Origin of the sequence: Brevibacillus gelatini, assembly GCF_003710935.1 — a bacterium.
GTDB lineage: Bacteria > Bacillota > Bacilli > Brevibacillales > Brevibacillaceae > Brevibacillus > Brevibacillus gelatini.
The window spans coordinates 285,022-341,081 of sequence record NZ_RHHS01000017.1; the positions used below are offsets into that span (position 1 = coordinate 285,022).

General features: G+C 53.6%; 66 protein-coding genes and 1 tRNA gene (2 of these 67 only partly in view). 65 read left to right on the top strand and 2 right to left on the bottom strand.

Features of this window, described 5'->3' with window-relative positions:
• The 9 genes from rpsA to EDM57_RS07910 form a co-directional block, all read left to right on the top strand.
• On the top strand, positions 1-489 hold the end of the coding sequence (gene rpsA, locus EDM57_RS07870) for a 30S ribosomal protein S1 (RefSeq protein WP_122904207.1). 684 nt of this gene lie to the left of the window's left edge; only the last 489 of its 1,173 coding nucleotides appear in the window; the start codon falls outside the window, past its left edge; its stop codon occupies positions 487-489.
• Between the two features lie 102 nt (positions 490-591).
• Positions 592-1,644, top strand: coding sequence for a type 2 isopentenyl-diphosphate Delta-isomerase (fni, locus tag EDM57_RS07875; protein ID WP_122904338.1), 1,053 nt, complete (start codon positions 592-594; stop codon positions 1,642-1,644).
• An 82-nt stretch (positions 1,645-1,726) separates the two neighbouring features.
• Positions 1,727-2,362 (top strand): YphA family membrane protein, encoded by a 636-nt coding sequence (locus EDM57_RS07880; RefSeq protein WP_122904208.1) that lies wholly within the window; start codon positions 1,727-1,729, stop codon positions 2,360-2,362.
• 6 nt (positions 2,363-2,368) lie between these two features.
• On the top strand, positions 2,369-3,274 hold the full coding sequence (locus EDM57_RS07885) for a YIEGIA family protein (RefSeq protein ID WP_122904209.1): 906 nt from the start codon (positions 2,369-2,371) through the stop codon (positions 3,272-3,274).
• Positions 3,275-3,277: 3 nt separating this feature from the next.
• Positions 3,278-3,460 carry a capping complex subunit for YIEGIA gene (locus EDM57_RS07890; RefSeq protein WP_122904210.1) on the top strand — a complete coding sequence of 61 codons (183 nt, stop codon included), beginning with the start codon at positions 3,278-3,280 and terminating at the stop codon, positions 3,458-3,460.
• Positions 3,461-3,513: 53 nt separating this feature from the next.
• Positions 3,514-4,827: a ribosome biogenesis GTPase Der gene (der, locus tag EDM57_RS07895; RefSeq protein ID WP_122904339.1), complete on the top strand. Its 1,314-nt coding sequence runs from the start codon at positions 3,514-3,516 to the stop codon at positions 4,825-4,827.
• Between the two features lie 15 nt (positions 4,828-4,842).
• A complete protein-coding gene (plsY, locus tag EDM57_RS07900; RefSeq protein ID WP_122904211.1) occupies positions 4,843-5,445 on the top strand; it encodes a glycerol-3-phosphate 1-O-acyltransferase PlsY in 603 nt (200 codons plus the stop codon).
• Positions 5,446-5,478: 33 nt separating this feature from the next.
• Complete coding sequence (locus EDM57_RS07905; RefSeq protein WP_170163410.1) at positions 5,479-6,522, top strand: NAD(P)H-dependent glycerol-3-phosphate dehydrogenase; 1,044 nt, start codon at positions 5,479-5,481, stop codon at positions 6,520-6,522.
• 73 nt (positions 6,523-6,595) lie between these two features.
• Positions 6,596-6,865, top strand: a complete 270-nt coding sequence (locus EDM57_RS07910; protein ID WP_122904213.1) for a stage VI sporulation protein F — start codon at positions 6,596-6,598, stop codon at positions 6,863-6,865.
• Positions 6,866-6,985: 120 nt separating this feature from the next.
• Here EDM57_RS07910 and EDM57_RS07915 read toward each other — a convergent pair whose 3' ends face one another.
• Positions 6,986-7,516 (bottom strand): hypothetical protein, encoded by a 531-nt coding sequence (locus tag EDM57_RS07915; RefSeq protein ID WP_122904214.1) that lies wholly within the window; start codon positions 7,514-7,516, stop codon positions 6,986-6,988.
• Between the two features lie 130 nt (positions 7,517-7,646).
• On the opposite strand from EDM57_RS07915, the gene EDM57_RS07920 reads away from it, so the two are divergent.
• The 44 genes from EDM57_RS07920 (at position 7,647) to EDM57_RS08130 (ending at position 43,281) form a co-directional block, all read left to right on the top strand.
• Complete coding sequence (locus EDM57_RS07920) at positions 7,647-7,835, top strand: DUF2768 family protein (protein ID WP_122904340.1); 189 nt, start codon at positions 7,647-7,649, stop codon at positions 7,833-7,835.
• A gap of 12 nt (positions 7,836-7,847) precedes the next feature.
• A complete protein-coding gene (locus tag EDM57_RS07925; protein WP_122904215.1) occupies positions 7,848-8,144 on the top strand; it encodes a 2Fe-2S iron-sulfur cluster-binding protein in 297 nt (98 codons plus the stop codon).
• Positions 8,145-8,158: 14 nt separating this feature from the next.
• The gene (locus EDM57_RS07930; RefSeq protein WP_122904216.1) at positions 8,159-8,500 is read left to right on the top strand and encodes a 2Fe-2S iron-sulfur cluster-binding protein; all 342 of its coding nucleotides are present in this window, start codon (positions 8,159-8,161) and stop codon (positions 8,498-8,500) included.
• A 22-nt stretch (positions 8,501-8,522) separates the two neighbouring features.
• The gene (locus EDM57_RS07935; protein ID WP_122904217.1) at positions 8,523-9,251 is read left to right on the top strand and encodes a hypothetical protein; all 729 of its coding nucleotides are present in this window, start codon (positions 8,523-8,525) and stop codon (positions 9,249-9,251) included.
• 184 nt (positions 9,252-9,435) lie between these two features.
• Positions 9,436-10,914 (top strand): stage IV sporulation protein A, encoded by a 1,479-nt coding sequence (gene spoIVA, locus EDM57_RS07940; protein ID WP_122904341.1) that lies wholly within the window; start codon positions 9,436-9,438, stop codon positions 10,912-10,914.
• 236 nt (positions 10,915-11,150) lie between these two features.
• Entirely contained in the window at positions 11,151-11,423 is a 273-nt protein-coding gene (locus EDM57_RS07945; protein WP_122904218.1) for an HU family DNA-binding protein, read from the top strand.
• A gap of 282 nt (positions 11,424-11,705) precedes the next feature.
• Positions 11,706-12,269: a GTP cyclohydrolase I FolE gene (folE, locus tag EDM57_RS07950; RefSeq protein ID WP_122904219.1), complete on the top strand. Its 564-nt coding sequence runs from the start codon at positions 11,706-11,708 to the stop codon at positions 12,267-12,269.
• 99 nt (positions 12,270-12,368) lie between these two features.
• Positions 12,369-12,445, top strand: a tRNA-Pro gene (locus EDM57_RS07955).
• A gap of 135 nt (positions 12,446-12,580) precedes the next feature.
• Positions 12,581-13,258, top strand: coding sequence for a lytic transglycosylase domain-containing protein (locus EDM57_RS07960; RefSeq protein WP_122904220.1), 678 nt, complete (start codon positions 12,581-12,583; stop codon positions 13,256-13,258).
• A 36-nt stretch (positions 13,259-13,294) separates the two neighbouring features.
• The gene (mtrB, locus tag EDM57_RS07965; RefSeq protein ID WP_122904221.1) at positions 13,295-13,525 is read left to right on the top strand and encodes a trp RNA-binding attenuation protein MtrB; all 231 of its coding nucleotides are present in this window, start codon (positions 13,295-13,297) and stop codon (positions 13,523-13,525) included.
• Positions 13,526-13,596: 71 nt separating this feature from the next.
• Complete coding sequence (locus EDM57_RS07970) at positions 13,597-14,106, top strand: hypothetical protein (RefSeq protein WP_122904222.1); 510 nt, start codon at positions 13,597-13,599, stop codon at positions 14,104-14,106.
• Positions 14,107-14,221: 115 nt separating this feature from the next.
• Positions 14,222-15,058: a heptaprenyl diphosphate synthase component 1 gene (locus EDM57_RS07975; protein WP_122904223.1), complete on the top strand. Its 837-nt coding sequence runs from the start codon at positions 14,222-14,224 to the stop codon at positions 15,056-15,058.
• Between the two features lie 4 nt (positions 15,059-15,062).
• Positions 15,063-15,782: a demethylmenaquinone methyltransferase gene (locus EDM57_RS07980; RefSeq protein WP_122904224.1), complete on the top strand. Its 720-nt coding sequence runs from the start codon at positions 15,063-15,065 to the stop codon at positions 15,780-15,782.
• A 67-nt stretch (positions 15,783-15,849) separates the two neighbouring features.
• Positions 15,850-16,719, top strand: a complete 870-nt coding sequence (locus EDM57_RS07985; RefSeq protein WP_122904225.1) for a UbiA-like polyprenyltransferase — start codon at positions 15,850-15,852, stop codon at positions 16,717-16,719.
• The gene (locus EDM57_RS07990; RefSeq protein ID WP_122904226.1) at positions 16,716-17,312 is read left to right on the top strand and encodes a UbiX family flavin prenyltransferase; all 597 of its coding nucleotides are present in this window, start codon (positions 16,716-16,718) and stop codon (positions 17,310-17,312) included. The genes EDM57_RS07985 and EDM57_RS07990 overlap by 4 nt, the downstream gene beginning before the upstream one ends.
• 4 nt (positions 17,313-17,316) lie before the next feature.
• Positions 17,317-18,180, top strand: coding sequence for a menaquinone biosynthesis protein (locus EDM57_RS07995; RefSeq protein WP_122904227.1), 864 nt, complete (start codon positions 17,317-17,319; stop codon positions 18,178-18,180).
• Positions 18,181-18,196: 16 nt separating this feature from the next.
• A complete protein-coding gene (locus EDM57_RS08000) occupies positions 18,197-19,162 on the top strand; it encodes a polyprenyl synthetase family protein (protein ID WP_122904228.1) in 966 nt (321 codons plus the stop codon).
• 104 nt (positions 19,163-19,266) lie between these two features.
• The gene (ndk, locus tag EDM57_RS08005) at positions 19,267-19,710 is read left to right on the top strand and encodes a nucleoside-diphosphate kinase (RefSeq protein WP_122904229.1); all 444 of its coding nucleotides are present in this window, start codon (positions 19,267-19,269) and stop codon (positions 19,708-19,710) included.
• Positions 19,711-19,844: 134 nt separating this feature from the next.
• Positions 19,845-20,618 (top strand): CheR family methyltransferase, encoded by a 774-nt coding sequence (locus EDM57_RS08010; RefSeq protein ID WP_122904230.1) that lies wholly within the window; start codon positions 19,845-19,847, stop codon positions 20,616-20,618.
• A gap of 77 nt (positions 20,619-20,695) precedes the next feature.
• The gene (locus EDM57_RS23250; RefSeq protein ID WP_170163411.1) at positions 20,696-20,863 is read left to right on the top strand and encodes a hypothetical protein; all 168 of its coding nucleotides are present in this window, start codon (positions 20,696-20,698) and stop codon (positions 20,861-20,863) included.
• Positions 20,864-21,058: 195 nt separating this feature from the next.
• The gene (gene aroC / locus EDM57_RS08015; RefSeq protein ID WP_122904231.1) at positions 21,059-22,222 is read left to right on the top strand and encodes a chorismate synthase; all 1,164 of its coding nucleotides are present in this window, start codon (positions 21,059-21,061) and stop codon (positions 22,220-22,222) included.
• Complete coding sequence (gene aroB, locus EDM57_RS08020; RefSeq protein WP_122904232.1) at positions 22,222-23,325, top strand: 3-dehydroquinate synthase; 1,104 nt, start codon at positions 22,222-22,224, stop codon at positions 23,323-23,325. Before aroC ends, aroB begins: the two co-directional genes overlap by 1 nt.
• Positions 23,325-23,702 carry a chorismate mutase gene (gene aroH, locus EDM57_RS08025; protein ID WP_122904233.1) on the top strand — a complete coding sequence of 126 codons (378 nt, stop codon included), beginning with the start codon at positions 23,325-23,327 and terminating at the stop codon, positions 23,700-23,702. Before aroB ends, aroH begins: the two co-directional genes overlap by 1 nt.
• 280 nt (positions 23,703-23,982) lie before the next feature.
• The gene (trpE, locus tag EDM57_RS08030; RefSeq protein WP_122904234.1) at positions 23,983-25,497 is read left to right on the top strand and encodes an anthranilate synthase component I; all 1,515 of its coding nucleotides are present in this window, start codon (positions 23,983-23,985) and stop codon (positions 25,495-25,497) included.
• Positions 25,491-26,516 (top strand): anthranilate phosphoribosyltransferase, encoded by a 1,026-nt coding sequence (trpD, locus tag EDM57_RS08035; RefSeq protein WP_122904235.1) that lies wholly within the window; start codon positions 25,491-25,493, stop codon positions 26,514-26,516. Before trpE ends, trpD begins: the two co-directional genes overlap by 7 nt.
• Entirely contained in the window at positions 26,506-27,315 is an 810-nt protein-coding gene (trpC, locus tag EDM57_RS08040) for an indole-3-glycerol phosphate synthase TrpC (RefSeq protein ID WP_122904236.1), read from the top strand. Before trpD ends, trpC begins: the two co-directional genes overlap by 11 nt.
• Complete coding sequence (locus EDM57_RS08045; RefSeq protein ID WP_122904237.1) at positions 27,312-27,983, top strand: phosphoribosylanthranilate isomerase; 672 nt, start codon at positions 27,312-27,314, stop codon at positions 27,981-27,983. Before trpC ends, EDM57_RS08045 begins: the two co-directional genes overlap by 4 nt.
• The gene (gene trpB, locus EDM57_RS08050) at positions 27,943-29,175 is read left to right on the top strand and encodes a tryptophan synthase subunit beta (protein ID WP_122904238.1); all 1,233 of its coding nucleotides are present in this window, start codon (positions 27,943-27,945) and stop codon (positions 29,173-29,175) included. Before EDM57_RS08045 ends, trpB begins: the two co-directional genes overlap by 41 nt.
• Positions 29,175-29,996 carry a tryptophan synthase subunit alpha gene (trpA, locus tag EDM57_RS08055; RefSeq protein ID WP_122904342.1) on the top strand — a complete coding sequence of 274 codons (822 nt, stop codon included), beginning with the start codon at positions 29,175-29,177 and terminating at the stop codon, positions 29,994-29,996. Before trpB ends, trpA begins: the two co-directional genes overlap by 1 nt.
• 29 nt (positions 29,997-30,025) lie before the next feature.
• Positions 30,026-31,120, top strand: a complete 1,095-nt coding sequence (hisC, locus tag EDM57_RS08060) for a histidinol-phosphate transaminase (RefSeq protein ID WP_122904239.1) — start codon at positions 30,026-30,028, stop codon at positions 31,118-31,120.
• A gap of 68 nt (positions 31,121-31,188) precedes the next feature.
• Positions 31,189-32,292: a prephenate dehydrogenase gene (locus EDM57_RS08065; RefSeq protein ID WP_122904240.1), complete on the top strand. Its 1,104-nt coding sequence runs from the start codon at positions 31,189-31,191 to the stop codon at positions 32,290-32,292.
• A gap of 83 nt (positions 32,293-32,375) precedes the next feature.
• Complete coding sequence (aroA, locus tag EDM57_RS08070) at positions 32,376-33,659, top strand: 3-phosphoshikimate 1-carboxyvinyltransferase (RefSeq protein WP_122904241.1); 1,284 nt, start codon at positions 32,376-32,378, stop codon at positions 33,657-33,659.
• Positions 33,660-33,971: 312 nt separating this feature from the next.
• Positions 33,972-35,093 (top strand): amidohydrolase family protein, encoded by a 1,122-nt coding sequence (locus tag EDM57_RS08075; protein ID WP_122904242.1) that lies wholly within the window; start codon positions 33,972-33,974, stop codon positions 35,091-35,093.
• A gap of 145 nt (positions 35,094-35,238) precedes the next feature.
• Positions 35,239-35,829: an RNA polymerase sigma factor gene (locus EDM57_RS08080; protein ID WP_122904243.1), complete on the top strand. Its 591-nt coding sequence runs from the start codon at positions 35,239-35,241 to the stop codon at positions 35,827-35,829.
• On the top strand, positions 35,826-36,476 hold the full coding sequence (locus EDM57_RS08085) for a zf-HC2 domain-containing protein (protein WP_122904244.1): 651 nt from the start codon (positions 35,826-35,828) through the stop codon (positions 36,474-36,476). The genes EDM57_RS08080 and EDM57_RS08085 overlap by 4 nt, the downstream gene beginning before the upstream one ends.
• 101 nt (positions 36,477-36,577) lie before the next feature.
• Complete coding sequence (locus tag EDM57_RS08090) at positions 36,578-37,522, top strand: tetratricopeptide repeat protein (RefSeq protein ID WP_122904245.1); 945 nt, start codon at positions 36,578-36,580, stop codon at positions 37,520-37,522.
• A gap of 123 nt (positions 37,523-37,645) precedes the next feature.
• A complete protein-coding gene (locus EDM57_RS08095; protein ID WP_122904246.1) occupies positions 37,646-38,764 on the top strand; it encodes a hypothetical protein in 1,119 nt (372 codons plus the stop codon).
• Between the two features lie 9 nt (positions 38,765-38,773).
• On the top strand, positions 38,774-38,989 hold the full coding sequence (locus EDM57_RS08100) for an IDEAL domain-containing protein (RefSeq protein ID WP_122904247.1): 216 nt from the start codon (positions 38,774-38,776) through the stop codon (positions 38,987-38,989).
• A gap of 89 nt (positions 38,990-39,078) precedes the next feature.
• Positions 39,079-39,504, top strand: coding sequence for a DUF2487 family protein (locus EDM57_RS08105; RefSeq protein ID WP_122904248.1), 426 nt, complete (start codon positions 39,079-39,081; stop codon positions 39,502-39,504).
• Positions 39,505-39,725: 221 nt separating this feature from the next.
• The gene (locus EDM57_RS08110) at positions 39,726-40,244 is read left to right on the top strand and encodes a Rieske (2Fe-2S) protein (protein ID WP_122904249.1); all 519 of its coding nucleotides are present in this window, start codon (positions 39,726-39,728) and stop codon (positions 40,242-40,244) included.
• A 1-nt stretch (position 40,245) separates the two neighbouring features.
• On the top strand, positions 40,246-40,917 hold the full coding sequence (qcrB, locus tag EDM57_RS08115; protein ID WP_122904250.1) for a menaquinol-cytochrome c reductase cytochrome b subunit: 672 nt from the start codon (positions 40,246-40,248) through the stop codon (positions 40,915-40,917).
• A 29-nt stretch (positions 40,918-40,946) separates the two neighbouring features.
• The gene (locus tag EDM57_RS08120; protein WP_122904251.1) at positions 40,947-41,741 is read left to right on the top strand and encodes a menaquinol-cytochrome c reductase cytochrome b/c subunit; all 795 of its coding nucleotides are present in this window, start codon (positions 40,947-40,949) and stop codon (positions 41,739-41,741) included.
• A 75-nt stretch (positions 41,742-41,816) separates the two neighbouring features.
• Entirely contained in the window at positions 41,817-42,416 is a 600-nt protein-coding gene (locus EDM57_RS08125) for a DUF1405 domain-containing protein (RefSeq protein WP_122904252.1), read from the top strand.
• Between the two features lie 49 nt (positions 42,417-42,465).
• Positions 42,466-43,281 carry a sporulation protein YpjB gene (locus EDM57_RS08130; RefSeq protein WP_122904253.1) on the top strand — a complete coding sequence of 272 codons (816 nt, stop codon included), beginning with the start codon at positions 42,466-42,468 and terminating at the stop codon, positions 43,279-43,281.
• Positions 43,282-43,394: 113 nt separating this feature from the next.
• On the opposite strand, the gene EDM57_RS08135 is transcribed toward EDM57_RS08130, so the two are convergent.
• Positions 43,395-44,252 (bottom strand): YitT family protein, encoded by an 858-nt coding sequence (locus EDM57_RS08135; protein WP_122904254.1) that lies wholly within the window; start codon positions 44,250-44,252, stop codon positions 43,395-43,397.
• A 221-nt stretch (positions 44,253-44,473) separates the two neighbouring features.
• Here EDM57_RS08135 and EDM57_RS08140 point away from each other — a divergent pair, with 221 nt between their 5' ends.
• The 12 genes from EDM57_RS08140 to dinG all read left to right on the top strand — a co-directional run.
• Positions 44,474-44,821 carry a nucleotide pyrophosphohydrolase gene (locus EDM57_RS08140; RefSeq protein ID WP_122904255.1) on the top strand — a complete coding sequence of 116 codons (348 nt, stop codon included), beginning with the start codon at positions 44,474-44,476 and terminating at the stop codon, positions 44,819-44,821.
• Positions 44,814-45,566 (top strand): 4-hydroxy-tetrahydrodipicolinate reductase, encoded by a 753-nt coding sequence (gene dapB, locus EDM57_RS08145; protein ID WP_122904256.1) that lies wholly within the window; start codon positions 44,814-44,816, stop codon positions 45,564-45,566. The genes EDM57_RS08140 and dapB overlap by 8 nt, the downstream gene beginning before the upstream one ends.
• Before the next feature lie 48 nt (positions 45,567-45,614).
• A complete protein-coding gene (locus EDM57_RS08150) occupies positions 45,615-46,025 on the top strand; it encodes a methylglyoxal synthase (RefSeq protein WP_122904257.1) in 411 nt (136 codons plus the stop codon).
• Complete coding sequence (bshB1, locus tag EDM57_RS08155) at positions 46,022-46,717, top strand: bacillithiol biosynthesis deacetylase BshB1 (protein WP_122904258.1); 696 nt, start codon at positions 46,022-46,024, stop codon at positions 46,715-46,717. The genes EDM57_RS08150 and bshB1 overlap by 4 nt, the downstream gene beginning before the upstream one ends.
• 20 nt (positions 46,718-46,737) lie before the next feature.
• Positions 46,738-47,853 carry an N-acetyl-alpha-D-glucosaminyl L-malate synthase BshA gene (gene bshA, locus EDM57_RS08160; protein ID WP_122904259.1) on the top strand — a complete coding sequence of 372 codons (1,116 nt, stop codon included), beginning with the start codon at positions 46,738-46,740 and terminating at the stop codon, positions 47,851-47,853.
• 150 nt (positions 47,854-48,003) lie between these two features.
• Positions 48,004-49,233 (top strand): CCA tRNA nucleotidyltransferase, encoded by a 1,230-nt coding sequence (locus tag EDM57_RS08165; RefSeq protein WP_122904260.1) that lies wholly within the window; start codon positions 48,004-48,006, stop codon positions 49,231-49,233.
• Positions 49,223-50,206, top strand: coding sequence for a biotin--[acetyl-CoA-carboxylase] ligase (locus tag EDM57_RS08170; RefSeq protein ID WP_122904261.1), 984 nt, complete (start codon positions 49,223-49,225; stop codon positions 50,204-50,206). Before EDM57_RS08165 ends, EDM57_RS08170 begins: the two co-directional genes overlap by 11 nt.
• Positions 50,207-50,471: 265 nt before the next feature.
• Complete coding sequence (gene panB / locus EDM57_RS08175; RefSeq protein WP_122904262.1) at positions 50,472-51,326, top strand: 3-methyl-2-oxobutanoate hydroxymethyltransferase; 855 nt, start codon at positions 50,472-50,474, stop codon at positions 51,324-51,326.
• A complete protein-coding gene (panC, locus tag EDM57_RS08180) occupies positions 51,323-52,186 on the top strand; it encodes a pantoate--beta-alanine ligase (protein ID WP_122904263.1) in 864 nt (287 codons plus the stop codon). Before panB ends, panC begins: the two co-directional genes overlap by 4 nt.
• 55 nt (positions 52,187-52,241) lie before the next feature.
• Positions 52,242-52,625: an aspartate 1-decarboxylase gene (panD, locus tag EDM57_RS08185; protein ID WP_122904264.1), complete on the top strand. Its 384-nt coding sequence runs from the start codon at positions 52,242-52,244 to the stop codon at positions 52,623-52,625.
• A gap of 82 nt (positions 52,626-52,707) precedes the next feature.
• Entirely contained in the window at positions 52,708-54,192 is a 1,485-nt protein-coding gene (locus tag EDM57_RS08190; RefSeq protein ID WP_122904265.1) for a tetratricopeptide repeat protein, read from the top strand.
• 91 nt (positions 54,193-54,283) lie between these two features.
• On the top strand, positions 54,284-56,060 hold the 5' portion of the coding sequence (dinG, locus tag EDM57_RS08195; RefSeq protein WP_122904266.1) for an ATP-dependent DNA helicase DinG. It continues 1,124 nt past the right edge of the window; the window shows 1,777 of its 2,901 coding nt (coding positions 1-1,777); the start codon lies at positions 54,284-54,286; the stop codon falls past the right edge of the window.

Genomic DNA, 56,060 nt, shown 5'->3' on the forward strand with positions numbered 1-56,060 from the left:
AAGCCATCTGACGTCGTAAAAGAAGGCGACAAGGTACAAGTGAAAGTGCTCAAGGTCGACCGCGAAAACGAGCGCATTGGCCTCAGCATCAAGGAAACCCAGGCAGGTCCTTGGGCGAAGGTTGCCGATGAGTTCAAAGTGGGCTCGATCACAACTGGTACAGTGAAGCGTCTCGTTTCCTTCGGTGCCTTTGTCGAAGTGGCACCTGGAATCGAAGGGCTTGTGCACATCTCGCAAATCGCGAATCGCCGCGTGAACACTCCTGGCGAGGTACTCAAGGAAGGTCAGGAAGTGCAAGTGAAAATTCTCGATGTGGTTCCACAGGAGCAACGCATCAGCCTGAGCATCCGCGCGGTAGAAGAAGATCGCGCCGAGCAGGCCGAACGCGCAAGCAAGCGTGAGCAACAGCAATTCACACAAGAAAACAATCAGCCAATGGGTGTAACGCTTGGCGAGCTGTTCGGTGATCTGAAAGACAAGTTGAAGTAAGCGACTGCTGGAAAAATAAGGGGGGTACGCTCTTGCGTATCCCTTTTTGCTTGGCTTGTGACCAAGGCAGCAGAAAAACACAAGGTTCGGGAGGGAAAAAGCTTGGAGCGTTCACAACGAAAACTTGACCATATTCGCCATGCACTGGCAACTGTGGAAACGGGCGCAAACAGCTTCGATGACGTCAGCTTTGTGCCAAACAGCCTGCCGAATATCGGTTACGAACAGACGAGGCTCGATACGGAGTTTGCTTCTTTTCGTCTGCCGTCTCCGCTGATTATCAACGCAATGACAGGCGGTGCACACTCCACTACGCAAATCAATCAAAAGCTTGCGATCATAGCCAGAGAGCGTCAACTGGCGATGGCAGTCGGCTCGCAGATGGCTGCGCTGCGCGACCCGTCAGTCGCAGCGAGCTATCAGATTGTGCGAAAGGAAAATCCAAGGGGCATTGTGCTGGCGAACGTCGGAGCGGAAGCGACTGTGGAGCAGGCGCGTGCTGCGGTGGACATGCTCGAGGCAGACGGCCTGCAAATTCACCTGAACGTCATGCAGGAGCTGCTGATGCCCGAAGGTGATCGTGATTTCAGCGGCTATTTGGAACGGATACAGCAAATCCGGGACAGCGTAAACGTCCCGATCATTGTCAAAGAGGTCGGCTTTGGCATGGCAAAGGAAACCATGCGCAAGCTGATCGACTCCGGGATCACAAGCATTGACGTGGGCGGCCGCGGCGGTACGAATTTCGCCAAAGTCGAAAACAGAAGAAGCGCTCAGCCGCTGTCCATGTTTGAGGATTGGGGCTTGACGACTGTCGAGAGCCTGCTGGAAGCAGACGGCGAAATACACGCGCAAGCATCCATCATGGCGACGGGAGGAGTCCGGCATGGGCTGGACGTTGTCAAGGCAGTTTGTCTGGGGGCCTCGGCTGTTGGCGTTGCAGGAGCGTTGCTGCGCCTTGTGCACGCGCACACGATCGAAGAATGCCTGGCAGAAGTGGACGGCTGGCACCATCAGATTCGCGTCGCGATGACGGCGCTTGGGCTTGGGCAGCTCGCAGACGGGATCAAGACCCCTGTTTTGATAACGGGCAAAACAGCGGAACGCGCCCGGCTGCGAGGGCGGTCACTGGAGGAATTGGCGCAGCGTCGCTGACAATCGGACAAGCCGCTCATTCATGAAAGGCGGACGCTTGAGGCATACTTTGGGGAGACAACCACTTTTTGAGGGGATGAACATGAACGAGGGAACCATTGCGATTCTCATCCAGTGGTCGTTGCTTTGTCTTGTCTGGATGGGAAGCTTCGACTCCCAGTTGCGGGAGATGGGCATGGAGCGAAGGCGCGTGCTCGCGGTTCTTTGTCTGTTTCTGATAAGCTCCTTTGTCAGTTGGAAATTGTTTTTCGCCCCGATTCAAGTAAGTCTCAGCGGAACGTTGCTGCCCCTTTTTGCAAGCGTAATCCTCTATGCACGGCTTCCCAAAGCGGGACGAAGGCTGTATGTGCTTTGGGCAATGGGGATTGCCGTCATGGTATTCTGGCTGCGCTGGCTGTTTTTTACCGACCCGATTTTATTGATTTGGGACGAGCGGGTGATTGTGCCTGCGATTGGCGTTGTGGTGGCACTTGTGACGAGCAGGCAGATGGCTGTCAGGCTGTTTGTGCTCATGCTGGCGCTGCCGATGGCGGATGCTCTCTACACGCTCCATTTTTGGCAGGCTTCCGGAGCATGCAGTCTGGGTACGGATTACGCGCAAGATTTGTTATGGAGCGGCATTTCGTTGCTGGGGCTTGTCAGTATGCTCTGGACTGCCATTCGTCGGCTTTTCGGACGGAGGGAGGCAGAGCCTTCCCATTCCGATACGGGCAGGTGATCGCACTTGTTGAAAGAGTTGTTCGCCAATGAGTTTGTCGTTCCCTTGACGATTGGATTTGTCTTCGGGATCATGTGCAGAATCCATCTGTTGCGGACGGATTATCGCCAATATCCGACCTATCCGCATGGAAAAATTATTCATGTGTCGCTCGGGGTGATCGCCTCTGCCCTGGGGGCTTTGGCTGTGCCGGCGCTGTTGAAGGAAAACTATACGGCTGTGACGTTTTTGACCGTCGCCGCCCAGCAGTTCCGCGATGTCCGCAATATGGAGCGCACGACCTTGACGGAAATTGACAAACAAGAGCTGGTGCCGCGCGGCGGGCCGTACATCGAGGGTATCGCCATGGTGTTTGAAGGACGGAACTACATGGTGATTTTCACATCTCTGATCGCCACGACTGCTACGATCCTGTTCAACTGGTGGGGCGGGATGATCGCGGGGGTGATCGCCCTTGTCATTGCGCGCAAGCTGCGCTCGGGGAAGACGCTGTCGCTGATCGCAGACACGAGTCCGGCAGAAGTGAGAGTGGACGGAAAAGACTTGTACGTTGGCGACATTTACATCATGAACGTCGGTTTGGAAGACGCGCAAAACATCATTCGCGAGCACGGCATCGGCTTTATTTTGACCCCGAAGGATGCAAACGCGAAGGTAACAATCGCCCATCCCGGCCAGCGCCAGGCGATTTTGCATGACGTAGCTACCCAGCTTGGCATCTACACCGACACCGGCGAGCCGTCCTTGACCCCGCTGGTAAAACGCGACCTGCAATCCGGCAGACTGGGAGTATTTCTTTTGCCGCAGGAAAAAGATGTAGAGCGGGGCAAAGCCATCATCGATTCGGTGCCGATTCTGGAGAGCGTTTTCCGGATGCCGCAGAAGACGAAACTCGTGAAAAAGGAGCTGTAGATCATGACCGGAACGATCTTGGCCGTCATTACGGTGAACAGGGAACGAATCGCGGGCGGCGCCCCCATTTTCATCGAGCCGACACATGAGAAAATGCAGCAGACGGCTTTCACGCTCGAAAAGATTCTCGACGCCATGGTGCACGAAGTGAGCGCTGATACCCTTATCGTTGTTCGCCACAAGTAGTGTATGGTATGATTAGCTAGTCAAAACGTATATGAGAGAGAGTGTTGTTGATTATGGGATTACCTGTGGTAGCCATTGTGGGGAGACCCAACGTGGGCAAGTCCACGATTTTTAACAGACTGGTTGGCGAGCGCATCGCAATCGTGGAGGATATGCCGGGTGTAACCCGTGACCGTCTGTACGGAAAAGGAGAATGGTTGACCCACACCTTCCACGTGATTGATACGGGCGGAATCGAGTTTGGCGAGACCGATGAAATTCTCACGCAAATGCGTTACCAGGCGGAACTTGCCATTGATGAGGCCGATGTCATCCTCATGATTGCGGACAGCCGCACAGGCGTGACAGACGCGGATGTGGAGCTTGCCCGCATGCTGAACCGCACCGGAAAGCCGATCGTACTGGCAGTAAACAAAGCGGACAACCCGGACATGCGTGCCGATATTTACGACTTTTACTCGCTTGGCTTGGGCGAGCCATTCCCGGTTTCAGGCAGTCACGGCCTTGGTCTGGGCGACATGCTGGAGGAAGTGGCCAAGCATTTTCCTGCCAAAGAAGACGAAGACCGAGATGAGGACGTCATCCGTGTTTCGATTATTGGCCGTCCGAACGTCGGAAAGTCGTCGCTGACGAATGCGCTGCTCGGGGAAGAGCGTGTCATTGTGAGCGACGTCGCCGGTACTACCCGCGATGCGATCGACACGCCGTTTGAGCGGGATGGACAAAGCTACGTGCTCGTCGATACCGCCGGGATGCGCAAGCGTGGAAAAGTGTACGAGACGACCGAGAAATACAGCGTCATGCGCGCGATGCGTTCCATCGAGGAAAGTGACGTCGTGCTCGTCGTGCTGAACGGGGAAGAAGGCATTATCGAGCAGGACAAAAAAATCGCCGGCTACGCGCATGAGGCGGGTCGCGGCGTTATTATCATCGTCAACAAGTGGGATGCCGTCGAAAAAGACGACAAGACGATGCAGCGCTTCACGGAACTGATTCGTGAAGAGTTCAAATACCTGGACTATGCGCCGATCCTGTATGTCTCGGCGAAGACGAAGCAGCGTGTACACACGATCCTGCCGAAAGTCAACGAAGTAGCGCAAGCACACGCCATGCGCATTCCGACCTCCGTCCTCAACGACATCGTGACGGATGCGACCGTTCGCACACCGCCGCCGTCTGACAGAGGAAAACGACTGAAAATCAACTACGCGACACAAGCGTCAGTCAAGCCTCCTACGTTCATTTTGTTCGTGAATGATCCGGAGCTTATGCATTTCTCCTATGAGCGTTATATAGAGAACAAGATCCGTGAAGCGTTTGTCTTCGAAGGTACGCCTGTCCGCATCTGGACACGGAAAAAAACGTAGGGAGAGGAACTCGCCATGGTGTTAGTAGCCTGGGTGCTCAGCTATTTGATCGGTTCAATCAGCTTCAGCTATCTGATCGCCAAAAAAGTTGCAGGAATTGACATTCGCGCATATGGCAGCGGGAACGCCGGGGCGACCAATACGCTTCGCGTGCTGGGAAAAGGCCCTGGCATCGCCGTGCTGATTCTTGATGCACTAAAAGGGCTGGCGGCGATGGGGATCACGCACCTGATGACGGGTGATCCTGCTGCCTATGCAGTGGCGGGCCTGTTTGTCATCGCCGGACACAACTGGCCGATCTACTTTGGATTTCGCGGGGGAAAGGGCATTGCGACCACGCTCGGTGTGGTGCTCGGCTTCTCTCCCGTTGCCTTTTTGATTGCAGCGGTACTGGCCGTTTTGGTAATCGCGATTACCCGTTACGTCTCCCTGGGATCGCTTGTGCTGGTTACGGCAATCCCCATTTCCCTTTATTTGCTGGATAAGCCAATATCCTTTTTTTGGACAAGTTTGGTCATCGCATTGTTTGCGTATGTTCGCCATTATAATAATATCCGCAATCTTCTCGCAGGCACGGAACGGAAATTGGGAGATAAGTCCAATCGCAAGCTGGGATAGGTCTGAATCGTTTTGGCGAAAAAGACTGGTAGGATGGAGGGGAATCTATTGAGAAAAGAGATTACCGTTGTCGGGGCAGGCAGTTGGGGGACTGCCCTCGCTTCCGTCCTGGCGGATAACGGCCATCAGGTTACACTCTGGATGCGCGATCCAAAGCTGGCGGAAGAAGTGAACAGCAAACATACAAACAGCAAATATTTGCCTGAGGCCAAACTGCCCGAAAGCATCGTCGCCGTGACGGACATTCAGGCGGCTGTCAGCGGCAAGCCGATCGTGCTCCTGGCCGTACCGTCGCACGCGATGCGGCAAATTTGCAGGCAACTGGCTCCGTTTTTACATAAGGATGTACTTTTGATCCATGCGACCAAAGGCTTTGAGCTGGAAAGCCTGAAACGCATGTCTGAAGTTATCATGGAGGAAGTGCCGCGTGAGATTTCCGGCAGGCTTGCCGTTCTGTCCGGACCGAGCCACGCGGAAGAGGTAGTCAACAGACAGCCTACGACAGTGGTTGTCGCGTCAGAAGTGGAAGAGAGCATGCTTCGGGCGCAGGACCTTTTGATGAACGCCAGTTTTCGCGTCTACACCAACCCTGATCTGATCGGGGCGGAAATTGCCGGCGCACTGAAAAATATCATCGCCCTCGGTGCCGGCATGTCTGACGGCCTTGGGTTTGGCGACAACGCCAAGGCAGCGCTTTTGACACGTGGGCTTGCGGAGATCAGCCGTCTTGGCATCAAGCTGGGCGCTTTGCCGCTTACTTTCTCGGGGCTTGCCGGCGTCGGCGACCTGATCGTGACGTGCACCAGCCGCCATAGCCGGAACTGGCGGGCAGGCTACATGCTGGGACAGGGCAAAAAGCTTGACGACGTTCTGGCGCAGATGGGGATGGTCGTCGAAGGCGTGCGGACGACTCACGCAGCACATGCCCTGGCACAGCGCGAGCAGGTCGAGATGCCGATCACGTCTGTGCTGTACGGCATTTTGTTTGAAGGAAAAGAGCCGCGCCAAGGTGTAGAAGAACTGATGGGCAGAGGAAAGACGTTCGAGATGGGCTACTTGAACCCGGATGGGACGTAGGCGAATCTTTTCACACATGTAGGCTCCTGCACATACGATAGGGTGAAAGCCCATGTGCAGGAGGAGATCGACGATGAACAGCCATTTTTCGAAGCGTCTCTTGGAGCGTTTGCAAGGAAAAGCGGCAGAAAAGGTTGACGAGGGGAAACTGCGTTCGCTGGCCAGCCAGGTAAAGCGCAGCGACTTCGAGGATGAGACGAAGCTTCGGCAAATTCTCCAGACGCTCGCGACCATGAGCGGGAAAAAGCTGAACACGGAAAAGGAAGACAAGATCATCGAGATGTTTCGCAACAAGGAAATCAATTTGAATGACATGTCATCCTTGGCCAAGCTGCTCAAATGACAGAAATGGGCGATTATGCATGTTCCCTGCTGTCAAATGCGTCATACAGTAAAATTAGGAACAATCATGGCTCTACAGGGGCATGGCTGACCTACAGATACCAAGAAAAAAAGAGGGATCTCATCCCTCTTTTTTTCGTTGCTTGCTCGTGCCGCTTACGGTCTGTGTCAACAGGTTTTGCACCAATGGCGATTGCAGGAGGCCCAGCAGCTGTCCGATGTCAATATTGCCGAGCGGATTGCTTCCTCCGCCTCCTGCCGCTGCGCTGGACTCCTGTGGAGCCTCTTCTGCTCTGGCTGTATCCTTGCCTTTTGCGCTGTCCTTCGCTGCACCTGTATTCCCTTTCCGTCTGCCCGATGCAGGCTTTTCTGCTGATGCTTCCGGCTCGGCTGAGCGCTTGCCGAGGTTTTCGATGATCTCCATCGCGCCGTACAGAGTATCCATTGTCTCCTCGACCTGGCGAATGGTGCTGCTGATCCCTTTGATGTTGCTGCGCATTTTGGATACAGAGGATCTCAGGTCCACGGCCGGAATGATTTTTCGCGGGCTGATGGCCAAAGAAACGTCCGTCGCTTGATCGCTCAGCTTCTTGCTCGGTATCGGAGCGTAGGGGTTCCGCCACTTCCGTCCATTTACTTTGCTGCTCAACATTCATCCCTCCTATGGGCGAATTCATCAGAATAGTCTATGCGAACGTCCAGATGGAGGTTCACAACGTCAGACGGGAGCTGGGAAGTATGATATAATGAAGCAAAAAAATGCAAAGGATGCTGCAAGACAGATGTATATTGATCCTATGACCAAGATGAACATTTCCCTGATCGCGATCGGGCTAATGTTCGTCTGCAATTTGATGATGATCTTTGCCAGAAAAATGACAAATGCGTTTTTCAGGTTTCTTGTGAAGACTTGCGCTTTCTTGATCCTGATCGCAGTGTTTGTCATGATTCTGATCGTGATTTTTGTCTAGGGAGGAAAAAGGATGACGCAGTTAACGCTGATTACGCGTTCGGGAACTCACGACGTGCCTGTGGAGCTGAATGAAACGGTTGTCGCGATTGCCAAAAAGCACAAGGTGACGTGGGGGCACGCCTGCCAGCGAGGTCTATGTGCCCAGTGCCGCACGCAAGTTCTGGAGGGAGCTTCGTTCCTCAACGAGATCACGAGCGAAGAAAAGCTGCGCCTGCGCAAAGCTGAGCGGGCAGAAGGATTTCGACTCGGCTGTCAGATCATGATCGTCGAGCAAGGCAATGTGAAGCTGGCCCATCGGCCGTATTAAAAAGGAGTGACGACATGGGGAAGGTAACGTTTCTTCCCAATGGGAAAAGCGTAAAGGCCAGGCCTGGCCAAACACTCGTCCGTTTGGCGGGGAATGCGCGAGTCGTGATTCCGCAAAGGTGCGGCGGCCACGCATCCTGCCTGATGTGCCGCGTCGTTGTGGAGAGCGGCGAACTGGCGGCTCCTACCGCGCTGGAGCTGCGCAAAATGCCGGAGCAGGACTTGCGGCAGGGGATACGTCTGGCCTGTCAGGCGAAGACGACGAACAGCGACTGTACGGTCCGCATACCGGAGAGCCGATTGAAATCGGTCGTAGCTGCCGCGCTGGAGCGGCAACGCATGGAAAACGAAGAATGAGGGTTAGAGGTGTATACATAAGATGTGGCAATCATGGCGGAAAACTTTCAAGCTGACAATGAGCTTGAGCATCCTTGCTGTTCTGTTGTCCGGCTGCCTGTATCCGGACGAACGGAAGGCGGAAAACCAGGTACCCAGCTCGTTTTATCTCGAAGCGGCGCAAAAAGGAATTGAGCAATACCAGAAAGATACGGCAGTGCTGCCCATCGTGACGAAGCCGCTGGATACTCCCATTTTTGAAAAATACGAGATTGATTTTCGCAAAATGATTCCGAAGTACATTCCGGACGTTCCCGGGAACGCCTTTGAAAAGGGCGGGCTATACAAATACGTCCTGATTGACGTGGAAACGAAGCCGACGGTCAAGTTGATCCACCTGGGGGCTGTCAGCACGGTCGCAGACGTACAAGCGGCTGTAGACCGCTATCGCGGCTATTTCAACAAGCTGCCTGTGCAGGCTGATCTGGGCAACGGCTACTACTCGATCGACCATGCCGAAATCGGCGTGAAAACATGGCAGGTGCCATCCATTGTCGGCGATTACCTGCTGCCGCTGGTCATGAATACAGATGGTCAGGTCGGCATCGACTACGCGGCAGATATTGCGACGATGCTGCGCGAAAACAAGGCAACCGTCACACCGAATACGGACCCGAGATACGTCCTGGCGCGCTCTTCGATGTTTGTCCCGGCCAAATCGTTCCCGTACGAGCTGGTAGACGGCGAACCGAGACTGCTCAAAATCAAATAGCGGACCTCACAAAAAAACAACTCTTGCCGGAGTTGTTTTTTTGTTCTAGTTGGTTCAGCCGCACATATACTTGTACTGTCCACGAAACTAGTACGAGATTCCCTACGAAAATACTGACGGTCAGGGATAATTCGGAAAATCGGTCATAGTGTAAAAATAGACAAATAGAAGGAGGTCATCGATGGTGGAACGAGTCGACATCTTTAAAGACATTGCCGAACGGACGGGCGGAGACATCTACCTTGGGATAGTAGGTCCGGTCCGTACGGGGAAGTCGACCTTTATCAAACGGTTTATGGAGCAGGTCGTCATCCCGAATATCCAGTCGGAAGCAGAACGGATTCGCGCTACGGATGAACTGCCGCAGAGCGCTTCCGGCCGAACAATTATGACGACAGAGCCTAAATTTGTTCCGAACCAGGCGGTAAACGTACATGTAACAGAAGGGCTCAGCATTAACGTCCGCCTCGTTGACTGCGTTGGCTATACGGTGCAAGGGGCAAAAGGCTTCGAGGATGAGAACGGCCCGCGAATGGTAAACACCCCGTGGTATGAGGAGCCGGTTCCCTTCGAGGAAGCAGCCGAGGTCGGAACGCGCAAGGTCATCCAGGAGCACTCGACCATCGGGATCGTCGTTACGACAGATGGCAGCATCGCGGAAATACCGCGTGTAGGATACATCGACGCGGAGGAACGGGTTGTCAATGAGCTGAAGGAAGTGGGCAAACCGTTTGTCATCGTGGTCAACTCGACACGCCCGCGCTCGGACGAAACGCAAAACCTGCGCCTGCAGCTCCAGGAAAAATACGACGTGCCCGTTATTGCCTTGTCCGTCGACCATATGACGGAGCAGGAAATTCTCCTCCTGATGAAAGAAGTGCTGTTCGAGTTCCCTGTGCACGAAGTAAACGTGAATCTGCCCAGCTGGGTCATGGTGCTGGAAAATGGTCACTGGCTCCGTCAGAACTACGAAGAAGCCGTACGTGAAACCGTGCAGGATATTCGCAGGTTGCGCGACGTGGACCGCGTTGTCGGCTTCTTCAACGACTATGACTTCGTGGAGCGGGCGTCCCTGGCAGGTATGCACATGGGCCAAGGGATCGCCGAGATTGACCTGTTTGCGCCAGATGAGCTGTACGACCGAATCCTGATGGAAATCGTCGGGGTCGAGATCAACGGCAAGGATCATCTGCTGAAAATCATGCAGGAATTCGCCCATGCCAAGCGCGAGTACGACCAGGTAGCGGAAGCCTTGCATATGGTGCGCAGTACGGGCTACGGAATCGCTGCTCCGTCGCTGCATGAGATGACCTTGGACGAACCTGAGCTGATCCGCCAGGGACCGCGCTTCGGGGTCAGACTGAAAGCGACCGCGCCGTCGATCCACATGATCCGCGTCGACGTCGAATCGGAATTTGCGCCGATTATCGGAACCGAGAAGCAAAGCGAGGAGCTCGTCCGTTACTTGATGCAGGACTTTGACAAAGACCCGCTGTCGATCTGGAACTCGGACATTTTCGGCCGCTCGCTGCATTCCATCGTGAGAGAAGGCATCCAGGCCAAAATCACGATGATGCCGGACAATGCCCGTTACAAACTGCAGGAAACATTGGGACGGATTATCAACGAAGGCTCTGGCGGCCTGATTGCGATCATACTGTAAGGACTAGGGCAATAGACCTATAAAGGGAAATTCAGAACGAGGCATCCGATGTGACGGGATGCCTTTTTTCTTGTATTTCGTTCAATTTCGACAGGAGGGGCTTGAATTTAAGAAATCGGTGTATTACTATAAGCTTGTCAGATCGGTAAATACAGCCAATCGTGTATAAAACGCTTCGTTTCGGTTAAGAAAAATAATAACTAGGACTTGGTGTTCTTTGAGGGGAGGTGAAGAAAATGAACAAAACAGAATTGATTGCAAAAGTAGCGGAAACCACTGAACTCACCAAGAAAGATGCAACGAAAGCAGTTGATGCCGTTCTCGATGCAATTGCTGAGGCATTGAAAACTGGTGATAAAGTCCAACTGATCGGCTTTGGTAACTTCGAAGTTCGTGAGCGCGCGGCTCGTAAAGGCCGTAACCCACAAACAGGTGAAGAGATCGAAATCGCTTCCAGCAAAGTACCTGCGTTTAAACCAGGTAAACAACTCAAAGACTCCATCAAGTAATTGTTTTTTTTCGAGAACGAAGCACTTACATAAAAAATCCACATTGTTTGCAATGTGGATTTTTTTTAACGCTTGGGAACCTGAGCAGGTCTTATACGCTTTTGTGCCTGGTACATACAGTTGTCTCGTCAGATGTTTTTGTTTTTTTGAAGTGGGTATGGTAAGATTGCGTTGGCTTGTTTGTGCGCACGGAAAGCAGGACAAACGGATCAGGATATGGCCACCCCAAGAAGCAGTTGCCGCTTCTAGGAAGAGGGGCCGCTATGTAGGAGGTACGAATGTATGAACGTTGATTTGGATAAAATTCAACAGGCTGTCCGCATGATTCTGGAGGCGGTAGGGGACGATCCCGATCGGGAAGGACTGCTGGATACCCCGAAGCGCGTTGCGAAAATGTATGCCGAAGTATTCGAGGGCATGCACATAAACGAAGAACAATACTTCGAAACGGTGTTTAGTGAAGACCACGAAGAAATGGTCCTGGTCAAGGACATTCCGTTCTACTCCATGTGCGAACACCATCTGGTTCCGTTTTTCGGCAAGGCGCATGTTGCCTACATACCGCGTGGAGGCCGTGTCGTAGGCTTGAGCAAGCTGGCGCGTGCCGTTGACACTGTGGCAAAGCGGCCGCAGCTTCAGGAGAGAATTACGACAACGATTGCCGACTCCATCGTTCGCAAGCTCGATCCGCACGGTGTGATCGTCGTCTTAGAGGCAGAGCACATGTGCATGACGATGCGCGGCGTGAAAAAGCCTGGCTCGAAAACCGTCACCTCGGCTGTGCGCGGTATTTTTGAAAAAGATCCGGCTGCCCGTGCAGAAGTGTTCAGCCTCATCCGGTCCTAGTTTGCAGCCTGGCTTGCTGTCAACCCGGGCGTAGCTGAAAATGCCGGCATTTTTCTATTGACATCGCAGGTAAAATGTTGTAAATTACAGATGTACAGTCGGGATGTGGCGCAGCCTGGTAGCGCGCACCCTTGGGGTGGGTGAGGTCCAGGGTTCAAATCCCTGCATTCCGACCATCTGAATAAGAAATCAGGAAGCCTTTTGACAGGCTTCTTTTTTGTTCTTGACCGTTGCCACTTTTGCTATTGGCTTCCTGATCTTTCTTTTTTATAATAGAAGGAAGACAAGCAAGGGAAGGGTTGTTCCGAGCCATGAAGGTGCCTGTATCGCTTCAACCATATTTGCAAACGATGCCGCAATCGTATACGACCAGTCAAGCAGCTTCGTCCCTCTTTGGGGAGCAGGACCTCTTTTCTGACATTTTGCAGACAGAGCTGGCGTCAGGGCAGCGTGTCATTTCTTCGCAGGAGATTTTGGCCAAGCTCGATGGCAGCAAAGGGTGGAAGTTGTCCGCAGAATATGGGACAGAGCTGAATACGGCTTCCGCAAAAGGAGCAGCGGTGGCTCCGGGAGCTATTTTGGAGAAAATCGAACGGACCGCCAAAGCGTTCGGCGTCGATCCTGATCTCGTCAGGGAAGTCGTGAGAGCAGAGTCCAACTTCAATCCGAACGTCGTTTCCAGAGCAGGGGCAAAAGGCTTGATGCAGCTTATGGACAAAACGGCGCAGGCAATGAACGTCCGCAATGCTTACGACCCCGATGAAAATCTCGCGGGTGGAACCAAATACTTGAAATCGCTTCTCGACCGCTATGATGGCAACGTCAAAGTGGCGCTGGCAGCGTACAATGCAGGTCCGGGCCGCATCGGCCGTCTGGGCATTGACAGCGATGAGGAACTGGAAGCGAAGTACAATCAGCTGCCACAGGAAACACAGCGCTATGTAGCAAAAATCATGAGCCGTTTGGAGTCCGACGGGACATCCTACTAGACAGGAAACATCATGCACTGGTCAGGAGGAAACAACTTGTCACAGCCATCTGCCATTAACCAGGACTATTTTGTAGTCAAAGCCAAGGAAAACGGAGTGCATGTCATCGGCCTTACGCGCGGTTCTGACACCCGTTTTCATCATACGGAAAAGCTCGACAAGGGCGAAGTGATGATCTTCCAATTCACGGAGCATACTTCCGCGATCAAGGTTCGTGGAAAAGCGATCATTTACTCGCAGCACGGCGTGATCGATACGACAGAGTGACGAGCCCCATTTGCGAAAGCAGGCATAGCCTGCTTTTTTTCTTTGTACAATGGTGGGGAGGAGGGATGTCTATGCCGCGCCAACTGCTTGTAGCGATTGTCGTTTCCACTTTCCTGGCCCTGATGCTGTCGCTTGTCCCGCGTACCGGGTGGGAGCGGACGGTCGTGCCCACATTCAAGCCGTCACGCCCGATTCAACTGAGCGAGCGAAATGTCCTGGATTTGTTTACATTACTGACGCCACACTATAAAATGAAGCGTATAAAATGGGAAAACCCGTCAGTTTATGTCGATTTTGCGGTGAAACCGGGTGAAAAGGTGAATACAAGTCATGTTTATCATGATTTTTACCAGTTGACATACGAGCTGTTTACGCGCACAGACAATGTCGGGCACGTCTATTTTCGTTTGCTGGAAGAAAGCGATCAGCCGAAAGAGTCGAAACTGCTGATGGCGATCCAGACGACGGGGACCCATTCGCATCCCAAACCGATCGCGGAGTTGGATGATGTCGATTCCTATGTAACAAGCACATTCCCCGTTCGAATCGAACCGTATTTTTACGAGAGAATTAGTCCCTGATGGATGAAGTATGGTATGATAGTAAGGACGGCCTTTTGACCGGATGGTAAAGGTAGATGGAAGTGTACGGAACAGGCAGACATCATTAGGTTGCGCAGCTTGTGGAGGAGGACGCATGAGCAAAGAACATACCCCATATGCAGAAGAGGTTCGGTCGATCATCGAGCAGATCTACAAGCGAACCACCCATCCCTATGTAGAATACTACGTGGACGTTCCTTCCAAGGCGGAAAATCGTCTGGAACTGTTGTACCTGTTTTTGCGGGAACAAGGCATGGCGAAGGAACGGGCTTCCGTTTTCTGCACAGCGACGGGACTCGTCCAGTTGGGACTGGACATGCATGAACATGTGAAAAATCAATACGAAGATTCATTGAGCGCGGAACGAAACAGACAGTTGACGGTGCTCGCCGGAGATTATTACAGCAGCAGATATTACCAACTGCTGGCTGAAAAGGGCGAGATCGAAGCGATCCAACTGTTGTCCGGAGCCGTTCAGCGCGTGAATGAAGCGAAAATGAAGCTGTACGTGGCAGGGCGCGATTCCAGAAGCTTGTCGGATGAAGAGTACTGGGAGTTGCGCAACACGATTGATACAGGCTTGTATGTAGCGTTTGTCGAGAAGTACGCGGATTCGGATGAGCGCCGCCAGTTCTGGGTAAATCTGATGAAAGAAACAGCGAAGGTCGAGAGCGTCATTGGAGAATGGGAGCAAATCAAGTGGCAAGAACAAGTTCCTTTTGGTTTCGCTCGTTTTTTGCTGCAAAAACCGGGCGCTACGCTTGCCCAGGTGCTGTCGGCTGTTGAGATGAAGGCGATGGAAATGCTCAGCCTGTGCGAGCAAATGGTGCGGACGCTGCACCCTGTGGAAACACGCAACGTGCTCGCTTCCATAACGGCTCGCTACTCCCGTCGAGTGAATCGCCTGAAACGAGTTATTGAGGAGATGTAGCCTAGTGGATCAGACACAAATGAAAGAGAAGGCAAAGTACGTTCACTCCGTATTCGAGAGCATTGCCAGCGACTACGACAAAATGAACAACGTCATCAGCTTTGGCAGCCATAAGGCTTGGCGCAATTACACCATGAAGCAGATGAACATCAAGCCTGGGGACAGTGCGCTTGATGTAGCCTGCGGAACGGCGGACTGGACGATTGCCTTGGCGAAGGCCGTAGGCAAAGACGGACGGGTTGTCGGGCTGGACTTCAGCCAGAACATGCTGGATGTAGGAGCGTACAAGGTAGCGAATGCAGGTGTCGGCAATATCGTCAAACTGGTGAATGCTGATGCCATGAGCCTTCCCTATGAGGACAATACGTTCGATTTTGTTACGATCGGCTTTGCCTTGCGCAACGTGCCGGATGTGCAGCAGGTGTTGAACGAGATGACCCGCGTCGTGAAGCCGGGAGGAAAAGTCGTTTCCCTTGAGGTGTCCAAGCCTCCCTTTATACCGTATCGCAAGCTATTTTACTTATACTTCTATAAAATTTTGCCGTTGATTGCGAAAATGACCGTGAACAAGTATGAGGAATACGCTTGGCTCCCGCACTCCCTGACGAATTTCCCGGACAGCCGCGAGCTGGCGAGGATGTTTCAGCAGGCTGGTCTGGACCCAGTCCAGGTCAAGCTGTTTATGGGTGGGGTTTCCGCTCTGCACATCGGCACGAAGCCGTAGCCTCAGCGTCTGGCCCCGGCGTGAGCGGGCATGGGCGGTATTTTTCAGGAGATAGGAAGTGTCATGGATGGCTCTACGCAAATTGAAAATCATCTTGGAAATGATAAAATTCGAGCATTCCCTGTTTGCTCTGCCGTTTGCTTTTATGGGGGCGGTTTTGGGAAGTATTGTAGTTGAGAAGGCATGGCCGACATGGATGGAAATTTTTTGGGTGACTGTTGCGATGGTAGGGGCACGCAGCGCAGCCATGTCGCTGAACCGACTCATCGACCGTTTCATCGACGCCAAAAACCCGCGAACAGCAACACGGGCGATTCCGGCGGGACTGATCTCCGTGATGGAAGTCGTCCTGTTTATCATTGCTTCGTTCGTGCTATTGTTTATCGCTGCCTACCAGTTGAATGAACTGGCAGTCAAGCTGCTGCCTCTTGCTGTTTTCGTGCTGGTGCTGTATTCCTATACGAAACGTTTTACCTGGCTGTGCCATTTTGTATTGGGAGTAGCGATCGGGTTCGGCCCGTTGGGAGGCTGGGTAGCCACGACTGGCCAGGTAGACGCGATTGGCTTACTCCTGTTTGCTTCCGTGCTGTTCTGGACAGCCGGCTTCGATATTATTTACGCCTGCCAGGATGCCGAGTTTGACCGCAAGGAAGGGCTGTTCTCCTTGCCGAGCCGCTTTGGGATTGCAGGGGCGCTGCTCGTGGCGAGAGGGTGCCACGTCCTGACCTTTATCGGATTGATGTCGCTGTATGTCGTAGCGGATTTGTCGATCTGGTTTTTGATCGGCGTGCTCATTTCCGGGGCGATCCTCATTTACGAGCACACCCTGGTCAAACCGACAGACCTGTCCAAAGTCGACGTGGCGTTTTTCAACATGAACGGAATTTTGAGTGTCGTCATGTTCGTGTTTACTATGATTGATCTGGTGATAGCATGAACAGACAAAAGTGGGTAGTGGGAATAACAGGTGCAAGCGGTGCCATTTACGGCATCCGGGTCGTAACCGAGCTATTGCGTGCCGGACATATTGTCCATCTGATGATTACCGAGGCAGGCTGGCAAGTTTTTCACGACGAGTTGGACTGGCATGCAGACGATCGGGAAGGGCTGCTGCGGGAGAAGCTGCAGCAGGATTTTCCGGGAGAGCTTTATTATTGGGGCTTGCGCGACTTCAACTGTCCCGCCGCGAGCGGTTCGTATCGCTGCGACGGCATGATCGTGGTTCCGTGCTCGATGGGAACCCTCTCTGGCATTGCGCACGGTGCCTCCGGCAATTTGCTGGAGCGTGTCGCTGATGTGATGATAAAGGAAGGCAGGCGGCTGGTCCTCGTCCCTCGGGAGACGCCGCTCAATGCGATCCACCTGGAAAACATGCTCAAGCTGAGCAGGCTCGGCGTGCGGATTTTGCCGGCCATGCCCGGTTATTATCAAAAGCCGCAAACGATGGATGACCTGATTAACTTTGTCGTTGGAAAAGCTTTGGATGCACTGGAGGTACCACATTCGCTGTTTCGGCGTTGGGGGGAATAGACGCATGCAAAAGTTTTTGCGGATCGGTCAAATCTTGTACACCAACGTACTGCCTGTTTACTACTACTTTGAACAAGCAAGGTTCGAGGACCGGATCGAATTCATCCGCCAGGTGCCAGCCCAGTTGAATCTGGCGATGGCAAAAGGCGAGATTGACATGGGCCCGATTTCCTCGTTCAGCTATGCTGAGCATGCTTCCCGTTATGTGGCACTGGCGGACCTGTCTGTCAGTGCAAAAGGGAAGGTAGGCTCCCTTTTCCTATTCAGCAAAAAGCCGATTGAGCAGCTGAACGGGGCGAAAATCGCCCTGACCAATACGTCAGCGACGACGGTGAACCTGCTGAAAATCATTCTCCACAAGTTTTACGAATACGAGATCGCTTACGTTACGCAAGAGCCGAATCTGGCGCAGATGCTGCAAGGAGCTGATGCTGCCCTGCTGATCGGCGACGATGCGATTGCCGCAAAGCGGACGGCCAAAGACTTGCATGTGTACGATCTTGGAGAGCTGTGGCACAAGTTTACGGGCTACTCGATGACATTTGCCATCTGGGCGCTCAGACGCGCTGTCATTGACGAGTATTATGACTTGATCGCGGAAGTCCACGCTTCGTTTTTGGCGAGCAAAGAAAAGACGAAAGCCAATCCCGGTCCGTTAGTGGATTACGTTTGTTCGCACTTCGGCGGGACAAAAGAGGAATGGACTCACTACTTTGCGGGACTGCAGCACGATTTTGGCGAAGTGCAGCGAGTGGGACTGGAGTATTATTACCGATGCGCGGCGGAGCTGGGGCTTCTGGCGGCACCCGCGACCGTCGAGTTGTGGCAGGCGGATGGCCACAAGACGAATATTACGCTTGCGAGATAGGTGGAACGGATAACGGATGAACCTGGTCGATATTTACTTCAAAATGAAAAAGGACGTCCAGTACATTGAGGATGAACTGGAAAAATCGATCGATACAGACGTTCGCGAGCTGTATCAATCCTCGACTCATTTGCTCAAAGCCGGGGGAAAGCGCATCCGTCCGGTGTTTGTGCTGCTCGGCGGCAAGTGGGGCCATTACGATGTAAAAGTTTTGAAGCATGTAGCCGTTCCGCTTGAACTGATTCATATGGCTTCATTGGTGCACGATGATGTGATTGACGATGCGGACAAGCGGCGGGGCAAAGACACGGTTCGCATGAAATGGGACAACAAGGTGGCGATGTACGCGGGCGATTACATTTTTGCACGCGCACTGGCTGTTGCTTCCCAGTTGCCGAATCCGAAACTGCACCAGATTCTCTCCAACGCCATTGTCGAGGTGTGCAAGGGCGAGATTGAGCAGGTAAAGGATTTGAAGAACTGGGATCAAAGCTTCCGCACGTATTTGCGCAGAATCAAGCGGAAAACGGCGCTGTTGATCGCGATCAGCTGTCAGCTCGGGGCCGTGGCAAGCGGCGCCAGCGAAGAGCTGGTGCGAAAAATGTACTGGTACGGCTACAACGTCGGAATGGCTTTTCAAATTACCGATGATATTCTCGATTTTACGGGAACGGAAAAGCAGTTGGGGAAACCGGCGGGCAGCGATCTTCTGCACGGCAACATCACGCTGCCGGCGCTCTACACGGCATACCACGGCAAGGCGAGCGGGCAGTTCCAGGAATGGATCAGGCAAAACACGTTTTGGGAGCATACAGACGAAGCGATTCGCCTGGTGCGCCAGGACGAAGGCATCGCCTTTTCCCAGCGGCTGGCCGAGCGTTATATCGCCCGCGCACATGCTGTTCTCAGCGACCTGCCCAACACACAGGCGAAAACGTCTTTGACAGGAATTGCCAACTACATCATTGATCGCAAATTTTAATGTGAATTTGACGGTCAGCCTGTTGCTTGGCCACCCCAGTTTTGATAAAATTTTCGTTGGTGTTGCATACACCAATACATAGCTTTGATGGAGGCATACTTACTATGGAAAAAACGTTCCTTATGGTAAAACCTGACGGCGTACAACGTAACCTGATCGGCGAAATCGTGTCCCGTTTCGAGAAAAAAGGCTATCAACTCGTTGGTGCAAAGCTGATGAACGTAAGCCGCGAACTGGCTGAAAAACACTATGCAGAGCACAAAGAGCGCCCATTCTTCGGCGAACTGGTTGACTTCATCACTTCCGGTCCAGTATTCGCAATGGTATGGCAAGGAAACAACGTGATTGCCACTGCTCGTGCGATGATGGGCAAAACCAACCCATTGGACGCAGCTGCTGGTACCATCCGCGGCGATTTCGCGACTTCCGTTGGCATGAACATCATCCACGGTTCCGACTCCCCAGAAAGCGCTGAGCGTGAAATCGGCCTCTGGTTCTCCGCTGACGAAGTTCTCTCCTACGAGAAAACAATCCAACGCTGGATCTAAGATAAACGGCTGGAAAAACCCCATGATTGGGGTTTTTTCTTTTTTTCGTCAAAATCTGCTCGCGAAGAGATAGGATTTTGGCGAAAATTAGCGAAAACAAAGAGTTAAGAGTTTTCAAGGGGGTACAATTCTGTATGGAAGACAAGGACTTTCTGCAATTTATCGCTAGCGTTAAAAAAATGACCGGAATTGATCTTGCCCTCTACAAAGAAGCACAGATGAAGCGGCGCCTGACTTCGTTGCGGCAAAAGCGGGGCTATAACACTTTTGTCCAATATTTCGATGCGATCGCAAAGGACAAGGAACTGTTTTACGAATTTCTCGATCGGATGACGATCAACGTCTCGGAGTTTTTCCGCAACCCCGGACGCTGGGAGGTTCTCGAAAACAAGATCCTGCCGCGGCTTGCCAAGCAATCGTCGCGCATCAAATGCTGGAGTGCCGCTTGTTCCACCGGCGAGGAGCCGTACACGCTCTCGCTGATCCTGCTGCGCAAGCACCTGGACGGAACGATCCTGGCATCCGACATCGACGAGGGAGCATTGGCCAAGGCGAAGCAAGGTGTCTATACGGACCGTTCCCTGCAGGATTGTCCGAAAGAGCTGGTCGCGAAGTATTTCGTCAAGGACGCGCTCAGTTACCGGATTACCGACGAAGTGAAAAGACGGGTCACGTTCAAAAAGCACAACCTGCTGGCAGATTCATTCGACACGCAGTTCGATCTCATCATTTGCCGCAATGTGATGATCTATTTCACGGAAGAGGCCAAGCATGAGCTGTACCACAAGTTCAGCCGGGCGCTCAAACCGGGCGGCGTGTTGTTTGTCGGCAGTACGGAACAAATTTTCCAGCCGCAGCAGTATCAGCTGGAGGCGGAGGATACGTTTTTTTATCGGAAAATGGGATAAATCCCCACGGCCATCTGTATAACCCTGCCCTTTTTTCCCAAGACTAGGAATACTTACTTAGCCAAGGGAGGCAGCAGATGGATAAGCACAAGGTCATCGAAGCGTACCGACGCGGTTTGATTACGTTGCAAGAATGCGGGCAAATACTCGGGGCTGAAAAGACGCAACTGGATGATTTGCTGCGCGTGGATCATTCCAGAAGGCCACTAAGTCCCAATCCTTTTTTGATGGTCGATCCTTTTTGAACCAGCACCATCTGTAAGCGAAGCGCTTCTCCCGACGGAGGGGCGTTTTTTCCTGCAAGCGAAACGTTTTTCAGCAGGTTGCCACTTTTGTGTTCCCACAGCGGGACAGGTATGATATTATAGCGCTTAAAAGTGATAAAGGACAGCGACCCGAATTGGGGATACGAGCTGCCTGGAGGATGGAGGAAGGAAGAGATGCGTTACTTGACAGCAGGGGAATCTCACGGTCCGCAGCTTACGGCAATCATCGAGGGAGTTCCAAGCAACCTGCCGATTTCCGTTGAGGCAATCAATGAACAGTTGGCACGTCGCCAAAAAGGTCATGGACGTGGCCGCAGAATGCAGATTGAAAAAGACCAGGTGAAAATTTTGTCCGGCGTGCGCCACGGTTATACGACAGGGGCGCCGATTACACTGGTCGTTGAAAATAAGGACTGGGCGCACTGGCAAACGATCATGAGTGCCGAGCCGGTAGAAGAAGGCGCAGAGGAAAAACGCCGCGTCTCTCGCCCGCGCCCAGGCCACGCTGACCTGAATGGCGCGATTAAATACCATCAGCGCGATATGCGAAATATTCTGGAACGTTCCAGTGCCCGGGAAACGACCATCCGTGTGGCTGTAGGTGCTGTCGCTCGCCAGTTGCTCGCGGCTTTTGGCATCCGGATCGGCGGACATGTTTTGCAGATCAGCGATGTGGTGGCGAAGCGCCAGGACGTCAGCCTGGAAGAGCTGATCGCCCGCACGGAAGAATCGCCCGTTCGTTGTCTGGACAAGGAAGCGGAGCCGCTCATGATGGCGGCAATCGACAAGGCAAAAGAAGACGGCGATTCCCTTGGCGGAGTGGTCGAAGTCATTGTGGAAGGCGTGCCGATTGGTCTTGGCAGCCACGTACAATGGGATCGCAAGCTCGACGGACGACTGGCCCAGGCGATCATGAGCATTCAGGCGTTCAAGGGAGTGGAAATCGGCATCGGGTTTGAGGCGGCAGGCTTGAAAGGCTCCCAGGTCCATGACGAAATCATTTGGAACGAAGAATCTGGTTACAGCCGCAAAACGAACCGCGCAGGCGGTTTGGAGGGCGGCATGACAAACGGAATGCCGGTAGTCGTGCGCGGCGTGATGAAGCCGATTCCGACACTGTACAAGCCGCTCATGAGCGTGGACATCGACACCCGGGAGCCGTTTTCCGCCAGCATCGAGCGCTCCGACAGCTGCGCGGTTCCGGCAGCGAGCGTCGTAGCGGAAGCGGTAGTCGCATGGGAGATCGCGCAGGCGATGTGTGAAAAATTCCCGAGCGATTCGATGGACGACATGATCGAAAACGTACGTGAATATCGCGCCTACACGGAGAAATTCTAATGAATACGAACAGACTGACAGTAGAGCTTGGCGAGCGCTCCTACGAGATTGTAATCGGTGATTCTCTCTTGCAGCATGTACCTGAACTGCTTGCGGAGGCAGGTGTTGTCTCCACAAGCAAGCTCATGATTATTACAGATGAGCACGTGGCGGCCCGTTACCTCGAACCGCTGCGTGATGCTCTTCGCGCTGCCGGATACGATGCGACTGCGAGCATCGTGGAAGCGGGCGAGCAATCGAAAAGTCTGGCTGTCTATGAACGGCTGATGACGGAAGCGATCCAGGCCGGATTGGACCGCAAATCCGCGATTCTCGCCCTGGGCGGCGGCGTCGTGGGCGACCTGGCTGGCTTTGTGGCGGCAACGTTTATGCGCGGCATTGACTTTGTTCAGTTGCCGACTACGTTGCTTGCGCACGACAGTTCGGTCGGCGGGAAAGTGGCGATCAATCACCCGTTGGGGAAAAATTTGATCGGTGCTTTTCATCAACCGCGCGTTGTCATTTATGACACGAAAGCACTGCATACCTTGCCCAAGCGCGAAGTGGCGGCAGGGTTTGCCGAAGTTATCAAGCACGCCCTGATTTCGGACGCCTCCTTCGCCGATTGGCTGGAGGAGAACGCCGCCCGCCTGTGGGAGCTTGACTCAGCATTGTTAGGGAAGGCGATTGAAAAAGGCTGTGCGGTCAAGGCTGCGATTGTCTCTGCCGACGAAACCGAGCAGGGCCAGCGTGCGCTCTTGAACCTGGGACATACTTTCGGTCATGCGTTTGAGGCGTTGTCGGCCTACTCGACGTTGAATCACGGCGAAGCCATTGCCATCGGGATGTGCATCGCCGCCAAAGTAGCGGAGCGAATCGGCTTTGCGAAAAGCGGTGTGTACGATCGCACGAAGCACCTGCTCAGCCTGTACCACTTGCCGACGGCCTGGCCAAAAGGACTGTTGCCGCAAGAGGTGCTTGATGCGATGAAGCGGGACAAGAAAACCGTTGGCGGCAAGCTTGCCCTCGTATTGCCGCGCGCAATCGGGCAGGCGGAAATTGTGAAAAACGTAGACGAACAGCTCATCCTGACAGTAATGAGTGAAGAAGCGGAGGCTTTGTAATGGGAATGCGAGGAATCAGAGGCGCGGTTACAGTAGAAGCAGATACGCGGGAAGAGATTGTCTCTTCAACCAAGTGGCTGCTGGAGGAAATGGTGACGCGCAATGAGGTCAATCCGGAAGACATCGGCAGCATCATCATCACGACGACAGAGGATTTGTCTGCGGCATTTCCCGCCCAGGCGGCGCGTCTTTTGACAGGGGAAGCCTGGCAGTATGTTCCGCTGATGTGCGCGCGGGAAATTCCCGTGCCGGGCAGCTTGCCCCTCTGTATTCGCGTCATGATGCACGTCAACACGGAGAAGTCGGCAAAAGAGATTCAGCACGTTTTTTTGCGGGAAGCAGTCAAGCTTCGCCCGGATTTGACAAATCGCAGTTGACAAAGAGGGCGCTCTCTTTTACCATAAGTGAAACGAGAGCGCCTCGTTTTCCGAAAAGGAAGAGCCTATACCGGCTGAGTTGAGAATGAGTAGAGCAGAGTTGAGAAGAGTCAGGTTGAGGAGAGAAGAGCAGGCTGGGTACATATTTGTCTACCCAATCCAGTTCTGTCACTGGGTTTTTTTGTATATTTTTCTCCCCCTACCTCTCGCTCTAGGAAGCGGGCAGTGAAAAGGCGGCTTTTCTCCCTTTTCGCTCCCACTAAAAAGGAGATGAGAGTTCATGTATTTTCCCTCCCTTGCTGAGGTCCAGAACCTTTCAGCATCCTATTCCCTGATCCCTGTGAGCTTGAAGCTGCTGGCTGACCAGGAGACACCCATCCGTTTGTATCAGAAGATTCGTACGAGTGATTCGTTTTTGCTGGAAAGCGTGGAAGGCGGAGCGCGTTGGGCCCGCTATTCGTTCATCGGGATGAATCCTTTTCAAGTCGTGGAAGCAAAAGGCGAAGACATCTCCGTCGTCAAGCGAAGCGGAGAGCGCGTCACTTTGACAGGCAATCCCGTCAACTTTTTGCGCCAGGAGACAGACCGCTTCAAAAGTCCGAAGCTTCCCGGCTTTCCCCGGTTGAGCGGCGGGGCCGTAGGCTTTTTTGGCTACAACACCCTGCGCTATTTTGAAGATTTGCCGGCGCACCGCCAGGAGGCAGTACGCGTGCCGGATATGCGTTTTCTCTTCGTCGACGAGATGATCGCATTCGATCACCTGAAGCAGGAAATTCAGTTGATCGTCAACCTGCACGCAGAGCCGGGAGATTCCGCCGAAGTAATTGACGAAAAATACAGGCTAGTCTGCGAAAGGCTGGAGCAGCTCGCAACAATGGTAACTGCTCCGTTGGAGGTGGACAGCCGCATCCAGGTAGAAACCGGCTCCCCCGCTCCGCTCAACGTCGAGCCGAACATGAGCCGCGAGCAGTTTGAGCGAATGGTCGAGCAAGCCAAGGAGTATATCGCGGCAGGCGATATTTTTCAGGTCGTGCTCTCGCAACGCTTTTCCGTCAAGACCGACGTGGACCCGTTTGCCGTGTACAGACTGCTGCGCACGCTCAATCCTTCGCCGTACATGTACTATCTCGAATACGAGGGCGAGACAGTGGTCGGTACGTCGCCTGAGCTGCTCGTTCGGGTGGAGGATGAAAAAGTCGAGATGCGCCCGATCGCCGGAACGCGGAAAAGAGGCGCGACCCCACAAGAGGACGAGGAACTGGCGGCAGACCTTTTGGCGGACAAAAAGGAACGGGCCGAGCACTACATGCTCCTCGATCTCGGCCGCAACGACGTCGGCAAGGTGTCGGCTTACGGCAGTGTCCGCGTGGAAGAGGCCTTGGTCATTGAAAATTACTCGCATGTGATGCACATGGTGTCGCACGTGACGGGCAAGCTGCGCGAGGGGCTGCACGCCTTTGACGCCCTGCTCAGCGCCTTTCCGGCCGGGACCGTCTCCGGTTCGCCAAAACTGCGGGCGATGGAGATTATCGCCGAGCTGGAACCGGATGCGCGTCACCTGTACGCGGGAGCAATCGGCTACATTTCCTTCGATGGCTCGCTCGACAGCTGTATCACGATCCGGACGTTGTTTTTCCAGGATGGGTACGCACATGTGCAGGCCGGAGCAGGCATCGTTGCCGACTCGATTCCGGCAAACGAATACCAGGAGACAGTGAACAAGGCGGCCGCGATGATCTCGGCCCTGGAAAAAGCAGAACAGCTATTTGTGCGCAAGGAGGTATTGCCATGCTGACCTATGCATTGGAGCAAATTTTGCGGGGAAACGACCTGACGCGGGCAATCGCGGAGGAAGCGATGGGAGAAATCATGGACGGCAAGGCAACGCCCGCCCAGATCGGAGCCTTTTTGGCAAGCATGCGGCTCAAGGGAGAGCAGGTTGAGGAAATCATCGGGTTTGCGAAGGCGATGCGCGCCCGGGCGATGCGTTTTCCAATCGAGATGCCGGGGCTGGTCGATACTTGCGGCACAGGCGGGGACGGCAGCAATACGTTCAATATCTCTACAGCAAGCGCGATTGTGGCGGCAAGCGATGGCGTGCGGATCGCCAAGCACGGCAACCGGGCTGTGTCGAGCAGAAGCGGCAGTGCAGATGTCCTCGAACAGCTGGGGATTCCGGTCAACCTGTCGCCAAAGGATGCCGCTGACTGCCTGCGCGCCACCAACCTGTGCTTTTTGTTCGCGCCGCTCTATCATCAGGCGATGAAGCATGCAGCAGGTCCGCGCAAGGAGCTGGCCGTGCGCACCGTATTCAACCTGCTCGGTCCGCTGACCAATCCGGCAAATGCCAGCCATCAGCTCATGGGCGTCTATGACGTAAAGCTGCTGCCAACTGTCGCGGCTGTCCTGCGCGAGCTGCATGTAGAAAGGGCGCTGGTCGTGGCTGGCTCAGACGGGCTGGATGAGCTGACCGTGACGGGAACCAGCCAGATCGCGGAGCTGCGTGACGGCGAGATTCACACGTATGAGATCAATCCGGAACAGTTCGGATTGCACCGCCACGAAAAAGAGGCGCTGCGCGGCGGAGACGCAGTCGAAAACGCGGCAATCATTCGCGATGTATTCGCTGGCAAGCGCGGTGCAGCGCGCGACATCGTGCTCCTGAATGCAGGAGCGATTCTCTACCTGGCTGATCGCGTCCGCTCGATTGAAGCAGGCGTGATCCGGGCAGCGGAGCTGATTGACGACGGCCTCGTCATGCGCAAGCTGGAACATATACAGCAAATTGCAGGAGGGATGATTCATGCTTCATAAAATCGTGGAAAAGAAACGTGAGGAAATCGCCCGCCTGCAAAAAGAGACGACGGTAGCTGCCTTGCTGCAGCAAGCCAAAGCGCAAGAGCCTCCACGCGGCTTTCGCCAGGCGCTGGTACAAAGTGCGCGTCCCGTCAGTGTGATCGCGGAAGTGAAAAAGGCTTCGCCGTCCAAAGGGCTGATTCGCCCGGACTTTGATCCGCTCGCGATTGCGCGGTCGTATCAGGAGGCTGAGGCCGAGTGCTTGTCCGTCTTGACCGACGAATCTTTTTTTCAGGGCAGTCTTGCGTATTTGCAGGGCATTCGCGAAGCCGTAGACCGTCCGTTGTTGCGCAAAGATTTTCTCATCGAAGAGATTCAGGTAGTGGAAGCGCGGGCAGCCGGAGCGGATTGCATCTTGCTTATCGCAGCGATTCTCACGCACGAGCAACTGCGGCATCTGTCCCAGACGGCAGAAGAGCTTGGGATGGATGTCCTCGTCGAAGTGCACGACAAGCGCGAATGCGAGCTTGTTTTCCGCGCGATGGAGCCGAAGCTGCTCGGAATCAATAACCGCAACCTGCATACGTTTCAGACCGATCTCGCTGTGACGCACAACTTGCTTGCCGAACTGCCTGCTTCCCTGACGGTGGTCAGTGAAAGCGGCATTTCTTCTGCGGCGGATGTGGAAAACGTCAGACAGGCAGGGGCACGCGCGGTTTTGGTCGGCGAGCATTTCATGCGCCAGCCTGATGTGAAGCAGGCCGTTCTCGATCTGGTCGGAGCCGCGCAAGGCGGCAAGGCGGGGGTGAGCTTGTGACCCGGCTGAAAATTTGCGGGATCAAGCACGAAAAGACGCTTGCGCTGTTAAAAGAGCTCAGGGTCGACTATGTGGGACTGGTGTTTGCCCCAAGCAAGCGGAGGGTAGACGCGAAAACGGCAGGGAGACTGCTCGCTGCCGTTCCCGGCCACCCGCCGGCTGTCGGCGTGTTTGTCAATCCGACGATGGAGGAGCTGGATGAAGTGCTGAGAGAAGCACCGCTGTCTGTCATTCAGCTGCACGGTCAGGAGACGCCGGAATTTTGCCGACAAGTTCGCGAACGGTTTTCGGTGTCAGTATGGAAAGCCTTGGCTGTCGGCGGCGATACGGATGCTGCCAAGGCGCTGGAAGCGTATCGGGGAATCGTGAGCGCCTTTTTGTTCGATACGTACGACCCGGCACAGGCAGGAGGTACCGGGAAAAAGTTTTCGTGGGAACAAATTCCGCAGTTACAAGTGAAATGCAAGGACGCAGACTGCATCATCGCAGGCGGGATTCATGCAGAAAACGTAGCCGAACTGATCGGCACGTACCAGCCTGCCATGATCGACGTGTCCAGCGGAGTAGAGACGGATGGAGAGAAAGACGGAGAAAAGATAAAAAAACTGGTGGAGAGGGTGAAGGCGCATGCCAAGCAATATACAGACAACCACGCGGGTCGTGCCTGACGAGAACGGACGGTTTGGCGCATTCGGTGGAAAATACGTGCCGGAGACACTGATGAATGCTTTGCACGAGCTGGAGACTGCTTTTGAGGAAGCGCGACGTGATCCTCAGTTCGCAGCGGAGCTGAACGAACTGCTCAATAAATACGCGGGTCGCCCGACACCATTGACGTATGCGGAGCGGCTGACGGAGGCGCTCGGCGGGGCGCAAATTTACCTCAAGCGCGAAGACCTCAATCATACCGGGGCGCACAAGCTGAACAACGCGCTCGGACAAGCGCTTCTGGCAAAGCGCATGGGCAAAAAAGCGATTATTGCGGAGACGGGAGCGGGGCAGCACGGCGTTGCCAGCGCTACTGTTGCCGCGAAGCTCGGGCTGTCCTGCAAAGTGTTCATGGGCGAGGAAGACATTCGCCGCCAGTCGCTGAACGTCTTTCGCATGAAGCTGTTGGGAGCGGAAGTCATTCCGGCTGTATCCGGCTCGCGGACATTGAAGGACGCGACGAACGAGGCGATTCGCCATTGGGTCTCGCACGTAGAGGAAACGTTTTACGTGATTGGTTCGGTTGTCGGCCCTCATCCGTATCCGTACATGGTGCGCGAATTCCAGAAAATTATCGGGGAGGAGACGCGCCAGCAAATTTTGCAGCAGCTCGGCAAGCTGCCAGACGAAGTAGTCGCCTGCGTAGGCGGCGGCAGCAATGCGATCGGGATGTTTTATCCGTTCATTCAGGATGAGTCAGTTGCGCTTCGCGGCGTGGAAGCAGCAGGAAAAGGAATCGGTACAGACAAGCATGCCGCGACCTTGACGCTTGGACGCCCAGGCGTGATTCACGGCTCGCTCACCTACTTGCTGCAGGATGAGCACGGACAGGTGCAGGAAGCGCACTCCATCTCGGCGGGGCTGGACTATCCGGGCGTCGGTCCGGAGCATGCCTATTTGAAAGATACTGGGAGAGTGACGTATACGTCCGTAACCGATGCGGAGGCACTTGCGGCCGTCGAGCTTTTGTGCCGCACCGAAGGAATCATTCCTGCACTGGAGAGCGCCCACGCGATTGCTGAGGTCATGAAGCGCGCTCCGCAAATGTCGCCGGAGAAGATCATCGTCATCTGCCTGTCGGGACGCGGGGACAAAGACGTACTGACCATTCAGGAAGCCCTGGCGGAGCGCACAGAAGGGGGAGAGGCATGATGACGACAACTGCAACGAACCGAATTGACCGTCTGTTTGCGGACCGCAGCCGCAAGCTGTTTATCCCGTTTATTACTGTCGGAGATCCGACGCCGGAAGCGACGTTTCACCTCGTGCGCGCGATGGTGGACGCCGGAGCTGACATCATCGAACTGGGCGTTCCGTATTCCGATCCGTTGGCAGATGGCCCGACGATTCAGCGTGCTTCGCAACGGGCGCTGCAACACGGCGTGTCGATAGCAGACGCCTTGCAGCTGGTGTCCCGCTTGCGAGAGTCGGGGGTAGAAGCGGGCATCGTCCTGTTTTCGTACTTCAACCCCGTCCTGCAATACGGCATCGAACGCTTTTTCGCCGACCTGGCCGCGCATGGTGCAGACGGCGTCGTCATCCCGGATTTGCCGATTGAAGAAAACGGCCCAGCTGTGGCCGCCGCAAAACAAAACGGCCTTCACGTCATTTCGCTGGTTGCGCCAACGTCTGATACGCGGATCAAAACGATCGGGGAGCAGGCGACAGGCTTTCTCTACTGTGTCTCGTCGCTCGGTGTGACGGGAGCGCGGGCAGAACTGCGCGAAGACTTGGCGGACTTTTTGCAGCGGGTAAAAGCGAGCACGACGGCGCCGACTGCTGTCGGATTCGGCATTTCTACTCCAGAACAGGTGCGGGCCGTAGCGTCGCATACAGACGGCGTGATCGTGGGCAGTGCGATTGTGCAGGAGATTGAGAAGCACCAGGACCAACTGAAAGATCCAGCTCACATGCCGGAAGCTGTTGAAAAAATAAAAACGTTTGTACAACAGTTGGTGAGTGCGCTACAATAGTGGGAAAAACGTGACTGGAGTGAACGTGGATGCAACCGAAACAACGCATACTCAATGCCCCTGTTTATCAGCCAGGGAAGCCTATTGAAGATGTCAAACGGGAGTTTGGTTTGACAGAAGTAATCAAGCTGGCGTCCAACGAGAATCCTTACGGCTGCTCGCCTAAGGCGAAGGCGGCCATTGCGGAGCAACTGGACAGTCTCGCTCTTTACCCGGATGGCGCAAGTCTCAGCCTGCGCTGGGATTTGGCTGAATTCCTTGGCGTGAAGCCCGGTCAACTCATTTTCGGAAATGGTTCCGATGAAAATTTGCTGATGATTGCTCGCGCTTTTTTGAGTGAAGGCACGAATACAGTCATGGCTACCCCTACCTTTTCCCAATATCGCTCCAACGCGATTATCGAAGGGGCAGAGCTGATCGAGGTTCCGCTGAAAAACGGCGTTCACGATCTGGAAGCGATGGCAGCAGCCATCAACGAAAAGACGAAAGTGGTCTGGGTATGTAATCCAAACAACCCGTCCGGCACCATCGTGACTGCGAAAGAGCTGGAAGCGTTCCTGGAAAAAGTGCCGCGCAGCGTTCTCGTTGTGCTGGATGAAGCTTATTACGAGTATGTTGTTGATCCGGAATATCCACAAACTGTTCCGCTGCTCGATCAGTATCCGAATCTGATTATTTTGCGGACGTTCTCCAAAATTTACGGTCTGGCATCGCTGCGCGTCGGCTACGGCATCGCTTCCGAAGAGCTGGTGTCTGCGTTGGAGCACGTGCGCGAGCCGTTCAACACAGGGGCGCTTGGTCAAGTAGCAGCTCGCGCGGCTCTGCACGATCAGGAGTTCGTTGTCACGTGCCGCGAGCGCAACCGCGAAGGGCTGAAGCAGTTGACAGACGCTTTTGACGAGTGGGGACTTTCGTACTTCCCGTCGCAGACCAACTTCATCCTGGTCGACCTGAAAAAAGATTCGGATGAAGTGTTCAAAAAGCTGCTGGCACAGGGCATCATCGTGCGTTCGGGAAATGCCCTCGGCTTCCCTGGATACCAGCGGATCACTGTGGGAACCAAAGAGCAGAACGAAAAGCTGTTGTCTGTGTTGAAAGAAATTGTGACTGGCGCATTGAAATAACGGTCAAAAGATGCCGGGCGAACCCCGGCATCTTTGTCTACGCAAACAAGGAAGGATAGGAACTGGAGATGAAAAAAATCACCATCGCTGTAATCGGAGTCGGATTGATCGGCGGTTCGATCGCTTTGTCGATGCGACGGGACCCCAATATTCGGGTCGTCGGTTACGATGTACGTCAGGAACCTTTGGATAAAGCGTTGACCCTTGGAGTCATTCATGCGGGCACGACTGATTTGCAGACGGCCGTCCGGGAAGCGAATGTCATTTTTCTCGCCTCACCCGTAGAGCAGATCGTGGCCACCTTGCCGTTGCTCAAAGACATGGAGCTGCAGCCAGATGTCATCGTGACAGACGTGGGCAGCACCAAATCCGGTATCGTGAGACACGCTGTTGAGGTCATTTCGGAGCGCGTGACGTTTATCGGGGGACACCCGATGGCAGGCTCGCACAAGTCAGGGGTCGAGGCAGCTTCCGACAGGCTTCTCGAAAACGCCTACTACGTATTGACTCCGGCACCGGGCACTCCGCCTGAAAAAGTGGAGCGCTTGACCGAGTTGCTGTCGCTGACACGGGCAAAAGTCGTGCAAATGGACGCCGATACCCACGATCAGGTGGTGGGCGCGGTCAGTCACTTCCCGCACGTGCTGGCATCTGCGCTGGTCAATCTAGTGGCAAACTACGATGAGGAAAACGCCTGGCATTCACGCCTGGCGGCAGGAGGCTTCCGCGACATTACGCGCATCGCGTCCAGCAATCCGCGAATGTGGCGTGACGTGCTGTTGCAAAACCGTGAGCCTCTCTTGAAAATCGCCAAAGACTGGACAAAGGCGCTCGAGGATGTCATTGAGCTTGTGGAAGAGGGCGATCCGGAAGGAATTGAACGGTTCTTCCAGACTGCGCGCGACTTCCGCGACGGCTTGCCGGAACGTAAAACCGGAGCATTGCCGCCGCTGAACGACTTGTACATCGACATTCCCGACCATCCGGGAGAGATTGGACGGATCACGACGCTTTTGGGGGCAAAGCAGATCAACATTACCAACCTGCAAATCAGGGAGACGCGAGAAGACATATACGGAGCGCTGCGCATCACCTTCCACTCCCAGGAGGAAATGGAAAAAGGGGAGGAACTTCTGCGCTTTTTCGATTACAATGTATACAGGCGTCCATGAGTTATTTTTATACAAACACGCTTTACAACGAAGACGCTTCACAGCATGACTGATTGCGAATAGAGAAAAAGGGGAGTGGAACTGTGCTTCGAGTTCGTCAAGCCAAAAAAATTGCAGGGACCGTGCGTGTTCCAGGAGATAAATCCATATCGCACCGTGCTGTCATGTTCGGTGCGCTGGCAGAAGGTGTTACGACGATTGAAGGCTTTTTGCCCGGCGCTGATTGTCTGAGCACGATCAGTTGCTTCCGGCGCATGGGCATCGAGATTGAGCAGCAAGGCGACAAAGTGACCGTCTACGGAAAAGGCTGGTACGGTCTGCAGGAGCCTGAGCAGCATCTCGATGTGGGCAACTCCGGGACGACGATCCGTTTGATGTCCGGGATTATGGCGACACAGCCTTTTCACGTCGTGCTGGAAGGCGATGAGTCGATTGCCAAACGCCCGATGCGCCGTGTGATCGGACCGCTGCGCCAGATGGGAGCGAAAATTGACGGCAGAAAAGACGGGGAGTTTACGCCGCTTTCCATTCGCGGCGGCAAGCTGGAGGGGATTGCTTACCAGTCTCCGGTAGCCAGCGCACAGGTCAAGTCGGCGATTTTGCTTGCAGGCTTGCAGGCGAACGGCGTGACCAGCGTCACGGAGCCGCATCTGTCCCGCGACCACACCGAGCGCATGCTGCAAGCATTTGGCGTCTCTGTCGTGCGCGACGGGCTGACGGTATCCGTGGAGGGCGGACAAAAACTGACAGGACGAGCAATCTCTGTGCCAGGGGATATTTCCTCAGCTGCGTTTTTGATTGCAGCGGTCATGGTCGTTCCCGGCAGCTCGCTGTTGATTGAAAATGTCGGAGTCAATCCGAGCCGCACCGGGATTATCGATGTGGTCAAGGCGATGGGCGGCCGTCTGGAGCTGCTTAATGAGCGCGTCGTAAATGAAGAGCCGGTTGCCGATTTGCTCGTGACCCATTCACAGCTGCACGGCATCGAGATCGCCGGCGATATGATTCCGCGGCTGATCGACGAGATTCCGGTGATTGCGGTCATGGCGACCCAGGCAAAAGGCAAGACGGTGATCCGCGACGCGGAAGAGCTGAAGGTCAAAGAAACCGACCGCATCGCGACTGTCGCAAGCCAGCTTTCCAAGTTTGGCGGTCGTGTTACCCCGACCGAGGACGGAATGATTATCGAAGGTGAGACAGCGCTGACAGGTGCGGTTATCGACAGCATGGGCGACCACCGCATTGGTATGGCGATGGCGATTGCCGGGCTTTCGGCAACGGGCGAGACGGGAATCGAAAACGAGGAAGCGATCAATGTATCGTTCCCTGGATTCGAGGAACTGCTTGCCAGCATCTGCCAACAATAGAACAGACGAAAAGGAGCCTGCCGCTCGCAAATCGGCGGGCTCCTTCGCCTGTTTGCCAACTGTCCTGAAATCTTTGCAGGGGGTTGGCGCTTTTTAGTAAAAATGATTTGACAAGCGCTTTCATTCCGTTTATTATAAAACTACAGTATGGTTTCTCTCCACTCCTATCCAATAATATAATTAGCACACGTGTGCTACCGCTGTTTGAATGCGCTTACAATCAACAGCGGTCTTTTTTTTTTGTCATTTTTTCCTTGTCCCGGCATATGCTCGTACAAATTGCAGCTCGATGCCAGCCAGGAGGGGACAAGCATGCCGAAGCAAGCAATGGTCATTCGAGGGGGAACCGTAGTCACAGCGTACGGAATCAAAGAAGCAGATATTTGGATTTCAGGCGGAAAAATTGTTCGCATCGCCAGGGATACATTGACCAAAAAAACAGCGATGACCGTATTCGAAGAGGTGGACGCGTCGGGCATGTATCTTTTGCCCGGCTTCGTCGCACTTCCGTCCCGATCGCTGTATAAGATAAAAGATCGGAAGACGTACATAGACGTCATGCGTGAACTGGTCAGGAGCGGGTGCACGAGTTTCGTGGACGTGTTGCGCCCGGAGTCATGGATGAGCAGTCCGCAGCTTGCATACCAGCAGACAAGGCACTTCAACAGCCCGCTCGACTACGCCTGGCACGTAGGGATTGAGGCTGCCCAACTGCGGGCGGGGACGGTGGCGCAGTACGGCAAGCTTGGCCTTTCTTCCATTCATGTCACGATCACATGCCCGGAAGAAATTTCCGCGATCAAATGGGAAACGCTTTTGCAGCTTCATACGTCTAAACAAACGGTTTTGCATTTGCACATTCAAAACGATGCTTCCGTCAAAAAAGAACAACGCGATCTCATTCGACAGCTTTGGCTGGACGCCACGCGATACTGGCAGGTGCGTACCGTCATTGCTGATCCGCAAGCGGCCTTCGAACAAAAACAATACGACCCGTTTTTGCACATTTTCCGTTTGAATGCTGAAACAACGGACCGGGCTGTCCGATATATATATCAGAGGTTTTATCATAGCTGCCAGGTCGCTGCCCCTTTGCAGGATGTTCGCATTGATTATCGCCGGAGATGGTGCCCGCCAGAGGTGCTGCTTTGTCTGCTCGTCAGACTTGCTTCGACAAATGTAGCCAAGGCAATCGGCCTTTATCCGCGAAAAGGAAGCTTGACACCGGGAGCAGACGCTGATATTGTCTTCCTGAAAAAGGAAAACTGGTTGACAAAGGATGTTCTTTCCACTATTCTCAATTTTAGCGAAATACATCTTCCAACATCTGTTATGTCGAATGGCAGATGGATGTATCGAAACGCGCAGTTTAGCTCTTCAATTGGGATGGGCAGACGACTTTTCGACACGAAGCCCAACGCCTATGTCATTTAACCCCAAAATTGGGGGTTTTTTCGTGAAGGATTCCCGCAGTGAGACGAGAAAAGAATCGTAAGGTCGCGCAACTTTTTACATCCCCAGCAGTCTAATATAACAAAGGCCGCTGAGGGATCGGAATCGCAAGGAGGTAATCCTGATTATGACCGATTCCCAGCTTATCCGAGAGATTAAAGAAGGTAATCTGGAATGCTATGCTGAACTGATTCGTCGTTATGAAAAAAAGATCCTTTCATTTGTCACTCACCTTTTGCGCCAGGCCCATCTGGAGCATATCGCTGAGGACATTTGTCAGGAGACGTTTTACAAGGCGTATAAGAGCATTCATTCTTTCCGAGATGTAGAAGCAACCTTCTCCACCTGGCTCTATACGATTGCCCGCAACTCTGTACTCAGCGAATTGCGCAAAAGCCGCAACTCCGACGTGTATCTGGACGATACGCTGCAAGTGCCGATGGCTTCTCCCAAGACCTTGCCCGAGCAGGTTTTGTTGCGCAACGAACGGGAGAGCATGGTCAGACTTGCGATCAACAATCTGCCGGAAAAGCAGCGCTCTGCCCTGATTTTGCGGGAGTACGAACAAATGGATTACACTGAGATCGCCACGATCCTCGATTTGACTGTCAGCTCCGTGAAATCCTTGCTGTTTCGGGCACGGCAAAGTATAAAAGGCCAGCTGGAAACCTACATCCTGGACACGAAATTGGATGAAGCTGAAGGGATGAATCGATGATGAGATGTGAAGAAGTGCAGGAAATTCTGCCTGAATACGCCGAAAATCTGCTGCCCGAAGTGACGCAACGCCGCGTTGACCATCATATGGCTTCCTGCTATGCTTGCCGTTCCGACTACGAATTTTGGGCGGACAGCGGCGAGTGGATGGCGATGGACAAGGAAGAGTATCATTCCGTTACGCCATCCCGTTCCATTGTAGATGCGGTCATGGCCCGGATTTTGTCCGAGGAGAAGTGGGCGATCCCGATCGGCAGAAAAATTTTCAGCGTAACAGCCAGAATGCGACGTATGGGAGCCAGTGTGGCCGTACTTTTGCTGATGTTGTTTACGTTTACCCTATATGTGAATACGAGCTCGACGGAGCATGCGAATGCCCTCGTCATTAACGGAGAAGTCATGGAAATCAATTCGCCAAAGGCGCAAGTCATTTCTTCTTCTATGCAAACAGATGATGGTACATACGTCGTAGAAGCGCAGCCGCTCTCCTCCCAGGAAGACACGCTTGCGAGTGCGACGGCTTCCATCGTTCCGCTGGATGCCAAGCCTGTTACAGCAGATGCAGCCAAGCCCAATTACCCGATTGTGCTCAGCGTATTCGGGATTTTGATAACCGTGTTGACAATGAGCTGGCTTACTCGTGCATAATGGTATAAAATCAATAAGAATGCAAAGACCGTCCCCGGACGGTCTTTTGTGGCTCTTCAACCAGAAAACGGCCCAAGCAAAATACATACGAGGTGAACACGATGCCGAAAAAATGGCTGTATGTGATAGACGAGGCAATCAAGCGGATTGAAAACGACGAGGTGGAGCTGGGCTTGACCGCTCTGCAAAAAGTGCAAGAGCACGGAGCGGATCTTCCGGATGTGATGATGTATCTGGCCGAGGTGTGGTACCGGCTGGGACATTTGGAGGTAGCGGGCAATCTGCTGTCAGAGGTGTTGGAGAAAAATCCGGACATGGAGCCGTCCTTGCGCAGAGAGTGCCAACTGCTGCTTGCAGAAATTGCCCTTGATTCCAGCGATTTTGAAACCGCGCAGCATTTGCTCTATGAATGCAAGGAATCGGGCTACGAAAGCATTCAGCTTGACCTGTTGCTCGCAGATTTGTACGCGTTGCAAGATTTGGATGAGGTGGCGGTGAAGTATCTGGAGCAGGCAAGGCAAAAAGAGCCGGACAACCAGGACATTTTGGTGGCGCTCGGCAACCTGTACTTCCGTATTGGCGAAGACGATGTAGCGATGAAGCTTTTGGAGGAGGCAGGCCACGAGAGCCTGGAGCTGTTGCTGACAAAAGGGCGCTCGCTGGCGCAAAGCGGCCAGTTTGAGCAGGCGTACCAGGTGTTCCGCCAGGCGTTGGTGCTTGATCGCTCGCCGGAGGTATTGTATGGGACGGCTCTGATGGGCTTTCATGTAGGACGTCTGGAAGAAGCAGTAGAGCTGGTGACTGCCTTGCAGGCGGTTGATGAGGAATACGTCGCTGCGTATCCGTTGGCAGCAGACATTTACCTGTCGCTGGGCAAAACCGAACAGGCTATCGACGCCTTGAAACAATATGTGAAGCTGTCCGGCTTCGATCTCGATCAGATCCGCCGTCTGATTGCGCTCTTGACGCAGGCGGGACGGTACGACGAGGCGAAAGAATACCAGCAACTGCACGACCAATGGGATCACGAAGCAGACGATGAGTAAAACGCGCATATAAAAAATCGACGAACAGGAAGTCACGCATGTGGCTTCCTGTTTATATTTCCGCTTTTTGGCAAGAATGATGGATACAAGACAAGAAAGCCATCGCAAAGAAGGGATGCACAGATGAATTTGGCTGAGATTTTGGTGTATACCGATATTCGGCAACTCCATCAGATTGCCAACCACTACGGATGCGAATGCAACCTTCATTCCAAAAACGAGCTAATCACCACCCTCTTGTCCAGTCTGCGCCACCGGATGACTATCTCGCAGGAAGTCGCTCAGCTTTCGCAGACAGAAACCCATTTTTTGCTGCAACTGCTGCTGGACAAACGTACTGTCATGTCGCTGGAGGATTTGCTGGCCAAAGCCGGAGTGGCGCTGGAGAGTGCAAAGGAAAAAAAGCAGGAACAAGCCAGAAAGTTCGTGGCTATGGCCATGAAGAGAGGCTGGATCTTCCCGGCGAAAAGCAAGACGATTGGACAGTATCAAATTCCGCTCGACATCCGTGAGCCGTACATACAAGCCTGGCTGGATCAGTGGCGCGAGCAAAACGAGCTGGTTGTTCCGGGACCGGAAGCGTACAGGGATGAAGGAACCGCCCTTTGCGACGATATCATGCAATTTTTACAATTCCTTCAGCGGGAGCCTGTTCCGCTAACGGCTGAAGGAGGCATGTACAAACGGCATCAGCAGCAGTTGTTTCAATTTTTGTACGTAAAAGAAGAACCGCTATTGCCGCAAAAATGGCGCTTTGGCTACGGCCTGCACTTTGATGTGTACCCGGATCGCTTTTCCTTGCTCTACGATTTTTGCTACTACAACAAGTGGATTGAGGAAGCGGAAGGAAGAGTGGCGATTACGGAGGCGGGCCGCGAGCGGCTGGAGCAGCCGTACACCGATCAGCTTTACCACGATGTGATCCGTTTTTGGATGAGATTGTACAAACGGGCGATCCCCAATTTGCCGATGCTTGTGCAGCTGATTCCACTGCTTGCAGCAGGTGGCTGGGTGCGGCAGGAATCGCTGATGAACACGCTGCTCGCGTGGATCAAGGAGTTTTACTACGATTCACCCGCCGATATTTTGGTGAATCGCGTCTGCAAAATGATGGTGCATCTCGGATTGCTTCGAGTCGGCCAGGACGAGCCTGAACAGTGGCTGTACACCGCCACCTATGCGAGTCAGACCTGGCTTCGAAAATACAACGGCTTTACGGAAACGACTATTTTATTGAAGTGAGGGATGGGTATGGAGTGGCCAAATTTCTATTCCAACGCGTACGGAACGAACAATCAAATGGTATCCGGGTTGCTTTCCGAGATGGTAATCGATGAGCAAATGCGGCAATACCGCAAGCGGACGCTCTACGAGGAAATCGACGAGGCGTTGGCTGCCAAAAATAAAGAGCTGTTTATCCGCTTGACAGATGAACTGAAAGAAATCATGGCCTACGAAAAGTCCTGACATCCTTGGCAGGAAGCGATATTGCGAGTCTCCGCCGATTCATGGTACGCTAGTTTCCGGAATCTACAAGAAAAAGAGGAGACGACTCTATGCAATGGAATGTAAGCGAGTTTGAAAATTGGGAGGAGCTGCGGCCTTACGTGGACACCGCGCTGCTCCCTCTTTATTTGTACAGGGACGGGATTGATATGAAAGACCATGTACTGCGCATGAACTACCTGCTGAATGTGGCAGCGGGCATCGAACAGCGCTTGAAAGGGAGGATATTGCTGTTTCCGCTCAGCTATCGGTTTGCCGCAGAAGAGCAAGAGCAAATGACTCCGCCGGACTTCGCTTTTACCGTCGCCTTGCATTTTTCCGGAGACAATATTCGCTTCGGCGATCAAAAAGGGGCAGGTACGCTCATGCTTCCGGTAGGCGAGGAAGATTTGGACTCGTCCCTGCGTTTTGAGGTGACAGTCGATGTGCTGAGCAAAGAAATTATTCGCTTGTGGCAGAAAAAGAGCGGGCAATAGAGAAAGCGTTTTCCGGTAATACTACAGGGAAACGGGGGGAACAAGGAGCAAATTTTGACAAAATGGCAACAATCTTTCCGCAGGCGGTAGTTGGGTTCAGACATGTCCATTGGACATTCTTGACATCTTAATAGGCGTTAGCTATGATTGGGATTGACCTAGTGTATATGTATGAAAACGCCATCGTAGCGCTATTTTACAGGATAAGGAGGGAAAAAGAGATGGGCGACAAACGCGAAATTTCCAGACGTACATTTTTGAACTACGCACTTATGGGAACTGGCGGGTTCCTTGCTGCGGGCATGATTACCCCTATGATTCGTTTTGCGGTCGATCCTTTGCTGCAGGGACATGCAGGTGGAGATAAAGTGGCTGTTGGTTCTGTGGACGAGTTCGGTCCTGTACCAAAGCGCGTTGAATTCAAGGTGCATACCAAGGACGGTTGGTATGAATCTGAAACGACTTTATCTGCATGGGTTACGAAGAATGAAAAGGGTGAAATCCTCGCTCTGTCTCCGATCTGTAAGCACTTGGGCTGTACAGTAAACTGGAACGAAAGTCCCGATCATCCGAACCAGTATTTCTGTCCATGCCACTTGGGCCGTTATACCATTAACGGTGAAAACATCCTGGGGACACCACCAACAGCATCTCTTGATGAGTATGAGACAGAAGTGAAGGACGGCAAGTTGTATTTGGGTAAAATAAAGGCAAATCCTCGTCCGGGGGTGAACGGCTAAGATGTTGCAAAAAATGTATGATTGGGTCGATGAGCGCCTGAATATCACGCCAATGTGGCGCGACTTGGCCGACCATGAGGTACCTGAGCACGTGAACCCGGCACACCACTTCTCTGCTTTCGTTTACTGCTTTGGGGGTCTAACGTTCTTTATTACCGTTATTCAAATCTTGTCTGGTATGTTCCTGACGATGTACTACGTGCCAGACATCATTAACGCATACGAGTCTGTTAAATACCTCCAGAACGAAGTAGCGTTCGGGGTAATTGTACGCGGTATGCATCACTGGGGCGCGAGCTTGGTCATCGTGATGATGTTCCTACATACTTTGCGTGTTTTCTTTACAGGTGCATACAAAAAGCCTCGCGAACTGAACTGGGTTGTGGGTATGCTGATTTTCTTCGTCATGCTGGGACTTGGCTTCACAGGTTATCTGCTGCCATGGGACAACACCGCATACTTTGCGACCAAGGTAGGTCTGGAGATCGCAAACTCCGTTCCAATCATCGGTCCTTATGCGAAAACGTTGCTCACAGGCGGAGAGATCGTAGGGGCACAAACCCTTTCCCGCTTCTTCGCGATTCACGTGTTCTTCCTGCCTGGCGCATTGCTCGGCCTCTTGGGAGCTCACTTTGTAATGATTCGTTCGCAAGGTATCTCGGGTCCACTATAATCGGTCTTCGATAAAAAGGAGGAAATAGCATGGCAAAACAAGAGAAAGATGCTACCTTCGTCGGAGATTCCCGAGTATCGGCGAAGCGTATCCCTAATATTTCTCCATCCTACTCCGATTTTCCGGGAAAAACAGAGCCGTTCTGGCCTAACTTCCTGCTGAAAGAGTGGATGGTGGCAGCTGTTTGCTTGGTTGGCTTCCTCGTGCTGACGGTTTCCCATCCGTCGCCGCTGACTGACAAGGCAAACCCGAATGATACGTCATTCGTTCCATTGCCAGACTGGTACTTCCTGTTCCTGTACCAAATGCTGAAATACCCTTGGGCTGCGGGGGATTGGGTCGTCTTCGGTACGATTGTCGTACCAGGCGTCGCGTTCGGTGCTTTGCTGCTGGCTCCTTGGCTGGATACAAGCAAAGAGCGTCGTCCTTCCAAACGCCCGGTTGCTACAGGCCTGATGATGACAGCTCTCGTAGGGATTTTCTACCTCACATGGGCTGCCGATCATGAGCACTCCCTCAACCATCCGTCCAGTAAAGATTCTGGCGGCGCGGGTCATGGCTCCAGCGCAGCTGCGCCAGCACCTGCTGACTCCAGCTTTACAGCAGATGCCGTTTGGAAAGCGCAAACAAGTTGCATGGGATGCCACGGGAAAAACATGGAAGGCGGCATGGGGCCTAACCTTCAGAAAATCGGTGAAAAATACGATGCTACGCAGATTGCCGACATCATCAAAAACGGGAAAGCACCTGGAATGCCAGGCGGCTTAATCAAGGATGATGCGGAAATCGCTAAGCTGGCTGAATACATGGCAACCTTGAAATAAGCGAATAGAGAAAAAGCTGGCTGACGATGCGGTCAGCTTTTTCTTTCGTAGCAAACACAGCGGGAGACGATAAACATGATCTGGATATGGGAGTGGTTTACACATTCTTTGGGAAGAAGATGGTTTCTATGGACGCTGTTTATCGTAAACCTGCTGGGAACAATATACGGATTCATCTGGTATCGTAATCAACTGGCAGAAACGCCAGCGTACTTGACTCCTTTTGTCCCAGACAGCCCGACAGGTAGTGGACTATTCACGCTGGTACTCCTTACTTATTTGTTGGGTCGCCATATCCCGGTATTGGAAGCGTTGGCTGGTATCACCAATTTCAAGTACGGTGTATGGGCAGTCTGCATCATCTTGGCGGGTTGGATGATGGGGAATGAAGTGCGTTGGACAGATGTGATGTTAATTTTTTCTCATGCAGGCATGGCGGTTGAATCAGTATTGTATGCACGCTTTTTCAAATTAAGCATCCTGCCAGTGGGAATCGCTGCTTTGTGGACACTGAACAACGACTTCCTGGATTATGTCATGGACATCCATCCGTGGTTGCCAAGTGTGCTTGACCCGTATGAAGGCTTTGTAGGACTGTTTACCGTACTTCTCAGCCTGATTTCCATTTCCGTCATCTGGCTGGTAAACACAAAGCACACGATAAACAAGGTCTAATCTTGTCCTCCTTTCCATAGGCTGTACTAGGGGAAGGAGGTTTTTTGTATTGAAAAAAAACATCCGTTTTTTATTGTTTTTTCTCGCGATCGGGCTGTTTTTGTCGTGGCCGATCCACAGCCTTTATTCGAAACTGAACCAGCCGGTCAAAGAGCAGCAATTGGTGGTACTGGATCAGATCGCGACTGAATTTTTTACCTATGCCAAAAAAGGGGATCTCGAAGGAGCGCAGCAGCGGATTATCCAATTGGCTGAGAAGTTTCCCAACCAGCAACTGACCTATCCGATTCGGATTGAAAGTTTGAACGCAGTTACCCAATCCATTTTGGCGGCCAAGAAAAGCTTTGCTTCCGCAAACGCAAGCGAGCAGCAGTTGCTATGGCACGCCACGCAGGTTCGTGTCGCCATTGACGCCTTGACGCATGAGCATCAGCCGATGTGGCGCAGCTATTATCCATCCTTTGTGACACAGGTGCAAAATTTGCAGCAATCAGCAGTGGAACGCAATTTCAATCAGTTCCGCGAGCAGTTTGATGAAAACTACCGTCTGTTTTTGGCGATCAAACCGGGAATGAGCATCCAACTCCCTGAGCATCAGCTCGATTCCATCTCGGCGGCGTATGACATGATCTCCAAGGAGATGCGAAACACGCACATGGATTGGCAGTTGGTCAGGGAAGCTTTGCGTGATTTGAACGGTTCGATCCAGTCTGCGTTTGTCGGGGATGAGGAAAACACATTTGCCCGACTGATGATGCGGCCTGATTCGCCATTGGCGATCCTGCTGTCTATTTCAGTTGCGCTGGTTGCTGCCCTGGCGTACGTCGCCTGGAAAAAATACAATGGGGCCATTCGCTCAGCGTAACGGCATCACTTCCCAAAGAAAGAAGCGCAAACAAAAAACCTTGCCGAAAAACAGGCAAGGTTCTTATTTTGTACAAAAACAGTCAAAGCTGTCCTTCCTGGCTGACTTTCCCGTCAATCATGCAATGGCTTTTTGTTCTCATCCAGCGTAAAGCCTTCCCCGAGCACTTCGTGTACATCATTGACGATGACAAATGCATGCGGGTCAACCTCTTGCACGATCGTTTTGAAGCGCATGACCTCATTGCGGCTGACGACGACGTAAATGACTTTCTTTTCTTCGCCGGAGTACGCTCCTTTTCCCGCCAGAATCGTTACCCCTCGGCCCAGATCGAGAATTTGCCGGGAGATTTCCTCTGCATGATTGGAAATGATGGTCAACGCTTTTCCGGCGTAGGCGCCGTCTTGCAAAAAGTCGATGACGCGGGCGGCAATAAACACGACGACGAGAGTGTACATGGCGCTTTCCAGGTTCAGATAGATGAGGGAAGCACCAATGACGAGGATGTCGCCAAAAAACAAGGTTCTGCCCATGCTGATGCCCATGTACTTTTGCAGCAATCTGGCGATGATGTCAACCCCGCCAGTCGTTCCACCGTAGCGGAAAATAATTCCCAAACCGACGCCGACAGCCACGCCCGCGTACAGGGATGCCAGCAGGCGATCCTGCATCACGAGCGGCAGCACGCCATCAAACAGCGATAGGAAGACAGAGAGGGAAACCGTACCTAAAATCGTATAGAAAAAAGCAGTCCGGCCGAGTATTTTCCATCCTAAAATAAACAGCGGCACGTTCAGAACGAAGAACACAATCCCTTGATCTACAACGGGAAACAACAGCTTGAGTAAAATACTGATCCCCGTAATACCACCCTCGGCAAGGTGGTTGGGGATATTGAAGGCGTTAATGCCAAATCCCATAATCGCAGATCCGATCATGATAGCGATGATGCTCTTTACACGTATGTTCATAGTGTCCTCCTGTTTTGCCGGAGCGAAAACGGCGCGTCCGACATGGTTGTGCAGTTGAGCGGGCGAAATGCCAAATTAATGAGGGCCATACGAAAGCATTATAAAGGAACGTTTATTTGATTGTCCATATGCTGGAAGAGAGAGTATTGAGATTTGGCAAACGCAGTCTTTTTGTGTACGATAGGTGAAAGAGAGGAATGAAAAACAAAAGGAGTGGGCGGATGGAACGGAAAAAAACGATGCAGGAAATGCAGCAGGAAGTGGATCAATACATATCGCAATTCAAGGAAGGGTATTTCTCGCCGCTGTCCATGCTGGCTCGCATGACAGAAGAAGTCGGGGAGCTGGCACGGGAAATCAATCACTATTACGGGGAAAAGCCGAAAAAGAAAGACGAAGCCGAGAAAACTGTCGAGGAAGAGCTGGGTGATGTGCTCTTTATCGTGATTTGCTTCGCGAATTCGCTCGGCATCGACCTGCAGGAAGCGTTTGATCGTATTATGCACAAATTCAATACACGCGATAAAGATCGCTGGACAAGAATTGAGGAGAGCAAGCAACATGGATAAACAGATTCGCGTAGCGGTTGCAGGCGCAAATGGCCGGATGGGCCAGGAAGTGGTGAAGATGCTGGCACAGGACGACCAGCTGATCTTCACCGGAAATTTGGATACCCGCCTTGCCGCCGACGAAGTTAACAAACAGATGGAAGAAATGAAACCGGATGTACTCGTCGATTTTACGACACCGCACAGCGTTTACAAAAACATGGAACTGTGTCTCGCGCATGGGGTGCGGCCGGTGGTCGGGACGACAGGCTTGACTCCCGAGCAGTTGCAGGAAATGACGGAACGCTTCAAAGAGGCGGGACTTGGTGCCATCATCGCACCGAACTTTGCGATTGGCGCGATTTTGTGCATGAAATTTGCCGCGATGGCAGCCAAATATATGCCGCATGTGGAAATTATCGAGCTGCATCATGATCGCAAGCTGGATGCGCCAAGCGGTACAGCCTTGAAGACGGCGGAAATGATCGCGGCGGTGCGCCAGGAATTGAAACAGGGGCACCCGGAAGAGACGGAGACGATTCCAGGCGCGCGGGGAGCAGAGTACGAAGGCTTCCGCATCCACAGTGTGCGTTTGCCGGGAATGGTCGCTCACCAGGAAGTGCTGTTCGGTGCGACCGGGCAAACCTTGTCCATTCGTCACGATTCGATCAACCGCGAATCGTTTATGCCAGGCGTTAACATGGCGATTAAAGCTGTGATGAATATGGATGGCTTGATTTACGGTTTGGAACATTTGATTGATTAAACGTTTGATTAAAAACCTTTTCTATCGAGGCATAAGGGAGAGTTTCTCGTGAAAATAGCACTGATTGCCCATGATCGAATGAAAGAAGAGATTGTCCAACTGGCTATGGCTTACGAATCGATTTTGGCGGAGCACGAGCTGTACGCAACAGGAACGACGGGCGGGAGAATCATGGATGCCACTTCGCTGAAACTCACCAGATTTTTGTCCGGACCGTTGGGCGGCGATCAGCAGATCGGCGCGATGATTGCCAGAAACGAGATGGACATGATTATTTTCCTGCGCGATCCGCTTACGGCCCAGCCACACGAACCGGATATTATCGCGCTCTTGAGACTGTGTGATGTGCACAAAATTCCGTTTGCCACCAACCTTGGCTCCGCGGAGATCATGCTCAAGGCGCTGGAGCGGGGAGAGCTGGCCTGGCGCGCCGTGCTGCACAAGGAGAACGAAGCATGAATACACTCGATATTTTGGCCATTGGCGCCCATCCCGATGACGTGGAGATCGGGGCAGCAGGCAGCCTGCTGCTCGCGGCTGCTTCCGGGAAGCGGGTAGGGATTCTCGATTTGACCTACGCCGAGCTGTCGTCAAACGGGACCGTGGAGCGCAGGCAGCAGGAAGCGGCGGCAGCAGACAAGCTGCTCGGGGTTGCGGCACGCTACAACTTCGGATTGCCGGATCGCGGGCTGGAAGCCGTCAGGGAGCAGGCGATTGAGCGTGTGGTCAAGCTGATTCGGCAGACACGCCCGCGCACCGTACTCGCTCCGTATTTTTCTGACCGGCATCCAGACCATGAGAGCGCAAGCCGCATCGTGCGGGAGGCCATCTTCAATGCAGGCATTCGCAAGTACATGCCTGATCCGCAGCTTCCGGCATATCGGCCCGCTCAATTTCTGTACTATTTTATTAATTCAACGGTAACGCCGCAGGTCGTGGTGGATATTACGGCGGTTTTCCCGCAAAAAATGGAAGTTCTTCGTTGCTACCGCAGCCAGTTCGAACTGGAAGAGGGCAGCGTGCAAACACCGCTCACGAACGGTTATCTCGAATCTGTCGAGTACCGGGAGCGGTTGTTTGGGCAGCAGGCAGGCGTCCGGTATGCGGAAGGATTTGTCAGCGCTGCACCGTATGTTTTGACCAGCTTGTAAAAAGGAGTGACTCCTGGAAAATGAAGATCGGGATTACGTGTTATCCATCGCTGGGAGGGTCCGGGGTTGTCGCGACGGAATTGGGCAAGCTGCTGGCGGAGCGGGGGCATCAGGTGCATTTTATTACAGGCGGGATGCCTTTTCGCCTTGGGGCCTTCCACCCGAACATTTTTTATCATGAAGTAGAAGTGAATCACTACGACGTATTCAAGTATCCGCCCTACGACTTGACGCTGGCAAACCGGATGGCGCAAGTGGCCAAAACGGAAAATCTGGACTTATTGCACGTGCATTATGCTGTGCCGCATGCGCTTTGCGCGTTTTTGGCCAAGCAGATGGTCGGGGATCATTTGAAGATCGTCACCACCCTGCACGGGACGGACATTACCGTTTTGGGCTACGACTCCAGCTTGAGTGACATGATCCGCTTTGGGATCGAGCGCAGCGATCTGGTGACGGCTGTTTCCAAAGATTTAATCAAGCAGACAAAAGAACTGCTGCACGTCGAGAAAGAGATCGTGCCCGTGTACAATTTCGTCGACAAACGCCGCTACTATCCAAAGGAAGTAGAGAAGCTGAAAAAGGTATTCGCGCCAAACGGAGAAAAAATCCTCATGCACATCTCCAATTTCCGTCCGGTCAAGCGCGTCCCTGATGTCATTGACATTTTCGCGCGGGTCAAGCAAGCAATGCCCGCCCGTTTGATCCTGATTGGCGAAGGACCGGAAATGGGCGCGGTCCGCAAGCAGATTGCCGAGCAAAATCTGACAGAGGATGTCTGTTTCCTTGGGAAGCAGGAAGACGTTGCAGAAGTTTTGTCCATGGCCGACCTGATGCTGTTGCCGTCGGAAAAGGAGAGCTTCGGACTTGTCGCGCTGGAAGCGATGGCTTGCGGCGTGCCTGTAGTGGCGACTGTTGCCGGCGGGATTCCCGAAGTCGTGCTCGACGGCGTCAATGGCTTTTTGCGCCCGATTGGCGATGTCGAGGGCATGGCAGAGGCAGCGATTCGCCTGTTGCAGGACGAAGCGTTGTATCGCGATTTTTCCGCAAACAGCATCGAGCGTTCCTGCAAAACGTTTTGTCACGAGACGATCGCTTCCCAGTACGAGGCGCTGTATCAAAAATTGCTTGGGTAAGCTTTTGTACATAGAGGGTCACTGGCGGGACAGACTGCTTTTCGCCAGTTGATGCAGTTTGGCTACAAAAATAAAGAGCCCATACAAAAATCTCATGGAGATCGCCTCCTTATGTAATCAGGTAGACCATGCGAGAAAGGGGGAAGCGGCATGACGCTCCATTTGGCCAGCCGGATTCTGGAAACGCTCGAGCAGCACGGCTACGAAGCGTATTATGTCGGCGGATGCGTCCGCGATTGGCTGCTGTCTCGGCCTGTGCACGATATAGATATATGTACGAATGCCCATCCTGGCGACGTCATCCGCCTGTTTCCCGACCACGTCCCGACCGGACTCAAGCATGGAACGGTGTCCGTGAGAATCGACGGGCAGTTTTTTGAGGTGACGACGTACCGGACGGAAGGGAAATACGAGGACTACCGTCGTCCTGCTGAAGTCCAGTTCGTTTCCGAGTTGAAACTGGACCTTGCGCGCAGAGATTTTACGATGAATGCGATGGCGATGAACCGGGAAAAAGAGCTGCAGGACCCGTTTGGCGGTCGGGATGATCTTGCGAAAAAGCTGGTCCGGGCTGTGGGCGAGCCGCTGGAGCGTTTTCGCGAGGATGCGCTGCGGCTGCTGCGGTGCGTGCGGTTTGCCGCCCAGCTTGGCTTTTCCATCGAGCCGCATACGCTTGCGGCGATGCAAAAGACGGCGCCGCTTCTGGCGCACATCGCGGTGGAGCGCGTCAGGGAAGAGCTGAACAAAATGCTCGCCAGCGAGTCGCCACACATCGGCTGCGCGATCATCAACGAGACAGGGCTGTGCGGGTACTCCCCTGTCTTGCAGCGACTGTTTCGGGACGCGGCTGCGGAGAGTTGGCGGGTCGTCCATGTACAGGGCTTGCCGCAAAAATGGTCGCTTCTGCTGTATGCAGCGCGTTTTCCCGCGGAAGAGTCGAAAGCGGTTTGCCAGCTGTTGAAAATGTCCAAGCGGGAGACAGAGGCGATTGTCGGGTTTGTGGAGCTTCTGCACCGCCTGCAGCCAAGGTGGGACGCTCCCGAGCCAGTCGAGTGGGGACAACTACTGCTTGATGCAGGCTGGGACACATGCGAAAAGCTTGCCGGTATTTTACGGGTGTGCTGGTGGAATCAGCAAGCGCAGACACATAGCATGATGCAGACCCTGGTCGAAACGTATCAGGCGATGCCTGTGAGAACGATCAAGGAGCTGGCTGTAACAGGGCTGGATTTGCAAGTCGCGCTGCAAAAAAAAGCGGGCGAGTGGATCGTCCATGTGCTGCGGGCGCTGCTGGTGCAGACAGCCCTCCACGGCTTGCCGAACACGCCGGAGGCTCTCATCGAAGCTGCAAAGAAAGAGGTAGCGCAGTATGAACATTAAACAGGTGATTCTACAAGCATTTCGTGACCAGCCAGGCCGCTTTATCTCTGGCGAAGAATTGAGTCAGGCGTGTGGCTGCTCGCGAACAGCTGTCTGGAAGCATATCGAGGAGCTGCGGCGGGACGGCTACGAGGTCGAGGCAGTACGCAAGTCGGGCTATCGCCTGCTTGCGGCACCAGATCGGCTGTCTGCCGCAGAGATTATGGCGGGGCTTAGTACGACGCGGATCGGACAACATGTCATCGCGTACGACGAGGTCGTCTCCACGCAGCCGCTCGCGCATGAGGCAGCGGCAAAAGGGGCGGCGGAAGGCACGCTTGTTTTGGCGGAACAGCAAACAGGAGGGAAGGGGCGTCTGGGTCGTCCCTGGCACTCGCCCAAAGGGACAGGCATCTGGATGAGTTTGATTGTCCGGCCTGCAATTCCGTTGCCGAAGACGCCGCAGATGACGCTGCTGACAGCCGTGAGCGTGGCGGGGACAATTCGGGAAGAGACCGGATTGCCCGTCAAAATCAAATGGCCGAACGATATTTTCATTGGGGACAAAAAAGTGTGCGGTATTTTGACCGAGCTGAATGCGGAAGCAGACCGGGTCAACTATTTGGTCATCGGCATCGGACTGAACGCCAACAGTGTGCAGGCCGACTTCCCGGAGGAACTGCTGGCAATCGCTACGTCGTTGCGAATCGAGTCGGGCAGCCCGGTCAAGCGCGTCGCGTTCATCCAGCGCTTTTGCCAAAACTTCGAGGAAGAGTACAACCACTACTTGCGGGAGGGCTTCCAGCGGGTGAAAAAGGAATGGGAAGCCCACTCCTACACGATTGGCCGCTGGGTAACGGTGCAGACGATCTCGCAAAAGCTGGAGGGGCAGGCAATCGGTCTCGATGAAGAAGGCGTGCTGATGGTCAAGGATCGCCTGGGACAGATTCATAAAGTGTATTCGGCAGACGTCAATTATCGTGCAAATGAATAGATGATTTGCTATACTCAACATGGAGGCTGTATCCGACAGGAACGGTACTCTTGGAGTATTTTTGGCAAGTTTGGTGTATCAATAAAGCAATAGTGCAAGGACAAAAATCTGCTCAGAGCCTTTGTGGACCGAGACAGAAGGAATCCGTTTATGACAAGACAAGTATGTCTCTATGGCATGGACAACCTTCTCCCGATTTCGAGCGAGAAGGTTTTTTGTTCCTCTCCATCCACGAAGCCTTGGCGCGAAAGAGGAGAAGAAGCAAATGACAAAACAGGTCACGACTTCCGACATCCGCAAGAAGAAAGAAGCGGGCATTCCTATTTCCATGGTGACAGCCTATGACTTTCCATCTGCGAAGCTGGTGGAAGAAGCAGGCGCGGACATGATTTTGGTTGGCGACTCGCTGGGCATGGTTGTACTGGGCTATGACTCCACCGTGCCTGTGACGATGGACGACATGCTCCATCACACGAAGGCGGTCACGCGCGCGGCCAAGCGCGCTTTTGTCGTCGCGGACATGCCGTTTCTCAGCTACCACGGAACCATTGAGGAAGCGGTGAAAAACGCGGGCAGACTCATGCAGGAGGGACTGGCCAGAGCGGTGAAGCTGGAGGGCGGAAGCGAGCTTGCGCCACTCATTACCCGTCTGGTGCAGGCAGGCATTCCCGTCGTCGGGCATATCGGTCTCACGCCGCAGTCCGTGCATCAGCTTGGCGGCTACAAGGTGCAGGGACGCGATTTGGAGGCAGCGAAAAAATTGCTTGACGATGCCCTGGCGATTGAGCAGGCAGGGGCGTTCGCTCTCGTGCTGGAATGCGTGCCGGAAGAGGTAGCCAAAATGATCGCGGAAAAGCTGGAGATTGCTGTCATCGGCATCGGGGCCGGGGCAGGCTGCGACGGTCAGGTACTGGTGTTCCACGACCTGGTTGGCTACGCTTCCCAATTGACACCGAAGTTCGTCAAGCGCTACGCTGACATCGGCACGTCCATCCGCGAAGCGGTGGCGGCGTACATCAAAGAGGTCGAGCTTCGCCGTTTTCCGGGACCCGATCACGTTTTCCACGCGTCGGAAGAAACAATCAAGGAGCTGTACGGGGAAGGAGTGACCCAGGGATGATTCAAACGATGTTGCAACTATCCACCATCGAGGAATTGCGCATTCACATAAAAGCAGCACGGCAGCAAGGAAAGAAGATCGGCTTTGTGCCGACCATGGGCTTTTTGCATGAAGGACACTTGAGCCTGGTCAAAGCGGCACGGGAAAAGTGCGATCTTGTCGTCATGAGTATTTTCGTCAATCCGCTGCAATTTGGACCGAACGAAGATTTTGAACGGTATCCGCGCGACATCGAGCGCGACAGCAAGATGGCGGCAGAGGCGGGAGTCGATCTGCTGTTCACTCCGTCTGTCGAGGAAATGTACCCGAAACCGATTTTGACGACGGTGTCGGTCGCCAATGTGACAACGCCTTTGTGCGGAGCTTCCCGCCCCGGTCACTTTGACGGAGTATCGACAGTCGTGCTGAAACTGTTTTCCATCGTTCAGCCTGACTGTGCCTTTTTCGGGCAAAAAGACGCCCAGCAAGTGGCTGTCGTCACGCAGATGGTCCAAGACTTGTCGATTCCGGTTGAAGTCATCCCGTGTCCGATCGTGCGGGAAGCGGACGGACTGGCGATGAGCTCGCGCAACGTCTATTTGTCGGCAGAGGAACGCGCGCAGGCGCTGGTTCTCTCGCAAAGCTTGCAACAGGCGTCGGCATGGCTCAAGGAGGGGCGGCCGCTTGACGAGATCAAACAGCGTATCAAGCAGATGATTGCGGACAAGCCGCTCGCAGAGATCGACTACGTGGAAATTTTGCGCTATCCCGAACTGCAGCCGGTAGAAAACGAGGTATCTGGGCAGACCATTATCGTCGCGCTCGCTGTTCGCTTTGGCAAAACACGCCTGATTGACAATCTGATTGCCGAAATCCGCTAACCGAGACGACATTTTCAATAAAACCATTTCGGAGAATGACAAGGGAGGAATACCCGTGTTTCGCACTATGATGAAGGCAAAAATCCATCGTGCCACGGTAACGGAAGCGAATCTGAACTACGTGGGCAGCATTACCATCGACAAAAACATCTTGGATGCACTGGATATTTTGCCGAACGAAAAAGTGCAGATCGTCAACAACAACAACGGCGCCCGTCTGGAAACGTACGTCATTGAAGGGGAGCCAGGCAGCGGTGTAATTTGTCTGAACGGCGCAGCCGCCCGGCTCGTGCAGAAAGGCGACATCGTCATCATTATCGCTTACGCCATGATGACAGATGAACAGGCGCGCACGCACAAGCCACGTGTCGCCATTATGGACGAGCACAACCGGATCAAGGAAATGCTTGGCGAGGAAATACACGCGACCATCCTGTAGGCGAGGCGCTTTTTTCGCATAGAGCCACCTGCCTTGTGAGACAATGAAACTACTCTTGCCTCACAGGGGGGTGGCTTTTCCCGTGAAAATCGAAGACTGGTTTCAGAAGCTGCGTACGAAAGCGCAGAGCATAGAAGAGCGGTGGAAGGAAGCGTCGGAGCAGGAGCGGCTTCAACTAGCGGACCAACTGTTTTACTTGCGTCAGGTGAGCGACACGGTTGTAGATTTGTGGTTGCAGTTTGAAGAAAAGCTGTCCAATGCCATCCGCCATATCAAGCAAATGGAAGGACAACTGCCCCAAGCCATGCAACAGGAGAAGGCAGAATCGACCTTGCCAACAGAAGAGGAAGCGCTTGTCCAGCATAAAGAGGCTGACAATGAGACTGTAAACGAAGCGGAAAGTGAGCCGAAGCAAGGCAAGCTGCCGCAAGAGCTGCATGCGTATGAGCCGCTCTTTCGCCGTGGAGAAGGGTTTTACCATCTGCGCATGTTTCAGGACGCCAAAAAATGCTTTGCCCAGCTTGTGCAGGAGTCGCCGGACTGGGAAAGCGGCAGGCTGTATTACGCCTACAGCCTGCTGTTTTGCGGCGAGCTGGAAACGGCTTTTCGCGAGTTTCGCCTGCTCGCCAAGTCGGCAAGCTCGCCAAATGTCGTCGCCATCAGCTACAACGCCATCGGCTGCATCCTCGCCGAGGAAAAGCAATGGCTGGAGGCGGCGCAAGCGTTCAAAACCTCGCTTGAGGCAAAGCCTGAGCAGCAAGAAGCGAGGTACAATCTCGCACTTTGCTACTTGATGGATGGCGATGCCAAGGAAGCGCTGGATGAGATCGAAGGCTATTTGCAAAAGCATGAACATGATTGGGAAGCACAGTTGCTCTGGCTGCGCGCCGCCCAGCTGTTGATTCAGATGGACGAGAAGGCAGAGCCTGCCCAGCCTTCCAGCCTGACGTTGCCGAATCGCAAGCTGGACAGCGAGACGCTGCAGGAAATGGCTCATTTGTACGAAGCGGGGGGCAATTATCACCGCGCGCAAATCTGCTATCATTTTTTGACCGAGCGCCTGCCCAATGAAGGCTGGGCGTGGCACGGACTGGCGTGGAACACGTGGCTGATCGCTGGCAGCAAACGGGCGTTGACGTTGATGAAAAAAGCAATCAGCCTGGCTCCCGGAGAGGACGACTTCGTTTTCAGCTACGGCTGGATGCAGCTGTTCGACGGGAACATTCCGGGTGCAATCGCAGCGTTTCGCCACATGTTGGAAAAAGACAGTGCCAATCGCCTTGGTCAGTCCGGGATGATCTCCGTCTTTGAAAAAGTAGGAGAGACGCGAGAAGCAAAACGGTTGGCCAAGCAGTTTCTGGACGATCCCGATCCGTACATCCGTTCCCTGGGTTATTTTCATTTAGGCAGACTGGCAATGATCGAGGAAAACTGGCGGCTGGCAGAGCAGTATTTCCAGCGCACGCTCCCTCATGTCGATCAGTTCCGCGAAATTCCCATCTACCTGCAATTGTGTGCAAGCAAGCTCGGTGGGCAAGCGGTGCAGGGCGAGCCTGTGCAGCGGTAATTGCGTCCTGCAAGCAGGAATATTTCCATCGTTGCCGAATGTGAATGAGTGCGGATGAGACTTATCCGCCCAGGTTACGAGGTGACAACGGTTGAATCGATTACTTGTAGTAGATTTTGAGACGACGGGGAGCCATCCGCGGCAGGGAGACAGCATCATTCAGATCGGCGCTGTGGCCATTGACGACGGCCGGATCACAGAACGCTTCTCGACCCTGATTCATCCCGGACAGGACATCCCCCCTTTTATTACCCAGCTAACGGGAATTACCAATGAGATGGTGGCCGATGCCCCGACATTGGAAGAGGTATTTCCTCGATTCTTGCGACTATTGGATGGACGGGTGTTTGTCGCCCATAATGCAAGTTTTGATCTCCAATTTTTACAAGAAGCCCTGCTGAGTCAGGGCTATTATGCATTTGACGGCTATGTGCTCGACACGGTGGAGCTGTCCCGTCTGCTTTTGCCGATGCAAAACAGCTACAGGCTCGGCGAGCTGGCGTCAGAGCTTGACATCGTGCACGACAATCCGCATCAGGCGGACAGTGATGCGCTGGCCACGGCCCGGCTGTTTTTGCATTTGCTCGATATTTTGCAGCAATTGCCGCTTGTGACCATTCAGCGGCTGCAAATGCTCGTTTCGTCGTTTCGCTCGGACATCAGCGTCCTTTTGCGGCAGATTGAGATGGAAAAGCTGACGGAGCTGCCCGAGCTCGGGGACGAGCCGGCGGGAGAAAAATCGCAGTTGTGGGACATCTACCGTCAGATCGCATTGAAAAAGCGCAAGGAAAAGCTGAAAGCGAGCTTCCAGCGCCCCATGGGTGATTGGGGCAAGGCCAAAGCATTTGCGGAGCAGTTGGAGAAGCTCATGGACGAGCAGGGACAGCTGCAGGCGAACTTGAGCGGCTTTCAGCGGCGGGAAGCGCAGGAAGCGATGATGCACGCGGTTTTTGACGCGATGCAGGATGGCAAGCACCTGCTGGCAGAGGCAGGAACAGGCACAGGCAAGTCGTTGGCCTACTTGCTGCCCGGCATCATTTGGGCGCAGCAAAACCGGGAGCAGTTGGTGGTCAGCACGAACACGATCCAGTTGCAAGAGCAGCTGCTTCACAAAGAAATTGCCACCTTGCAGAAATCGCTGCCGTTTTCCTTTACCGCTGCTACATTGAAGGGCAGGGGCAACTACTTGTGCCTGCGCAAGTTCGAGCAGGCGCTGGATGAGCCGGTGGAAGGCAGCAGCCAGGAAATGCGGCTGGCAAAAGGGCAACTGCTTACCTGGCTCACCCAGACGGAGACAGGCGATGTGGAGGAATTGAGCATGCCGCCGAGCGGACAGCTTTTGTGGCAGCAGGTCAAAAGCGATACCGGCTCGTGCCTGAACCGCGCCTGCCCGTGGTTTAGCCGCTGCTACTACTTCCAGGCAAAAGAACGGGCAAAGGAAGCGGATGTTCTCATCGTCAACCACGCCCTGCTCATCAGCGATCTGCAAGCGGAGAACCGGATTTTGCCGCCCTACGAGGTCGCGATCATCGACGAGGCGCATCATCTGGAGGATGCGGCTACCCAGCATTTGGGCAAACAGTTGACGACAACGCAGCTGTTGTTTTTGCTCGACCGGGCTTCCCCGGAAAACGGGAATGCGATCGCACGCTTCACAGCAGAGCTTGCAAGCTGGCAGCCTGCGGTCTCACAGGAGCTGTCTGTGCACCTCAGCCAATGCAAAAAGCTGTCTGTTTCCTTGCGGGACAAAGCGCAGCAATTGAACCAGCTTTTGTTCGCATGGGCTTCGCAGCGGGCAGAAGAGACGACGGACGCTGGCCGCGAGACGGTGCGCTACCGCGCAGCCTCCTTCACGGGGAAGAACGAAA

Bases quoted from the DNA above. Each gene is read 5' to 3' on its own strand.
- EDM57_RS08125 (WP_122904252.1), top strand. From the start codon at position 41,817: ATGATCTGGATATGGGAGTGGTTTACACATTCTTTGGGAAGAAGATGG.
- EDM57_RS07935 (WP_122904217.1), top strand. From the start codon at position 8,523: ATGTGGCAATCATGGCGGAAAACTTTCAAGCTGACAATGAGCTTGAGC.
- EDM57_RS07930 (WP_122904216.1), top strand. From the start codon at position 8,159: ATGGGGAAGGTAACGTTTCTTCCCAATGGGAAAAGCGTAAAGGCCAGG.
- dapB (WP_122904256.1), top strand. From the start codon at position 44,814: ATGGATAAACAGATTCGCGTAGCGGTTGCAGGCGCAAATGGCCGGATG.
- EDM57_RS08000 (WP_122904228.1), top strand. From the start codon at position 18,197: ATGAACCTGGTCGATATTTACTTCAAAATGAAAAAGGACGTCCAGTAC.
- bshB1 (WP_122904258.1), top strand. From the start codon at position 46,022: ATGAATACACTCGATATTTTGGCCATTGGCGCCCATCCCGATGACGTG.
- EDM57_RS08080 (WP_122904243.1), top strand. From the start codon at position 35,239: ATGACCGATTCCCAGCTTATCCGAGAGATTAAAGAAGGTAATCTGGAA.
- EDM57_RS08075 (WP_122904242.1), top strand. From the start codon at position 33,972: ATGCCGAAGCAAGCAATGGTCATTCGAGGGGGAACCGTAGTCACAGCG.
- aroH (WP_122904233.1), top strand. From the start codon at position 23,325: ATGGGAATGCGAGGAATCAGAGGCGCGGTTACAGTAGAAGCAGATACG.
- EDM57_RS23250 (WP_170163411.1), top strand. From the start codon at position 20,696: ATGGATAAGCACAAGGTCATCGAAGCGTACCGACGCGGTTTGATTACG.
- EDM57_RS07910 (WP_122904213.1), top strand. From the start codon at position 6,596: ATGAACAGCCATTTTTCGAAGCGTCTCTTGGAGCGTTTGCAAGGAAAA.
- trpA (WP_122904342.1), top strand. From the start codon at position 29,175: ATGACGACAACTGCAACGAACCGAATTGACCGTCTGTTTGCGGACCGC.
- EDM57_RS08095 (WP_122904246.1), top strand. From the start codon at position 37,646: ATGAATTTGGCTGAGATTTTGGTGTATACCGATATTCGGCAACTCCAT.
- EDM57_RS07915 (WP_122904214.1), bottom strand. From the start codon at position 7,516: ATGTTGAGCAGCAAAGTAAATGGACGGAAGTGGCGGAACCCCTACGCT.
- EDM57_RS08085 (WP_122904244.1), top strand. From the start codon at position 35,826: ATGATGAGATGTGAAGAAGTGCAGGAAATTCTGCCTGAATACGCCGAA.
- EDM57_RS08110 (WP_122904249.1), top strand. From the start codon at position 39,726: ATGGGCGACAAACGCGAAATTTCCAGACGTACATTTTTGAACTACGCA.
- EDM57_RS07880 (WP_122904208.1), top strand. From the start codon at position 1,727: ATGAACGAGGGAACCATTGCGATTCTCATCCAGTGGTCGTTGCTTTGT.
- folE (WP_122904219.1), top strand. From the start codon at position 11,706: ATGAACGTTGATTTGGATAAAATTCAACAGGCTGTCCGCATGATTCTG.
- ndk (WP_122904229.1), top strand. From the start codon at position 19,267: ATGGAAAAAACGTTCCTTATGGTAAAACCTGACGGCGTACAACGTAAC.
- EDM57_RS07925 (WP_122904215.1), top strand. From the start codon at position 7,848: ATGACGCAGTTAACGCTGATTACGCGTTCGGGAACTCACGACGTGCCT.
- qcrB (WP_122904250.1), top strand. From the start codon at position 40,246: ATGTTGCAAAAAATGTATGATTGGGTCGATGAGCGCCTGAATATCACG.
- trpC (WP_122904236.1), top strand. From the start codon at position 26,506: ATGCTTCATAAAATCGTGGAAAAGAAACGTGAGGAAATCGCCCGCCTG.
- aroB (WP_122904232.1), top strand. From the start codon at position 22,222: ATGAATACGAACAGACTGACAGTAGAGCTTGGCGAGCGCTCCTACGAG.
- bshA (WP_122904259.1), top strand. From the start codon at position 46,738: ATGAAGATCGGGATTACGTGTTATCCATCGCTGGGAGGGTCCGGGGTT.
- plsY (WP_122904211.1), top strand. From the start codon at position 4,843: ATGGTGTTAGTAGCCTGGGTGCTCAGCTATTTGATCGGTTCAATCAGC.
- der (WP_122904339.1), top strand. From the start codon at position 3,514: ATGGGATTACCTGTGGTAGCCATTGTGGGGAGACCCAACGTGGGCAAG.
- EDM57_RS08170 (WP_122904261.1), top strand. From the start codon at position 49,223: ATGAACATTAAACAGGTGATTCTACAAGCATTTCGTGACCAGCCAGGC.
- hisC (WP_122904239.1), top strand. From the start codon at position 30,026: ATGCAACCGAAACAACGCATACTCAATGCCCCTGTTTATCAGCCAGGG.
- EDM57_RS08105 (WP_122904248.1), top strand. From the start codon at position 39,079: ATGCAATGGAATGTAAGCGAGTTTGAAAATTGGGAGGAGCTGCGGCCT.
- EDM57_RS08100 (WP_122904247.1), top strand. From the start codon at position 38,774: ATGGAGTGGCCAAATTTCTATTCCAACGCGTACGGAACGAACAATCAA.
- EDM57_RS07995 (WP_122904227.1), top strand. From the start codon at position 17,317: ATGCAAAAGTTTTTGCGGATCGGTCAAATCTTGTACACCAACGTACTG.
- EDM57_RS08090 (WP_122904245.1), top strand. From the start codon at position 36,578: ATGCCGAAAAAATGGCTGTATGTGATAGACGAGGCAATCAAGCGGATT.
- panB (WP_122904262.1), top strand. From the start codon at position 50,472: ATGACAAAACAGGTCACGACTTCCGACATCCGCAAGAAGAAAGAAGCG.
- EDM57_RS08065 (WP_122904240.1), top strand. From the start codon at position 31,189: ATGAAAAAAATCACCATCGCTGTAATCGGAGTCGGATTGATCGGCGGT.
- aroC (WP_122904231.1), top strand. From the start codon at position 21,059: ATGCGTTACTTGACAGCAGGGGAATCTCACGGTCCGCAGCTTACGGCA.
- EDM57_RS08120 (WP_122904251.1), top strand. From the start codon at position 40,947: ATGGCAAAACAAGAGAAAGATGCTACCTTCGTCGGAGATTCCCGAGTA.
- EDM57_RS07970 (WP_122904222.1), top strand. From the start codon at position 13,597: ATGCCGCGCCAACTGCTTGTAGCGATTGTCGTTTCCACTTTCCTGGCC.
- EDM57_RS08140 (WP_122904255.1), top strand. From the start codon at position 44,474: ATGGAACGGAAAAAAACGATGCAGGAAATGCAGCAGGAAGTGGATCAA.
- EDM57_RS07985 (WP_122904225.1), top strand. From the start codon at position 15,850: ATGGCTCTACGCAAATTGAAAATCATCTTGGAAATGATAAAATTCGAG.
- trpD (WP_122904235.1), top strand. From the start codon at position 25,491: ATGCTGACCTATGCATTGGAGCAAATTTTGCGGGGAAACGACCTGACG.
- EDM57_RS07990 (WP_122904226.1), top strand. From the start codon at position 16,716: ATGAACAGACAAAAGTGGGTAGTGGGAATAACAGGTGCAAGCGGTGCC.
- trpB (WP_122904238.1), top strand. From the start codon at position 27,943: ATGCCAAGCAATATACAGACAACCACGCGGGTCGTGCCTGACGAGAAC.
- trpE (WP_122904234.1), top strand. From the start codon at position 23,983: ATGTATTTTCCCTCCCTTGCTGAGGTCCAGAACCTTTCAGCATCCTAT.
- EDM57_RS07975 (WP_122904223.1), top strand. From the start codon at position 14,222: ATGAGCAAAGAACATACCCCATATGCAGAAGAGGTTCGGTCGATCATC.
- EDM57_RS08010 (WP_122904230.1), top strand. From the start codon at position 19,845: ATGGAAGACAAGGACTTTCTGCAATTTATCGCTAGCGTTAAAAAAATG.
- EDM57_RS07890 (WP_122904210.1), top strand. From the start codon at position 3,278: ATGACCGGAACGATCTTGGCCGTCATTACGGTGAACAGGGAACGAATC.
- panC (WP_122904263.1), top strand. From the start codon at position 51,323: ATGATTCAAACGATGTTGCAACTATCCACCATCGAGGAATTGCGCATT.
- EDM57_RS08135 (WP_122904254.1), bottom strand. From the start codon at position 44,252: ATGAACATACGTGTAAAGAGCATCATCGCTATCATGATCGGATCTGCG.
- EDM57_RS07920 (WP_122904340.1), top strand. From the start codon at position 7,647: ATGTATATTGATCCTATGACCAAGATGAACATTTCCCTGATCGCGATC.
- EDM57_RS07905 (WP_170163410.1), top strand. From the start codon at position 5,479: ATGGAGGGGAATCTATTGAGAAAAGAGATTACCGTTGTCGGGGCAGGC.
- EDM57_RS08165 (WP_122904260.1), top strand. From the start codon at position 48,004: ATGACGCTCCATTTGGCCAGCCGGATTCTGGAAACGCTCGAGCAGCAC.
- EDM57_RS07960 (WP_122904220.1), top strand. From the start codon at position 12,581: ATGAAGGTGCCTGTATCGCTTCAACCATATTTGCAAACGATGCCGCAA.
- EDM57_RS07945 (WP_122904218.1), top strand. From the start codon at position 11,151: ATGAACAAAACAGAATTGATTGCAAAAGTAGCGGAAACCACTGAACTC.